Origin of the sequence: Kribbella sp. NPDC058693, assembly GCF_042715335.1 — a bacterium.
GTDB lineage: Bacteria > Actinomycetota > Actinomycetes > Propionibacteriales > Kribbellaceae > Kribbella > Kribbella jiaozuonensis.
Map to the genome: position 1 here is coordinate 500,504 of NZ_JBHXSQ010000005.1, position 55,019 is coordinate 555,522.

The following is a 55,019-nucleotide window of genomic DNA, read 5'->3' on the forward strand; positions in this document are numbered from 1 at the left end:
GCGAGCATCCCGTCGGCCAGACCGATCTGCCGGACCAGTCCGCCCTGTTCACCGGTCAGCAGCCGCCAGAGAATCTCCCGCCGGATCCCGGGCGCAAGCACGCGTACGTCGTCGGGCCGGTCCGCGATCCGCAACAGCCGTACGACGGGATCGAGCAAGTCAGGTGTCGCGTCGCTCACCACGAGACCGGCGTACTGCGGCTTCCGTTCCGGGGCGTCGAGCAGCAGCGGCGCGATCTCGACCGGGTCGAGTCGCAGGCTGACCACGGCGAACGGTTCGTCCGCGCTGGCCTTCAACGCCTGGCCGACCACTGGCAGATCCAGCGAGGTGACGAGGAACTGGCCGACGCCGTACTCGTAGGGGACGCCGTTGAGCAGCGTCAGTTTGACGCCTGAGGCAACGATCGCGACCGACGGCTGTGCGATGCCCGCGGTCAGCTCGGTCGGTTCGTCGCGCCGGCTGATCTGCACCCCGTCGATCAGCTGCACGCTGGTCCCACGTTGGCCGACCGCGTGCCGAATGATCAGGGTCCGGAGTTCGTCGAGCAGGTCCACCTCTCCAGTGGAGCGACTTCGGCAGGATCGCGCAAGCCGGTGCCAGGATGAGGCTCACGCCCGGACGTCGCGCGGTGCTCTGATGGAGGCATGAATCGCAGAATCCTCGGCGCCACCGGCATTTCCGTCAGCGACCTCGCCCTCGGCGCGATGATGTTCGGCGCGATGGGCAACCCCGACCACGAAGACTCGGTCCGGATCATCCACCGCGCCCTCGACGCCGGTATCAACCTGATCGACACCGCCGACGTCTACTCGGCCGGCGAGTCCGAGGAGATCGTCGGTACGGCGATCCGCGGCCGGCGCGACGACGTCGTACTGGCGAGCAAGTTCGGCCTGCCGATGGGCGCGGACCCGAACCAGCGCGGCGCCTCCCGCCGCTGGATCAGGCAGGCGGTCGAGAACAGCCTGCGTCGGCTCGGCACCGATCACCTTGACCTGTACCAGCTGCACCGTCCGGATCACGACACCGATGCCGGCGAGACGTTGTCCGCGTTGACGGAGCTGGTCCAGGCGGGGAAGATCCTCGCGTTCGGTTCGTCGATGTTCCCGGCCGAGACCATCGTCGAGGCGCAGTGGACGGCGGAGCGTCGCGGCACCCACCGGTTCGTCACCGAGCAGACCATGTACTCGATCCTGACCCGCCGGCCGGAGGCGTCGGTGTTCCCGGTGGCTCAGCGGCACAATCTCGGCGTACTGACGTTCGGGCCGCTCAACGGCGGCTGGCTCTCCGGCCGGGCGAACCAGGCGTCGTCGCACCGGGCGTCGACGCGGCCGTCCAGCTACGACCCGAGTACGCCGACCGGTCAGGCGAAGACCGCGGCCGTCACCAAGCTCGCCGCGCTCGCCGCCGAGGTCGGGGTGACGCTCCCCCAGCTCGCGATCGCGTTCGTCCGGGCGCACCCGGCGGTCACCTCCGTCCTGATCGGCCCGCGTACACAGGACCATCTCGACAGCCTGTTCCCGGCCGCCGAGCTCGAGCTGACCGGCGACGTCCTCGACCAGATTGACGAGATCGTTGCACCAGGCACCGAACTCGACCCGGCCGACAACTACGCGGCCACCCCGCCCGCGATCGAGCACGCCTACCTCCGTCGCCGCTCCTAGACGTCGGGAAGCGCGACCAGCGACAGCACAACCCGATCCTTGCCGGGCGCCTCCTGCAGATGCGGCTCGAGGACGGCGTTGATGCCCTCGCGGATCGCGTCCAGGTCCGCGGCGTCGACGTACACAGCGAGTTGGCTGTAGCCGAGCTGCGCCAGCCGGGTCTCCAGGTCGCCGCGTTCGACGGCGCGGTCGAAGTCCGCGGCCAGGCCGGTGAGCATCATCAGGAACGCCTGGCGGTGCTGCTCCGGCGTCATCGCGCGCGCCTCACGTTCGTCGATCCGGCCGACCTTGGTCTGGTCCAGGCTCAGCGTGCGTTCCGTCGTACCGCGGACCTTCCGCTCGCGGACCACGGTCAGGAACCCGGCGTCGATCAGTACGGCGACGTGGCGGTACAGCGACGTACTCGGTACGTCGGGGAGGTCGCGCTTGAGGTCGGTCGTGGTCAGCTCGCGGCCGAGGACGCGCTGGACGATCCGCCAGCGGATCGGGTGCAGGAGCAGGTCCGACACCGGAGTGGATGACTCGTCCATCAGGGTCGCTCCAGGGTTCTCACGGGTCTCCATTGGTACCAAGTTTGGTAATAATAGCGTGAACGGAAGCATTTCCCCGTCGCCCAAGGAGAACGTGCTGTGTCGCTCACCCGTCGTACCGTGCTCAAGTCCGCCGCTGCCGCTGTGCCGGTCGCCGCGCTGTCTTCTCTGCCCGCATCAGCCACCGCCACAACCACGCGTGAACCGGTCGCGATCGGGCGGCTGGCCGACAAGATCGAGGCGGGGATGGCGAAGTACGCGATCCCCGGTGTCGGTCTCGGCGTCTGGCATCGCGGTCGCGAGTATGTCCGCGGCTTCGGGGTCACCAGCGTCGACACCAACGAGCCGGTGTCCGGCGACACCGTGTTCCGGATCGGCTCGACCACCAAGACGTTCACCGCGACCGCGATCATGCGGCTCGTCGAACGCGGGCGGGTCAGTCTGGATCGGCCGGTGCGCGCGTACCTGCCTGATTTCCAGACGGCCGACCCATCCGTTGCCGCGCGGGTCACTGTGCGCCAGCTGCTCAACCACACCGCCGGCTGGCAGGGCGACTACCTTCAGGACTACGGCGAGGGCGAGGACGCGCTGGCGAAGTACGTCGCCGGTATGGCGAAGGTCCCGCAGCTGACGGCGCTCGGGAAGGTGTTCGCGTACAACAACGCCTCGCTCGGAGTGGCCGGCCGGATCATCGAGGTAGTGACCGGCAAGCCGTACGAGCTGGCTGCGCGCGAGCTCGTGGTCGATCCGCTTGGTCTCGACCACAGCCGCTTCTTCCGGAGCGAGCTGGGCGGATTCAGCGTCGCCGCCTCGCACAACATCGTGGACGGCAAGGCGGTGGTTGAGCCGACGTTCGATGCGATTCCACGCAGCCTGCAGTCGATCGGTGGACTCATCTCGAGCGCCCGCGACCAGCTGCGGTACGCGCGGTACCACCTGGGGCACCGCGGTCTCCCCCACCTGCTCAGCGACCGCAGCCGGTTGGCGATGCAGTCACACCCAGGTCCCGGCGGCACGCTGTTCGTCGAGCTGAACGGTGTGGGCGTCAGCTGGATGCTGCGTCCCACTGCGCAGGGTCCGACGGTCGTGCAGCACGGCGGCGACTGGTCCGGTCAGCACTCCGGCTTCCTGTTCGTACCGCAGCGGGACTTCGCCATCACGCTGCTGACGAACTCCGAGAGCGGTCCGTTGCTGGTGGCCGAGTTGTTCGCGGACGACTGGGCCTTGCAGGAGTTCGCCGGCGTCAACAACCTTCCCGCCGTACCGCGTGAGCTGCCGCCGCGCCGGCTCGCGGAGTACGAAGGCACGTATGTCTCGCAGCAGATCGGTCTCGACGGCAAGCCGGAGGACCTGGCCCTCGACGTGACCGCTGACAACGGCTCATTGGTCGCAGGGGCGGGTGGGCAGGCCTTGCTCCGTCTCGCCTTCTACCGCAAGGACTACGTCCTCGCCCTGAACCCGGACGGCACGCAGACCCACACCCGCGCCAACTTCGTCCGCGGCACGGCCGGCCAAGTGGAGTGGTTCAGGTACGGCGGACGCCTGTTCCGTCACCACCCCACTGGGACCGTGCAGACCACCGCCCGCGCAGCCAACCTCCACCTGCTCTAGACCACCGTCGGGACCCGGCGTGCCGTGGCCATGATCAGGTCGGCCACGGCGCGCGGGTCGTCGCTCATCGGCACGTGGCCGCAGCCGGGCAACAGCTCGAGCCGAGCGCCAAGCGGGAGTTGCTCGACGTGGCGTGAGCGACGCCGGAGCAGGAGATCCCGCGTGCCGAAGGCAACCGTGATCGGCACCTCCGGACCCGGCTGAGCCAGGTAGTGCCGATTGCGGCTGGCCTCGAGGGTGGCGTCGAATCCGGGACCAGCCGCCATGTCCCACACCATCTCCCGGGCCAGCTCGGGATTCATCCGGAACGGCCGGCCGATGACCTGGCGCATCACGAGCGCACGGCCGAACTTGTGGTTCACCAGCCGCGACACAGGTTCGGCCCAGTGGTACGCGAGCCACCTCGTCGCCCGCAGACTGAGCCGGTTGTACGTCGGCGTACCCCACGGCCACAGGCCCGCCGGGGAGATCAGCACGAGCGAGGCGGTCGGCCGGACCTCGGCCAACTCGAGCGCGACCCACCCGCCGAGCGAGTTCCCGGCGACGGCCGGCGCAATGATGCCGAGGGCATCGAGAAAGCCGGCGACCTCATCCGCGAGCGCGGCCGGATGCGGTTCCACCTCTGGGTCCAGCGGCGGCGACTCCCCGAAGCCGGGAAGGTCGACAGCGATGACGTCGAAGTGTTCAGCCAGTGCGTCGATCACCGGAGACCACACCCGGCGCGACGACCCGATGCCGTGCAGCAGCACCAGCGGCGGTCCGGTTCCGGTTCGCTCAAAAGCAAGTCCGGTCATCGTCAGGCACCTTCCTGGACCTGGAAGATCTCGTCCGCGACCAGACCGTGCGCTTCGCGGTGCACCGTCGACGCCGCCTCGGCCGACGGGGCCTCGACCAGGCAGAACACCTTGCCGTGCGGCTCGTTCACCCAGTACCGCAGGTAACTCACCTCGTACCCGGCTTCGGTCTGCAGATCGGCGGCGTGCGCCTTGGCGACGTCCTCGGCCGAGACGCCGTCGGTGAGGTGGTGGATGTCCATGTACAGCGGCATGATTCGCTCTCTTCCGTTCGTTGATTCGTTTCCGCAACGAACGTAGGGCGACGCCTGTGGTCGAGAGATCGGTAGTGACTGCCCAGGTTCTACGGGTGGCGACCTAGTTTTCGAGCAGGCCGCGGCGGCGCGCCTCGGCTTCGACCAGCGTTCGCGATCCGACGCCGAGCTTGGCGAGGACGGCTGCGACATGGTGCTCGACGGTGCGCGGGGAGATCACCAGTTGCGCGGAGATGGTCGCGTTCGACTGGCCGGCCGCGACCAGCGTCATCACCTCGCGCTCGCGGCGGGTCATGCCGGCTGCGTCGGAGCGGGTGGACTGATGGGCGCCGGAAGGGATGCCGCGCAGGCCGAGCCGGCGCATCCGTCGACGGGTCAGCATCGCGGCGGCGGGCGCCCCGCCGGTGTCGAAGCGGCTCAGGGCTTCCCGCATCCCTTGCTCTGAACCGGAATCGAGGAGGGCCAGCGCCGCGTCGTACGAGCTGCCGATGCCGTCCCAGAGTTCGGCGGCTCTTTCGAAGTCCCCGCTGATCAAGCGTGCGTGGGGCTCCGGGAGCCTGGTCGGCGTGACGGTGACGTCGAGACGCGCCTGCCAGGTCGCGAGCTGGCCCTGGATCCAATCGTGGGCGCGGTCGATGTGGTTGCTTCCGACGGCGATGTCCTCCAGCGCCTTGTCAGGATTTCCGGCCAGCCAGTGTGCCTCCGCCCGCGCGCAGCGGGTCAGGCCGATGAGGTCGGGACGCCCGGTCGCGTCGGCGCTGGTCACCGCTTCGTCCAGGTACGGCCACGGGTCGCCGTCGCCGCGTCGGGCCAGGATCCGGCCGAGCACGATCGCAGCCGAGAGCCGGTTGAGCGGCGATGCGCCGCTCGCGAGAACCTCCCGGCACACGTCGACGGCCTCGTCCCATCGGCCGACTCCGAGCAGGATCTCGCCCAAGGTTGCGCGCAGCGAGAGCCCGAGCCGGATCATGCCGGTCTCCTCGCAGAAGGCGGCGCCCTGCGCGTAGTACGACTCCGCTTCGGCGTAGCGGCCGAAGTCGCAGAGCGCGGTACTCAGGTTCGCGTAGGCACGGGCGGTCTGCTCGCGGGATCCCTGGTCGATCGCGATCTCCAGTGCGCTGGTCATCAAAGGCATCCAGTCCGCGCCGGACATCCACGCGACCACTGCTGCGGTGTTCGCGACTTCGCTGCGGAGGTCTCGGAGGTCTCCCGCCTGGCGGAGCAACGCCGTGGCTGCCTCGATCTCGCCGTAGTGGCTCTGCAGCTGCGCCAGATGCGCGTAGGCACGCTCAGGCGTCGTACCGACTTCAACAGCCGCGACGGCGAGCTGCATCGATTCCGGTCCGCGGCACAGGCGCCACATGGTCGCGGACAACGCGCGCATCGCATCGCTCTGGCGGGGTGGATCGGCGATCGCGGTCCAGAGGTCCAGCGCTCGCTGGCCGGCGTCGAGTGCGAGCTCCCAGCGTTCGACCACCGACGCCTCGGTGGCCAGCCGGGAGTACAGGTCGGCCGCCGTTCGCGGCTCGACCTGGTCGGCGAAACGCAACGCTGCCTGGAAGTGCTCGACGGCTTCCCGGTGTGCGCCCAGCTCAGCGGCCCGCTCCCCCGCTGCCGGTGCATAGCGCAGTACGGCGTCCCGGTCTCCCGCACCGTCTGCGTGAGAGGCCAGCACGGCCTCGTCGGCGCCTGCGCGCTCCAAAGCGGCGAGGAGCAGCGCGTGGATCGCCGCCTTGCGATACACCGGGATCTCGCTCTCGACGGCCCGCCGGTTGAGCTCGTGCCGGAACCGCAGCGATCGCGACTCGCTGACCAGCGCACCGACCACGACAAGCTCGTCGAGATCGCGAACCGGAGTGTCCAACGACTCGAGCAGACCCACATCAACGCGGTATCCAGCGACGGCGACGACATCGAGCACAGCCCGCGCCGACTCGCTCAGCCGCGCGACCCGAGCCAGTACGGCGTCCCGCGCGGAGGCGGGCAACTCGCTCGCGGACTGCACGATCTCCTGGACGAAGAACGCGTTCCCGCCGCTCAGCCGGTAGACGTCCTCGGCCGCAAGCCCGGAGCCGGCGGCAAGCGTCGCGACCGCCCCCGCCGACAATGCGGGCACGGTCACCCGACGCGTCGCGCGTTCGGCGGCGAGCCCGCCCAGGGCGATGCGCAGCGCCTCGTCGGACCGGATCGCGTCGTCGCGAAAGGTGACGAGCAGCAACGATCGCGTCGTACGGATGCGTCGGCCGAGGAACCGCACCAGGTCGAGCGTGGATTCGTCCGCCCAGTGCAGATCCTCGATCGCGACGACGACCGGCGTACCCGGAGCGGACAGACGACGCAGCAGTACGGCGAACAGCTCGTCGCGCCCCGCGTCGCGGTTGCACGCCTCGAGCAGTTCACCGCCCAGCTGCTCGGCGATCTCGAACAACGGGCCGAGCGGCCGGGGAGTGATCAGGCCGTCACAGGTCCCGCCGACCCAGCTGACCTCGTCCAGGTTCTCCCGAAGCTGCTCCAGCAAGGCGGTCTTCCCGGCGCCGGCCTCGCCCGAGATGAGTACCACCCGTCCCTCGCCGGCCCGGGCCTGTGCCGCGTACTGCGACAACGCCTCCAGAGCGCTGTCGCGCTCGAGCAAGAGCATGAGGCCAGTGTGGGACCGGTTCAGACCACCGTAAACAGCCTGCCCGGGAATGGGTGACGCCCTACGAAAGGTAGGTGGATCGCCCGCCGAGATAGGCATCGGATGCCGATTCGCACCGCTGTGCCTCTGCCTGACGCTCATTCGAAGGAGCGGTCGTCGCTCCAGTCAGTTACGGAGGAACTCATGCATCCCTACATCGGCAAGGCACTCGCCGAAGCCCATCAGAACGAGCTGCTGCGGCAGGCCGAGCAGCATCGCCTCGCCCGTTCGGCGCGGTCCGGTCGGCAGTCCTGGCTCAGTCGACGGCTCCAGGCGCTGCGAGCAAGACGCATCCGGCCTACGGCAGCTCCCAGTGTGCTTCGGCCATCCAGAGATGCCCGTCTGGGTCGGTGAACGTCGCCATGTACGCCCACGGTTGGCGGACTGGTTCGGTGACCATCGTGGCGCCGGCCTTCAGTGCCTGAGCGGCCAGCGCGTCGACGGCCTCCTCGGTGTCGACGCTCACGGTGAGGATGCACTCGCTCTGCCCGCGCGGAGCGGCGGGTTGGTCGCCGAGGACCCAGCCGAACCCACCGGTCGGGATGAGCATCAGGCGTACGCCGTCCGCCAGGGCGAACTGCAGGGGCTCGGGGATGCCGTCCTCGTCCAGCTCACCTACTGGTGTCAGGCCGAGTGCCTCCTGGTAGAAGGCGTACGAGCGGGGCCGGTCCTCGATCGGGAGGCTGATGATCATCGGGTTACTCCTGCGGTGAATCGGGCGGCGTCGGAGCCGGACAAGTGGTTCGGTGGGAGGGTACGGCCGCAGAGCACCAGCAGGAGGTCCTGGGCGGCGCCGGTGAGCGGTGTGCCGGTGCCGTAGGTCCAGTCGAGGTCGGTGGCCTGCAGTTGGATGCCGGTGAGGTCGACGCCGAAGTACTTGACCTGGCGTGGGTTCATGTCGTCGAGAATGTAGTGCAGTCGCTCCGCGGGGACCTGGCGATCGATGCCTAGTGCAACGGTCACGTCGAGGCCGTGGATGACGTCGTGGGACAGGGCGCCCACGTAGCCCCCGCCTGGTGGCTTCCACGGGTGGTTGACGTTCTGGCGCAGGCAATCGACCAGCTCTGCCGATGACAGCTGACTAGCGTCGGCGCGGGCCTGGCGATCGGCGTACCGGTCGAACTTGCCGCCGGCTCGGATCATCCCGGCGAGGAACCGTGGCATCGAGATGCGGTACGGCATGGTGATGTGGGCAACCAGCTCGCGCACCCGCCACTCCTTGCACAGCGTGGACCTGTCCCAGTCGTCCTCCGGCAGCCCGGCCAGCACCTCCGCCAGCTCGGTGCGCTCGGCCGCGACCGCAGTTCTGATATCCGTCATACCCCACCGACGAACGTCTCAGGTCCGCACAGACACCTCTCGCAATCTTTTCTGCAGATACAGCCGCTCCGCGTCCGTGGTCGCGAGTTCGAGGGCCTCTTCGTACGCCGTCTTCGCCTCCGGCCAGCGTTCCAGGCGGCGGAGGAAGTCGGCGCGGGTGGCTGGGAGGAGGTGGTAGCCGGCCAGCGGGCCTTCGGCGAGCTCCTCGACTAGGCGTAGGCCTACGGCTGGGCCGTCTGCCATGCCGATGGCTACTGCGCGGTTGAGGGTGACGACCGGAGTCTGTGGGAGCTGGGCGTACAGGGCGGCGATCTGGGGCCAGTCTGTGTCGGCTGCGGTGTGGGCAGTCGCGTGGCAGGCGGCGATGGCGGCCTGGACCTGGTACGGGCCTGGAGCTCCACGGTCGAGTGCGGAGTCCAGCAGGTCGACGCCCTCCTTGATCTGGCTGTGGTCCCAGCGGGTGCGGTCCTGGTCATCGAGGGTGATGAGCGCGCCGTCCTCAGCAAGCCGCGTGTCTCGTCGCGCGTCATGCAGCAGCATCAGAGCGAGGAGTCCTGCAGCCTCGTGCTCCGATGGCATCAGCTGGACGAGCAGTCTGGCCAGTCTGATCGCTTCACCGCTCAGATTGGTTCGGACGACGTCGGAGTACCCCTCGTTGAAGAGCAGATACAGAACCGCGAGTACGGCGGGCGTCCGCTGCGGGAGCAGATGCGCCGGCGGGACGCGGTACGGGATGCCGGCGTGCTGGATCTTCTGCTTGGCGCGGGTCAGTCGCTTGGACATGGTCGTTTCCGGGACCAGGAACGCCCGCGCGATCTCCGCAGTACTCAGACCGGCCAGTGTGCGCAGCGTCAACGCGACCCGCGCCTCCATAGCCAGTGCGGGGTGGCAGCAGGTGAACATCAGCCGCAGCCTGTCGTCCGGTACGTCGTACGGCGGATCCGCGTCGTACGCGATGGCCGCGACCTCACGCAGCTTGGCGGCACCCACTGACTCACGGCGTATCCAGTCGATCGCACGGTTGCGTGCGGTCGTGGTCAGCCAGGCACCGGGCCGGTCCGGTACGCCGTCGACCGGCCACCGCTGCAGCGCCGCTGCGAACGCCTCCTGGGCGCACTCCTCCGCCAGCTCCCAGTCGCCGGTCACCCGGATCAGGGTGGCGACAACCTGGCCCCACTCCTGCCGGTAGATGTCCTCCAACGTCACACCGGCGGCTCCAGCACCGGACGGATCTCGATCGTGCCGTAGCCGGCCGCAGGGTGTTTGGACGCGATCTCGATCGCCTCGTCCAGGTCGGCGCAGTCGATCAGCACGAAACCGCCGATCTGCTCCTTCGTCTCCGCGAACGGCCCGTCGGTGAGCAGAAGCTCGTCGTCACGCACCCGCACCGTGGTCGCCTCATGCGGCGGCCTAAGCCCCGCGCCGCCTGCCACCACGCCCCGGGCCTCCATCTCCTCCGTCCAACCGCCGCACCCGGCGTCGGCGTACTCGGTCGCGGAGGCGTCTCCACAGATCATCAGCAGGTACTTCACCCAGCCATCGTCGCAGGTCTAGCGTCGACAGCAAGGGAACTTCAGGCGGGAGGGCATGCGATGACCGGACGGATCGTGCATTTCGAGGTGCCGTACGACGACGGCGAGCGAGCGCGGGCGTTCTACCGCGAGGCATTCGGGTGGAACCTGATGGAAATGCCCGAGATGAACTACACGATGGTGTCGACCGGACCGGTGAACGAGCAGTCGATGCCGGCCGAGCCCGGGTTCATCAACGGCGGTATGTACCAGCGCACCGGCGAGCTGACCCGCCCGATCCTGACCGTCGACGTCCCCGACATCGACGCCGCCTGGAAGACCATCGAGAGCCTCGGCGGCGAACGCGTCGGCGAGAAGCTCCCGGTCGGCGACATGGGTTACGCGGCGTACTTCAAGGACCCCGAAGGCAATGTCCTCGGTCTCTGGCAGACCGCCTAGCCGTTCAGGTCGACGTACACCGTTAGTTCACAGTTGAGTGCCTAGACTGCGGGGTGTGTTGGCTCCGGTGGCGTCCTCGGGAGGACTGAATGCCTGACCGTATCCAGACCATTGCCTATCCGGCACCGGGATCGCGGCCTTCGCGGCGGGATCCGGATCCGCTCGCGCCGCATGTGATCGTGCTGTTCGGGGCGACCGGTGACCTGGCCAAGCGCAAGCTGCTGCCCGGGCTGGCCTATCTGCAGCAGTCCCGGTTCACGCCCGACGTACGCATCATCGGTACGGCGACCGAGGAGCTGACCTCGGAGGAGTTCCGGGCCCGCGCCCGGGAGGCCGTCGAGATGTTCGGCATGCACAAGCTGACCGACGAGCAGTGGTCACAGTTCTCCGAGACGCTCGACTACGTGCCGGTGACGGCCGGCCCCGAGGCGCTGGCGACCGCGGTGAAGGCGGCCGAGGGCCATCTCGGCCCCGACGTACGGCGGCTGCACTACCTGTCGGTGCCCCCGAAGGCGGCCCAGTCGGTGATCGCGATGCTGCGCGACGCGGACCTGGTCGACCGGGCCCGGGTGGTGATGGAGAAGCCGTTCGGTGACGACCTGGCCAGCGCGATCAAGCTCAACGACTTCGTCCACGAGACGTTCGACGAGTCGCAGATCTTCCGGATCGACCACTTCCTCGGCAAGGAAGCGGCGCTGAACATCCTCGCGTTCCGGTTCGCGAACGGCCTGTTCGAGCCGATCTGGAACCGGAACTTCATCGACCACGTGCAGATCGACATCCCGGAGTCCCTCGGGCTGGACCAGCGCGCCACCTTCTACGAGCCGACCGGCGCGTTCAAGGACATGGTCGTCACGCACCTGATGCAGGTGATGTCGTTCGTCGCGATGGAGCCGCCGACCGCATTGGAGCCGCGGGCGATCTCGGAGGAGAAGAACAAGGTCTTCCGGTCGATGCTGCCGATCAGCCCGACCGACGTGGTCCGCGGTCAGTACTCCGGCTACCGCAACGAGGAGGGTGTCGCGCCGGACTCCGACACCGAGACGTTCATCGCGCTGCGGGTCGAGATCGACAACTGGCGCTGGGCCGGTACGCCGTTCTTCCTGCGCACCGGCAAGAAGATGGCCGAGGGCCAGCGGATCATCTCGATCGCCTTCAAGGAGGCGCCGAAGACGATGTTTCCGTCCGGCTCGGGTGTCGGCTCGGAGGGCCCGGACCACCTGACCTTCGACCTGGCCGACTCGTCCCGGGTATCGCTGTCGTTCTACGGCAAGCGCCCCGGGCCGGGGATGCGGCTGGAGAAGCTGTCGATGCAGTTCTCCACCCAGGAGACGGAGAGCGCCGGCGACGTACTCGAGGCGTACGAGCGTTTGATCCTGGACGCGATGCGCGGCGACCACACGCTGTTCACGACCGCGGAGGGCATCGAGTCGCTCTGGGATCGTTCCTCTCATCTGCTTGAAGACCCGCCGCCGGTCAAGCCGTACCAGCCGGGAACCTGGGGCCCGAATGCGATCCACCAGCTGATCGCACCGCGTGCCTGGCGCCTCCCCTTCGAAAGGGAATGGCGGGAGTAGTTAGGCTGCCCGGCATGCGGGAGATTCTGGTCATCGGCGTCGGGGCGGGCGATCCGGAGCAGGTGACGATGCAGGGCGTGTCGGCGCTGAACCGGGTCGATGTGTTCTTCGTGCTGGACAAGGGCGAGGTGAAGCAGGAGCTGGTCGACCTGCGGTCCGAGATCCTGCGCCGGTACGCGACGTCGAAGGATTACCGGGTCGTCGTCGGCCGGGACCCGGAGCGGGATCGCACGGCTTCGGCGTACGTCGAGGCCGTCGACGACTGGCGACGGCGCCGGGCCGATGTGTGCACGGAGATGATCGCGTCCGAGCTGGGCGAGGACCAGGTGGGGGCGTTTCTGGTCTGGGGTGATCCCTCGCTGTACGACAGCACGCTGGCGATTCTGGACGACATCCTGGCGCGGGGTGAGCTCGCATTCGCGGTCGAGGTGATTCCGGGGATCAGCAGCGTGTCGACGCTGGCCGCACGGCACAAGGTCGGGCTGAACCAGGTGGGTCGGCCGATCCAGATCACCACCGGCCGACGGCTCGCCGCCTGTTGGCCGGAGGGTGTGGACGACGTGGTCGTGATGCTCGACGCGCAGACGGCGTTCACCGAGTATCTCGACGCTGACATCTATTGGGGCGCGTATCTCGGCACGCCTGACGAGATTCTCATCTCCGGACCGCTGCGCGAGGTCGCGAGCGAGATCGAGAAGGTGCGCGCCGAGGCCCGGGATCGTAAGGGCTGGATCATGGACACATACCTGCTGCGGCGAGCTAGGTAAAAGAACGCCGCCTTCGGCGGCGGGTGGGAGGGGGCGCCGACCTATACCAAAGGTGTAGGCGGTTTGGCCTTCGGGTCGACGCGGGGATGCCGGCGGCTCGACCACGCTGCAGGCATGAAGAAGAAACTCTTGGTGATCATGACGGCCGCCTTGGCGCCGGCGGGCCTGTTGGTGGGCCTGGCCGGGCCGAGCGACGCGGCCCAGCAGGATGTCGTACGAACTGATGGCGGACTGGTTGCGAGCAAGACGGTCGGGGACGCAAGGGTCTTCGACGGCATCCCGTACGCCGCTCCCCCGGTCGGCCCGCTGCGCTGGAAGGCGCCTGCGCCGGCCAAGCCGTGGACCGGCGTACGTGAGTCGAAGCTCGGCAACGTCTGCCCACAGCAGGCGAACTCCGAGGCGCCGGACGGGTCGTCCACCGAGGACTGCCTCTACCTGAACGTCACCACCCCGACCAAGCCCTCCCCGAAGCCGCGCGCCGTCGTGGTGTGGATCCCCGGCGGCGGGTTCTTCTCCGGCGCCGGCAACAGCTACGAGGCGTCGAAGTTCGCCGCCCGCGGCGACGTGGTCGTCGTGACGGTCAACTACCGGCTCGGCATCTTCGGCTTCTTCGGGTACCCGGGTCTGCCAGGATCCGGCACCTATGGCATCCAGGACCAGCAGGCCGCGCTGCGCTGGGTGCAGCGCAACGCCCGCGCGTTCGGCGGCGATCCGCGCAACGTGACGGTCGCGGGTGAGTCCGCCGGCGGCATGAGCGTCTGCGCCCAGCTGACGTCTCCCACGTCCACCGGTCTGTTCTCGAAGGCGATCATGCAGAGCGGCTCGTGCGAGTTCAACTGGGCCGCCAACAGCCAGTACCCCGGTCAGGCCGCGGACTCGCCCTGGATTCCCGCCAGCACGGTGCAGGCCAACGGCAAGGAGTGGGCCGCCGACAACAAGGACAAGCTCGGGTGCAAGCCCGGCCAGTCCATGCTCGACTGCCTCCGCGCCGCGAAGTCCGACGTACTGGTCGACGAAACTCTCAACTTCACCCAGATCGGGTACGGCGGGACCGCCGTCGTACCGCTGTCACCTGCGCGTGCGTTGAAGGCCGGACTGTTCCACCGGGTGCCGATCATCTCCGGCAACAACCACGACGAGGCGAACGGCTGGCTGGCTGCCTTCGGCGACATCAAGGACTACCCGCAACTGGTCAAGAACATGGTCGGCGCCGAGAAGGCTCCGCAGGTACTGCAGCATTACCCGCAGGCTCGGTACGACTCCCCCGCTGCGGCGTGGGGCGCTGTCACCACGGACCGGATCTGGTCGTGCACACAGGTCGCTTCGGACCAGCAGGCGGCCGGGAAGGTACCGGTGTACGCGTACGAGTTCGCAGACAAGCACTCTCCGATCGCCTCGCCCGGACTGGGTGCGGCACACGCCATGGAGCTGCCGTACCTGTTCCGGCTCGGCGGGTACGACTTCCCGATGTCGGCGGCACAGCAGACGCTGTCGAACCAGATGATCGACTACTGGACGGCGTTCGCCCGGACCGGCAACCCGAACGGTCCGGATCGACCGCAATGGTCGCCGACCGGCGTACGAGAGGTCAAGGGCCTCTCACTCGCGCCGAAGGACCAGACCGGCATCCAGCAGGTCAACCTGAGCACCGAGCACCAGTGCGGGTTCTGGTCACACCTTGGCTGACGTTCTCCGCCAGATCGGCATGAGGATCGGCGACAGGAGCAGGAGGAGCAACGCGTAGAAGTTCACTCCGGGAACGAAGGCCGCCAGCAGGAAGGCGACCACGGTCAACCCGGTCAGGATCAGGGAGCCGACCAGGCCCTCTCTGCTGACCGGATTGTCCGGGTTCTCGAGCTCCTTGTGCCCGTGGATCATCCAGGCGATCGCCGACTGGCAGATGCTCAGCGCCAGGATCGTGCCGGTGTAGAACCCGGCGGTGAACCGGTTGCTCGGGAAGGCCCCGATGATCTCGGTCGGGAACGGCAGGACGACGATCATCAGCAGCCAGAGCAGGTTCAGGCGGATCATCGGGGTCGTGTACGCGCGAACGTGTTCGAACAGCCGGTGATGCCCCAGCCAGAAGTTGGCGATCACGACGAAGCTCAGCAAGAACGTGAAGATCTCCTGCCAGTGGTCGGTGACCACATTGACCGCGTCGCCGCCCTCCGCCCTCACCTCCGGCACCAGGTCGACCAGTGGCAGCACCAGCAGCGTGATGGCGATCGCGACCACCGCGTCGGTGAACAGGACCAGCCGGTCGGGGTCTCTCGTCATACTCACGGCCGAAAGAGTAGCCGTCAGGTGTGTCGTTCGCGGAGCAGGCTGATCGACAGGACCACCGCGGCGAACACGAATCCGGCTGCCGCGAGCCATGCTGCGCCGTACCCGTCCCTGAGCGCTTTCAGGGTGCCTTCGGTCGCTCTGTGCGCGGTGGTCGATGCTGCGAGCGTGGCGAGCACTGCGGTGCCGATCGCCGCGCCTGCCTGTTGCGCGGTGTTGTTGAGGCCCGAGGCGAGTCCGGCGTCGCTGGGGTCGGCGCCGGACATGGCGAGCATGATCGCGGCCGGGATGGCTACTCCGATGCCCGCGCCCATGACTGCGAGCACCGGGCCTACGTTGACGACGTACGAGCCGTCGACCGGTGCCTGACTGATCCACAGCAGGGCCAGGAGGAACACGACCAGTCCGGCGATCAGCATCTTGCGGGGGCCGAAGCGGACGGTGAGGCGTGGGGCGATCGACAGCGACATGAGTGCGTTCATGAGTGGCGCTGGAAGGAACGCTAGTCCGGTGGTGAGGGAGTCATAGCCGAGAACGCGCTGCACGTACAGCGCAGTGGTGAATTGGAAGCCGAATCCGGCCGCGAAGAGCAGGACGACGACTACGTTGGCCACGCTGAGCTGACGGCGCCGGAAGATGCGCAGGGCAAGCAGTGGGTTCTTGATGCGCGCTTGGCGTACTACGAACGCTGCCAGGAGTGCTATCGACGCAGCGGCCTGTAGGAGCGTGCGGGTCAGGGTGGCCGTGGGCTCTGCGGTCTGGACGATCGTGTAGACGCCTAGTGAGAGTCCTGCGGTCACCAGCACAGCACCTAGTACGTCGGCGCCCTTTGCGAGACCGAGTCCTGGCTGGTGTGCCAGCAGCCGTACTGCGAACGCCAGGGCGATTGCTCCGATCGGGACGTTGATCAGGAACGCCCAGTGCCAGCCGATGGTCTGCGTGATCACACCACCGAGAATCAGACCTATCGAGGCACCGCTCGCGGCGGTGAAGCTGTAGACGCCCATGGCACGCGCCTGCTCGCCCGGCTTGGGGAACAGGTTGACGATCATCCCGAGAATCACCGCGGAGGCCAGCGCGCCACCTACGCCCTGGAGGAACCGGCCTGCGATCAGCACCTCCTTGTCGGCCGCCAGGCCACACAGGAGCGAGGCCACGGTGAACAAGCCGAGGCCTGCTAGGAAGATCCGCTTGCTCCCGATCAGGTCGCCTATGCGGCCGGCGAGCAGGAGGAGGCCGGCGAACGCGATCAGATACGAGTTCATCACCCACGCCAGACCCGCCTGCGAAAACCCCAGATCCCCCTGAATCGTCGGCAACGCAACCGTCACCACAGTCCCGTCGAGAATGATCATCAACTGCATCACACACAGCACGACAAGCGCCTTACCCCGCCCCCGCGCCGCCTCCACCACCACGTCCACACTCACAGGCCTTCTCCTCAGTTTGATCGCTCAGAACGACCATAACAGATAGTCCTGTAATAGACGATCTCTTATCAGATGAACTTCTGATCAGGTGAAGATCGAGCCCATCGCGGTGCTACGCGCGGCTCCTTCGTCGCCGGGCTACGCGCCGCACCCGCCCACCCCCGGGCTCATCGCCCGGAGCATCCCTTCCGGCTATCGCCGGGACCTTCCGGCTGCCGCCGGACCTGCGGGCTACCGCCCGCACCCGTGCGCGCTACCGCGCGATCGACCGCCCCCGTGGTCCGGCCTGCTCGTACCTGGCGAGGTGACTGCAACAGGCCCGTCCACACAAGCGCATCCCGTCGCCGTCGAAAACCACCTGACCCATACGCACCCGACGATTAGGGTCACAGGGTGAGGGATGAGCCGGCAGAGATCTCGTGCGAGCTGGTGGCTGGAATCCTCAATGGACATTGGGGTTTCGACGTCGCCGCCGTGTCCTATGCTCCCGTGGGATTCGGCAGCTACCACTGGATCGCGTCCACAGGCAAGGGACCGCAGTGGTTCGTGACCGCAGATCGAGTCGCCACGAACGGCAGGCGGGCGATCACCGCCGCCATGCAAACCGCCCACGAGCTAGCCAGCCACGGCTACGAGTTCGTCGTACCTCCGCTACCTGATCGCACCGGCAACCTTGTTCACGAATCGATCGCTGGCTGGGCATTCACAGTCCTGCCGTATCTGCAGGGATGGAGCACACCTGACGGCGCCTGGGACGACCCGGCAGAACGAGAGCAGATCGCACAGATCCTCGGCCGCCTACACGCAGCTCCGCCTCCAGAAGCCTTGCAGCGTTGGGACTTCGCGATACCGGACCGCGACAATCTCCTGGCCGCGCTCGCGGACCTCGACCGACCTTGGTCCACCGGTCCGTACGCGGAACCGACCCGTCTCCGCCTGGCCGCCGCCCACGACTACGTGCACAACAAGCTGAAACACTACGACGCACTAGTCCGCCAACTAGAGGCATCAGACGACCCCTGGGTCATAACCCACGGCGAACCCCACAGCGCAAACGTCCTCCGCACCACCAACGGCATGCGCCTGGTCGACTGGGAAACCGCCCGCCTCGCACCCCGCGAACGCGACCTGGCCGCCATCCTCGACGGCTCCATCGACGTACTCCCGGCCTACCAGTCACAGGCCGGCCCATTCACCCCACGACGAGAGGCCCTAGAGCTCTTCGACGTCTGGTGGTCCCTGGACGAGATCGCCTCCGACGTCCACCTCTTCCGCGAACCCCACCCCCATTCCGAGGACACCAAACTGTCCTGGCAAGAGCTGACGGAGCATCTGCCCGGCTGACGCCGCGGCGCCTGGACGTGGCTTGATCGGGTGGCTCGGCGGCGTGAGACTACCGAGATGCCTCGAGATCTCGTCGAAGTTGCTTGTCGTTGGGTCGACGCGTTGGAGCGAGCGGACGTGCCGGCGGCCAACGCGGTTAGCGGTCTGCAGGGTTGGAATCCAGGTCCGTGGATTGGCGAGGCGTGGCAGCCAAGGGTGGAGGAGCTCGCGGGTTCGGATCGGACGGTGGGTAGTGCGCGGCAGGTCAACGACCGCATGGTTCGCGTCGTTCTGGTCGGCAACCGTGGACAGGCGTTCGCGAGCGTGGTGCTCGACGAGGTCGGCAAGGTCGTCGGTACGTCAGTCGACGCGGACGAGCAGGACGGGCGATTCTGGGTCGTCGTGGGCTGCCCCGAGGAACGTGAGGACGAGCTGCGAGCGTTCTACTCAATGCTCACCGATGGACGGATCGGGCCAGGCGAGGGGCCGATGCGCCCTCCACGCTGGCGCGACCCGGCGAAGCCGACGCAGATTCACATCGATGTGCAGGTCGCCGACCTGGAGGCAGCTGAGCAGGCCGTCCGGGAGCACGGCGCGACGAAGCTAGAGGACTTCCCCGGCTGGCGCGTGTATGCCGATCCGGTGGGCCATCCGTTCTGTCTGTACTCCGGCCTCGCCGAGCCCACGGACCGGCTCGGCACGCTCGTTCGCGTGGTGATCGACTGCGCCGATCCAGCACCGCTGGCGCGGTTCTGGGGCGCTGTGCTGGAGATGCCCCGTACGGTCGAAAACTCACCCGACCGGATCGTGATCGCCCGCGACGACGACAGGCTGCCGATGCTCGCCCTGCAGCGCGTTCCCGACTACCAACCGCCACGGTGGCCCGACCCCGACTACCCGCCACAGATGCACTTCGACATCGGCTTCGATGACCGGACCGAGAAGGAACGCATCGCCCTCGAGTTCGGAGGGACACGGCTGCCCCCGCAGGGCGGCAGCTGCCCCGTGTATGCCGACCCTGCCGGCCACCCGTTCTGCCTTTGCTACAAGGGCGAGTGAGCTGACGACGACGGTCGTCAGATGGCATGGCGTCGCAGCGCAGGCCAGCCGCAGTCACCTCGCCAGATACGAACCAGCCGCACCACGGGGCAGTCGAACGCGCGGCAGCGCGCACGGGTCCGGGCGATAGCCCGCAGGTCCGGCGACAGCCGGAAGAACCCGGCGATAGCCGGAAGGGATGCTCCGGGCGATGAGCCCGGGGGTGGGCGGGTGCGGCGCGTAGCACGGCGACGAAGGAGTCGCGCGTAGCACCGCGGGGGTGTTCTTCTTTCAGCTGGTGCGTTGGCGGGAGCGGCGTACGGGTTGGGCTGTGGTGGGGGTGGAGAGGGGGCCGTCTACGAGGGTGGTGATTGCGTCGACGAAGGGTTTGCGTTGGGGGGTGGCGAGGGCGTTGAGGGCGTCGGCGTGGACTCGGTCGACGATTTTCTGGCCTTCGGCGGCGATTTTGGCGCCGGCGTCGGTGACGGCGATGATGCGGGCGCGGCGGTCGGTGGCGGCGGGTTTACGTTCGGCGTAGCCGGCCTCCTCGAGGGCGTCGACGGTGACGACCATCGTGGTCTTGTCCATGTAGGCGAGCTCGGCGATCTGGATCTGGGTGCGTTCCGCCTCGAGCGCGTGCCGCAGTACGCACTGCATCCGCAGCGTCAGGCCGATTTCCGCCAGCGCCGCGGACAGCTGGGTCTCCAGGACATGGCCGGCGTGGGTGAGGTAGCCGGTCAGGTCGGGCACGGTACGTTCCGGAAGCTGCGCCATACCTTCGAGAGTAGCGCGGGATCGTCTGTCCGCAGATGATCCGGAGTTAGATCATTCTCCGCGGGCGCCGTCGATCAGCTCGCGGATCACGTCGAGGTGGCCGAGGTGCCGGGCCGACTCCTGCAGTACGTCGAGCAGCAGCCGCTCGACCCGGATCGGTCCGCGATACCCGTCGATGAACCCGCTCCAGTCCACCTCACGCAGCGTCTGCTGCGACCGCTCCCACTCCGCGTCGTACGCCGCCACGACCGAGGCGACCGTCTCGTCCGGCCCGATCCGGAACTCGTAGTCATGGTCGTCCGAACGCCACAACGACGGCAGGTCCTGCCCGCCGATGGTCCGCTGGATGTGCTGCCGTTGTACCGCGGTCAGGTGCTTGATCAGCCCGAGCGGATTCATCACCGGCGATGTGGCGAGCGGCGTCGCGCGTGCCTGCTGCTCGTCCAGCCCGTCGAGTTTGTTCACCGCGGTGGTGTGGATGAACTCGAAGTACCCGATCACCGACTGCGCGAGTGTCAGGTCGTCATCCGGCCACGGCCGGTCTCTCAGCACCATGCGCCGCACCCTCCCACCCGGCACCGACAATCGCGGAAATGCGACGGCTTGCTCGCCGACCACCGCGGTGTCGCAAAACCGCGAGCCTGGCGTTATTGCAACTAGTTCGCTCGACACTATGACTCTTCTGGAAACCCGTACGCCGACTGTCCGGTGGCTCGGAGTCGTCGCGGTGACGCTCGGGATCTTTGCGATCGTGACCACGGAGATCCTGCCGATCGGCCTCCTCACACCGATCGGCACGGACTTCGCGCTCACGCCCGGGCGCACCGGTTGGCTGATGACAATGCCCGGACTGGTCGCGGCTGTGGCCGCACCGGTCGTCACCGTCGCGACGGCTCGGCTGGACCGCCGCCTGATGCTCTGCGTGCTCATGGTGCTGCTGGCGATCGCAGGACTTATCGCGGCGACCGCACCGGTCTTCTGGCTCGAGCTGGTCGCCAGATTCCTCGTCGGACTGACCATCGGCGGCTTCTGGTCGATCGGTGCCGGCCTGGCTGGGAGGCTGGTCCCGGAGCGGTGGGCACCACGGGCGACGGCTGTCATCTTCTCGGCGGTGCCGCTCGGGTCGGTGCTCGGCGTACCGGCTGGCACGTTTGTGGGTGAGTTTGCTGGCTGGCGTACGTCGTTTGCTGCGCTCGGAGTACTAGCTTTAGTGGCCCTGGCGGTACTGCGGACCACGGTGCCTCCGCTGCCGCCGTTGCAGGTCACGCGGGCCGCGGTACTGCGTGATGCGCTCCGTGGGAGTCGGAATGCGCTCGTTGTGACCTGTCTGATTGTCACGGCGCAGTTCGCGACCTATACGTATGTCACGCCGTTCCTGCGCGACGTCGTACGGCCGGAGCTGATCGGATTGTTCTTGCTGGTCTACGGAGCTGCGGGTCTGGTGGGCAACGTGATCGCTGGTACGGCGGCGGCGCGGAACCTGAGGGCGACGTTCGCCACCTGCGCAGGGCTGATTGCAGCTGCGACGCTGCTGCTGCCGCTGGCGGGTCACACGGCGGCGGGTGCGCTTGTGCTGCTCGTGGTCTGGGGGCTGGGGTACGGCGGGATCCCGGTCTGCTCGATGAGCATGTTCGCGCAGGCGACGCCGGAGTCTCGGGAGGCGGCGACGGTGTGGTTCACATCGTCGTACCAGGCTGTGTTGTCTATCGGTGCGCTGCTCGGCGGGCTGGTGGTGGACGCGTGGTCGATACCCGTCGCGATGGTGGCTGGTGGTGGGTGTGCGGTGTTGGCGGTGGCGGTGCTGCTGTGGTCCAGAACACAGGAGGTTCCGGGGACGTAGCATCGCGGGCATGGCGCGGACCGAGACCGATCGATGCCCTGGTGTGCTGGCGGTGCACCAGGCGGCGGACGGCGGTCTTGCGCGGGTCCGGTTGCCGGGTGGGGTGGTGAGTGCGGAGCAGCTGGAGGTACTGCGGGTTGCTGCCGCTGAGCTGGGTGATAGGCGGCTGGAGCTCACCTCTCGTGCGAACGTGCAGATCCGCGGGTTGGACGCGCGAGGGCCGAGGGAGTTGTCGGATCGGTTGTTTGGCGTGGGGCTGTTGCCGTCGATGGCGCACGAGCGGGTGCGGAACATCCTGGCGTCGCCGCTGTCCGGGTTGGATGCGGTGTCGCGGTACGACGTACTCCCCGTGGCGACTGCGCTGGACCGGGGGCTGTGTGCGCGGCCGGGGTTGGCGGAGCTGCCCGGGCGGTTTCTGTTCGCGCTGGATGACGGGCGGGGGGATCTGGCGGATGTACGGGCGGATGTTGCTGTGCGTGCGGTGGATGAGCGGAGTGCTGTTCTGAGCCTCGGAAGGCTTGGCGTGCGGGTGTCGTGGGGCGAGGTGCCGGAGCTGATGTTGGCTGCGGCGGAGGCGTTCCTGGCGGTGCGGGATCAGGAGTGGCGGATCGCTGAGGTACCTGGTGGCGAGGAGCGGATCCTGGAGCGGCTCGGGCTACAGGCGGACGAGCCACTGGACACCAGCACCACCCGGGTGACGGCTGGTGTGCACGGCTCGGCCCTGGTGGTAACCGTCCCCCTCGGAAGCCTCACGCAAGACCAGGCAGCTGTACTGGCCGCTGCGGTGGGTGGGGTGCGGGTTACGCCTTGGCGGTCTGTTGTGGTGCCGGGGGGAGCTTCCGGGCTGGAAGGGGTTGGGTTGGTTAGTACGCCTGGCTCGGTTTGGGAGGGTGTGACCGCGTGTGCTGGGAGGCCGGGGTGTTCGAAGGCGTTGGGTGATGTGCGGGCGGATGCGGCCAGGCTGATGCCCGCCTTCGAGCGGGATGGGCGGCGGGTGCATTGGGCTGGGTGTGAGCGCCGGTGCGGGAAGCCTGCTGGCGAGTTTGTGGACGTGGTTGCGGTAGGCGATGGGTATCTGGTGGATGGGGAACGGCTGTGAGCTACGAGTACGTGCGCGACGGCGCGGAGATCTATCGGCGGTCGTTTGCGACGATCCGGGCAGAGGCGGCGCTGGACGGGTTGCCGGCGGACGTGGCGCAGGTTGCCGTGCGGATGATTCACGCCTGTGGGATGACTGACCTGGTTGGCGATCTCGCCTGGTCGCCCAACGTCGTGAAGAGCGCGCGGGCTGCGCTGCAAGGTGGTGCGCCGATTCTGTGTGATGCGCAGATGGTGGCGGCCGGAATCACGCGGCGGCGGTTGCCGGCGGAGAACGAGGTCATCTGCACGTTGCAGGATCCTCGGACTGTCGGGCTCGCCCAAGACCACCAGACCACCCGGAGTGCCGCCGCGGTCGAGCTGTGGGATGACCACCTGGCCGGGGCGGTTGTTGCTATCGGCAACGCTCCGACGACGTTGTTCCACCTGCTCAACCGGATTGCCGACGGCGCACCGAGGCCGGCGGCGATCCTTGGCATTCCGGTCGGTTTCATCGGCGCGGCCGAGTCGAAGGACGCGCTCGCGGCGAACGAGCTCGGCCTCGAGTATCTGATCGTCCGCGGCCGCCGCGGCGGAAGTGCGATCACCGCCGCCGCCGTCAACGCAATCGCAAGCGAGGAAGAGTGATGACCGGGCGGTTGTGGGGAGTCGGACTCGGGCCTGGGGATCCTGAGCTGGTCACGGTGAAGGCGGCGAGGCTGATCGGGGCCGCCGACGTGATTGCCTTTCACAGTGCGCGGCACGGGCGGAGCATTGCGCGCGGGGTGGCAGCGCCGTACCTCACCGACGGCCAGGTCGAGGAGCACCTCGTTTATCCGCTCACGACTGAGACGACCGATCACCCCGGTGGCTATCAGGGCGCGATGGATGACTTCTACGAAGACTGTGCCGCCCGGCTCGCAGCGCACCTCGATGCCGGCCGCGATGTCGTCGTGCTCGCGGAAGGGGATCCGCTGTTCTACGGGTCGTACATGCACATGCACAAACGCCTGGCCGACCGCTACCCGTGTGAGGTCGTCCCGGGTGTGACGTCGGTGAGTGCGGCAGCCGCAGTACTGGGACGTCCGCTGTGTGAGCGCGACGAGATCCTCACCGTCCTCCCCGGCACGCTGCCGCCGGATGTGCTGGCGGACCGCCTCAGAGAAACCGACGCGGCGGCCGTGATGAAGCTAGGACGCACCTTCGCCAACGTCCGCGAAGCCTTCGAGCTGGCCGGACGTGCAGACGAGGCCTGGTACGTCGAACGCGCCACCACCGACGCCCAGCGCACGGCGCCCCTCAACGACGTAGACCCGGACGACGTCCCGTACTTCTCCCTCGCCCTCCTCCCCAGCCCCATCAACAACACCTTCACTCCCCCACAGACCAGGACCGCGACCGAAGGCTCAGTCACCGTCGTCGGCCTCGGACCGGCCGGACCGGAGTGGATGACCCCCGAGGCCCGCGCTGCGATCGCAGGTGCCGACGACGTGATCGGCTACACCACGTACGTCGACCGCCTCCCGGACCGCGCTCGTCAGCGCAAGCACGGGTCCGACAACCGCGTGGAGTCCGAGCGGGCCGCCTTCGCCCTCGACCTCGCCCGCAAGGGCTCAAACGTTGTCGTGGTCTCGTCCGGCGACCCCGGCGTCTTCGCGATGGCCAGTGCGGTCACCGAGGTCGCGTCGGAGCCGGAGTACGCCGATATCGCCGTACGCGTGCTGCCCGGCATGACCGCAGCCCAGGCCGTCGCCAGCCGGGTCGGGGCGCCGCTCGGGCACGACTACTGCGTCCTGTCCCTCTCCGACCGCCTCAAGCCCTGGGAGGTCATCGCCCAACGGCTGACTGCGGCCGCAACGGCCGACCTGGCGATCGCGATCTACAACCCCGCCTCGAAGTCCCGCACCTGGCAGGTGGCGGCGACCCGCGACCTCCTGCTCGAGCACCGCTCCCCCGGTACGCCGGTGGTGATCGGCCGGGACGTCGGTGGGCCGGAGGAAACGATCACCGTGACAACACTGGCCGAACTCGACGCTCAGACGGTTGACATGCGGTGCCTGCTCCTGATCGGCTCGTCGCAGACCCGTACCGTGTCCCGCCCCAATGGTCCGTTGGTCTTCACTCCCCGCCGCTATCCGGGCACGGTGAGTGAGTCCACGCCAGGAGCCGGTTAAATCCGCTCCCGGGCTGTGTCAGGCGCCGTACGGACGGGTAGGGACCCGCGCGGAAGCCGACCAGTGAGGAGCCAGCGGACATGACTCAGCAGTACCCGGGCGACCAGGGCAGCACCGCCACGATCGCCACACCCGTCGGCGAAGACACCACCACGCAGCGGTACGAGGAAGCCCGGGCTGCGGCGAGCCGGGCGATGAGCACGATCTCGATCCCGGAGCCGCCGGGCGCGGCTCCCGCGGAGCCCGACGTCGCGCCGGAGCTGCTGTCGTACCGCGGGTTCAAGTTCGGCGCGGCGTTCTTCGGCTGGCTGATCGCGATCTCGATGTCGGTCCTGCTGCTGGCAGCCGTGTCCGCGGCCGCGCTCGGCACCGCCGAGGTCCTCGACTACACGACCAGCGACGCGAAGGCCCAACCCGGCGCGGCGTTGATCACCGCAGCGGCGGTGTCGATCTTCATGCTGATGATCGCGTTCTACACCGGCGGGTACGTCGCCGGCCGGCTGGCCCGCTTCGACGGCGGGCGGCAGGGATTCGGGGTGTGGATGATTGCGCTGGTGGTCGGTGTGATCGTGGGTGGCGGCGGCTGGGTGCTGGACAACCAGTACGACCTGGTCGGCCGGATCAACTGGCCGGACGTGGCGCTGGCCGACAACACGCTCCTGCTCGGCGGCATCGCCGCCGCGGCCGCGCTGCTGGTCCTCACGCTGCTGATGGCGATCCTCGGCGGCAAGAACGGCCGGCGGTACCACGACCGGATCGACGAACTGCTGAGCTAGAGGGTTTCGCTGCGGGGTACCGGACGGCTGCACGGGGCTGTCTGGTGAGGAGACAACTGCTATGACCCAGCAGCATCAGGAAGAGACACGGATCGATCCGTCGGAGAAGTACGACGACGATCGAACGACTACAACCGTCGACCGGACCACCGTGGCGACGAAGGATCGGGTCGATCCGTCGTACCGCGGGTTCAAGGGCGGCGCGGCCTTCTTCGGCTGGATCGTCGCGATCGGGCTGATCGCGCTGCTCACCGGGATCGTCGGGGCGCTCGCGGCCGCGGCCGACTACGCGCTCACGATCGACTGGAACAACTCGGCCGGCACGATCGGGATCGCCTCCGCGGCTGTCCTGCTGGTGATCCTGGCGATCGCCTACTACAACGGCGGGTACGTCGCCGGACGGCTGGCCCGCTTCGACGGCGCCCGGCAGGGGTTCGGCGTCTGGATGATCGGCGTGATCGTGACGGCGGTCGTGGCAGGGCTGGCGGCGCTGGCCGGTTCGCAGTACGACGTACTGGACCGGGTGGATCTGCCGTCGGTGCCGATCGATGACCACACGCTCACGACAGGCGGAGTGGTCGTGGTGATCGCTGCGGTCGTCATCACGCTGCTCGCTGCACTGGTCGGCAGCATGGCCGGACAGCGGTACCACAAGCGGATCGACGTGAGCTGACAAGCGGCAACCCGGACGGCGGATGACTTCGATCCGCCGTCCGGGTCACGCTTGTCGGACCGCACAGCAGCCTGCAGGATGCGAGGCATGACACGCACCGCGCTGGTCGTCGGAGGCACCAGCGGCATCGGCGCGGCCACAGCACGCCGCCTCGCGGCAGACGGTCTGCACGTCATCGCGGCCGGCCTGAACGCCCACACGCCCGAAGCGAGCGCGCCCCACCCCGTCCAGGTGGAGCTGGATCTGCGCCAGCCCGGCGACCTCGAGGGACTGATCAGTTCGCTCGGGGCTCTCGACGTCCTGGTGAACGCAGCCGGCATCATCCGGCGCGGCGACGAGCACCAGCCGGACGTGTTCCGTGAGGTCGTGGAGATCAACCTGACCGGCGCTATGCGAGCCGCAGAGGCCGCACATGACCTGCTCGCGGCCAGCAGCGGCTGCATCGTCAACGTGGCCTCGATGCTCAGCTACTTCGGCGGTCCGCTCGTACCGGCGTACAGCGCCTCCAAGGGCGGGATCGTCCAGCTGACCAAGTCCCTCGCCGTCGCATGGGCTCCGGACGGCATCAGAGTGAACGCCGTCGCTCCCGGCTGGATCGCCACCGACCTGACTGCCGCGCTGCAGTCCGACCCGGTCGCCTCCGACCGGATCCTGTCCCGTACGCCGATGGCCCGCTGGGGTACGCCGGACGAGGTCGCGGGCGTGATCGCCTTCCTGTCCGGCCCCGACGCGGGCTTCGTCACCGGCACCGTCGTACCCGTCGACGGCGGCTACCTGAGCATGTGAGGAGAACCCGATGATCCCCGTATCCGCAGGTGTCCCGCCGGAGATCGCCGTACAGGCCGTGCCCGATGACGATCGGCTCTGGGTGCAGCAGGCGCCGGACGTGTGGTTCCGGCCGTTGATGCTGAACACGATTACCGGCCAGTGGTGCAACCTGCTCAAGGTCACCCGCGCCGGCATCGTTTCGCGGCACCGCCACCCGAGCGCGGTCTTCGGCTATGTGATCAAGGGCAAATGGCAGTACGACGAACACGACTGGGTCGCCGACACCGGCTCGTTCGTGTACGAACCGCCGGGCGAGATCCACACCCTGCGCGTCCCCGAGGACTGCACCGAGATGATCACGTTCTTCAACATCTCCGGCGCGATGATCTACGTCGACGAGGCCGGCAACCAGATCGGGTACGAGGACACGTTCACCAAGATCCAGCTCTGCCGCGACCACTACGGCGCCAACGGGCTCGGCGCGGACTACGTGGACCAGTTCATCCGCTGACCTCCCGGACAGCCTCGATCACCTGGTCGAGCGACGGGGAGTGCACGCGGTCGCCGCGGGTGAACAGTCCGACCTGACGGTCCACACCGGCGTCGTGGATCGGCACGAGCTTCACGCCGTCGAGATTGGCGGTCGTGACCGCCAACTGGTTGGTCACGCCAACGCCGAGACCGTGGCGGACGAGCGACAGCAGCGTTTGCGGCTGGTTGGTGCGGAAGGCTGACTCGGGGTTGAGACCGGCGGACGCGAACGCCAGATGGGACTCGAACTGCCGCGGCTGGTCTGCCTCGCCGATCGAGATCAGCGGGAGCTCAGCGAGCTGCTTGAGGCTCACGGACTGCGTGTCGGCGAGCGGGTGGTTGGCCGGAAAGACGGCGGTGAGCGGCTCGCGCCAGAGCACCTCGTGGACGAGGGACTCATCGGTGACGAGAGGGTGCACCGGTCGGATCGCGAGGTCGATGTCGCCACGCAGCAGTGCGCTCTCCAGGTCGATGCTCGGTCCCTCGACCAGCAGGAGCCGGATGCTGTCCGGCAGGCGGCGTACGACTCGGGGGAACAGCCAGGCGGCCGCGCTCGGGTAGGCGCCGAAACGGACCTCTCCCCCGCCGTTCAGGCTCTGGAGGTTGCGCAGGAGCTCCTCGGCCCGTGGGAGCAGCGCGCGGCCCTCCGGGGTCAGGCTGGTTGGATGGGTGCGGTCGAAGAGCTGTACGCCGAGGGCACGCTCCAGCTCGGCGACATGCTCGCTGATCCGCGACTGACCGCGGTACACCGCCTTGCCGGCCGCGGAGAACCCGCCGTACCGGGCGACGGCGACGAAGCTCACGATCCAGTCCATCCGGAAGCCGTACGCCGCGTTGAGGTCCACGCGCGTCACGGTAGCGCGGGAAGACGAGCGCCTGCCCGGGCGTTGACGCTGGTGTGCTCGAAGTTGCGGTGATCGGTGCGGGACAGGCGGGGCTGTCGGCTGCGTACCACCTGGTGCGGCTCGGATTCACGCCGTACGACGAGGTCGTCGTGCTGGACCGGAATCCGGCACCCGGCGGCGCCTGGCAGCACCGGTGGGACTCGCTGACGATGCACGACGTCCACGGGATCGCGAACCTGCCCGGCGTACCGGTGCCGCCCAGCGCTGATACGGAGCGGGCCAACGCGTTCGTCCCGGCGTACTTCGCGGACTACGAGCAGCGTTTCGACCTGCCGGTGGTGCGGCCGGTGGCGGTCGAGAGCGTGCACGAGATCGCTCACGGCTTCGAACTGCAGACCTCAAAGGGCGTGTACTCCGCGGCCGCGCTGGTCAACGCGACCGGGACGTGGGACCGGCCGTTCATCCCCTGGTATCCGGGGATCGAGACGTTCAAGGGCCGGCAGTTGCACACCGCGGACTACGCGGGCGCGGCAGAGCTCGCCGGGCAGCACGTGCTCGTGGTCGGCGGTGGCGCGTCGGCGGTGCAGTTGCTGGCGGAGATCTCTGCTGTTGCGACCACGACCTGGGTGACGCGGCGGCCGCCGGAGTGGCGGACGGGTGACGACTTCACCCCGGAGTACGGGCGGCAGGTGGTCGCGCGGGTCGAGGAACGGGTACGCGCCGGTCTGCCGCCGCGCAGCGTCGTCAGCGTGACCGGCCTGCACCTGCGCCCACAGGAGCAGGCCGCCTGGGACCGCGGCGTCTACACCCGCCACCCGATGTTCACCCGCATCACGCCGGACGGCGTCGAGTGGGCAGACGGCCGCCACGAACACGTCGACACCATCCTCTGGGCGACCGGCTTCCGCGCCGACCTGGCCCACCTCGCCCCGCTCCACCTCCGCGAGCCCTCCGGCGGCATCCGTATGAACGGCACTGCGACAGCCGCCGACCCCCGTATCCACCTGGTCGGCTACGGCCCCTCCGCCAGCACCATCGGCGCCAACCGAGCCGGCTTCACCGCCGCCCGAGCCCTGCGCGACCTCCTGAAGTCCCAGGCCGCTTAGCTTTGCGGGCGGCAGACTTCGCCCTGGATCGTGGTGACGAAGTGGTCGGTCTGCCAGTGCTGGTTGAGATAGGTGTAGCCGGTGGCGTTCTCGTAGCGTCCGGTGCCGCCAGTGAACTCCTGCGTGCCGCCGGCGTGCCCGGTGCCCGTGGTGGTGTTGACGTTGCCGATGCTCGTCTCGAGGGCCGTCAGCGTCGAGCCATCCTTGAAGGTGTAGGTGATCGTCCCGCTGACCGGGCGGTAGCCCGGTGCGGTCGGCGGTGCCTCGCCCCGCGAGCCCAGGATGAAGACGGTCGTCCCGTCGAAGCCATGCTTCCCGCGGACCGTGCCGGCCACGCAGACCTGGGTCGGCGGCGGGCAGCCCACGTCGACGACCTTATCGGCGATGGTCGCGTCGACCTCCTCGCAGCGCGGATGCGCGTTGGCGACGGACGAACCGGCGACCACGCCGGCACTGGCGAGGGCAACGGCGGCGATGCGCAGGGATCTCATCGGGTCCTCCTGTGGTGAGTGTCCGCGGCAGCCTAGGAACGGACTCAGGCCGGTGGAGGTGCCGGTTCGCGACGTACTGCGCCAGTCCAATCTCGATCAGATAACGCGGCGCAGCGCGGCCAGTCCGGCGGGGATGCGGTCGGCCGCGATCGCGCCGTACCCGAAGACGAACCCATTCGGACCGCGGCCCTCGATCCCCCAGCGCGAGACGGTCCCGACGTTCACGCCCGCCGCCAGGGCCGCGGCGGCGAGCGTCGTGTCCGGCGGTTGCCCGGGCGTCAGGAGCGCGGCCATGTGCGTGCCGCCGCTGGACTCGATCGGCTCGAGTACGCCGTCGAAGTGTTCCCGCAAGGTGCTGATCAGCACGTCGTGCCTGCGTTCGTACGCGCGCCGCATCCGTCGGATGTGGTGCGCCAGACCGCCGTCGTCGATGAACGCGGCGAGCGCTGCCTGCACATGCCCGCCGGTGCCGTAGTCGGCGACGAACTTCGCTCTCCGCGCGGCCTCCGCCAGCGTGTCCGGTACGGCGAGGAACCCGACCCGGAGCGCCGGCAGCAGCGTCTTGGAGAACGACCCGACGTACAGCACCCGCCCTTCCGTGTCGGTCGCCTGGAGCGGCGTGAGCGGACGCCCGCTGAACCGGAACTCCGAGTCGTAGTCGTCCTCGACGATCGCCGCGTCGTGGCGCGCGGCCCAGGCGAGCAACGCCGTACGGCGGGAGTCCGACAGCGGCATGCCGAGCGGGAACTGATGCGACGGGGTCACGTACACGAGCCGCGTCCCGGCCGGGATCCGGTCGACCACCAGGCCCTCGCCGTCCACCGGCACCCCGACGACCTGGGCGCCGTGGGCAACGAATCCCCGATAGGCCGGCAGATAGCCCGGATCCTCCATCGCCACCGTGTCGCCCGGCTCGAGCAGGATGCGTGCGGCGAGGTCGAAGGCCTGCTGCGCACCCGTCGTGATCACCAGCTGCTCCGAAGCGATCCGGACCGCACGACTTACGACCAGATGCCGCGCGAGCGCCGTACGCAACTGGGCCGAGCCTGCCGGATCGGCGTACCTGACCTCGGTCCGGGTACGCAGCTGATCGTTGAGCAGCGCCCGCCACCGCGCGAACGGGAACTGCGTCCGCGCGGGAACACCCGGCGCGAAGTCGAACTCGGTAACCGGCGCAACAAGATCCGGTACGGCGAGCCGCTCGGCGGTCCAGATCTCCCGAGGCCGCAGCGGCGACGCAGGCGGGGTGGTCGGCGCAGGGACCCGTTCGCCGGTGACGACCGTCCCGACCCCGGCACGAGAGCGGATCAACCCGTGCGCCGCGAGCCGTTCGTACGCCGCAACCACCGTCGCCCGCGACACCGACAACCGCCCGGCCAGCTCCCGTGACGACGGCAGCACCGTCCCCGCCGGCAAGACACCGGTGCTGATCCGCTCGTGCAACTGCGCGTAGATCTGCTCGGCCAGCCCGCCCTCCCCCAACCGCAGATGCAGATCCATGCAGGCATTCTCGCCAACGAATCAGCTCACAACGAGGTCGCGCTGTTCGGTGTTCGCGCGGTGGCCGGCGACCGTGCCCGGGATCAGGAGACCCGCGACGAGGAAGAGAGCGCCAACGAGCAGCCATCCGGGCCAGCCCCAGGAGACGGCGACCGTGGTGAGGAGCAACGGCGCCACGAGGTCGCCGAGTTGACGGCCCATCGCATACGCGCCCTGGTACTGGCCCTGTGCGCCGGGCGGCGCGAGCTCGAAGCTGATACCCCAACCGCCCGCCGACTGGAGCATCTCGCCGAGCACATGGAACAGCGCTGCGACGATCAGCAGACCGACCGTGACCACGCCGGACGTGGTGTCGGTGAGAGCGAGCACGACGCAGGCGCCGGCGAGTAGCAGTCCGGCCCGCCGACCGGCTCGGGCGGCGCCGGAGAGATGTTCGGTGCCGCGCGCGACCCTTACCTGCAGCAGGATCACCGCGACCGAGTTGATCACCAGCAGGACCGAGATCATCCACCGCGGCGCATCGGTCGCGGTCGCCACCCAGAGCGGGATCCCGACCTGCGCCAGCGCGGCGTGCATCGTGAGTACGCCGTCCAGTGCCACGAACACCAGGAACCGCCGGTCCGCCAACGCGGTCAGGCCCGAGGGCCCGTCGGCCACCGGCACCTTGTCCACCTCGGGCATGCCGAAGCGGACAAGTCCGGCCGTGACCAGGTACGTCGCCGCGTTCGCGAGCAAGGCGATCACGTAGACCTCTCGACGGTCGACCGCGAGCACGATCCCGGCCAGTCCCATGCCGGCACCCATGCCGACGTTCGTCGCGACCCGGAGGATCGCCCGGGTCCGCACCCGCTGGTCGGCCGGTGACAGTCCCGCGATCAGAGCGCCCTTGGCGCCGCGCTGCCCGGAGTCCGCGATCGCGGTCACGCCGGCGACCACGACGTACGGGATGAAGGAACGGACCTGGGTGAGTGCGGTCATCGTGAGCGCCTGGAGCAGCAGGAATCCGACGTACGCCCGGTTCGGGCCGAGGCGATCGGCAACGACACCGAGCGGGGTACTCGTCACCAGACCGATCAGTGCGGCCACAGTCAGCCCGATGCCGACATGCCCCACGGACAGGCCGACCGACCTGGTCAGGAACAGCGCTCCGACGGCCGCGTAGACGCCGTTCCCGAGCGTGTTCACCAACGTTGCCAGAATCAACCGACGCACGGCAGGCGGAAGAGAAGTCACCTGCTCACTCAAAGCCAGGCGGCCCGGTCCGGCCGTTGGATTGCCGACTTCTGTCAGTCCATCAGCGCATGATGAGTCTCAGGAGGTCGGTGCCGAGCGTGGTCAGGGCGGATTCGTCGAGGCGGTAGGCGACGAAGCGGCCCTGGCGTTCAGCCGTGACCAGGCCGGCTCTGGTCAGCGCTCTGAGGTGGCGGGTGACCTGCGTGGGGTGCAGGCCCCAGAGCGCGGCGATCTCGCCGGCGGTGCGGGGTTCGCTGGCGACGGCTCGGCAGACCTGTAGGCGGTCCGGTGACGCAAGTGCATCCAGCCGGGCGCGGATCTGTTGAGCGGTCGGTACGGCGGTACTGCGGCCGCTCAGCGGGTAGATGATCGTGATCGGTTCGCCGGGGATCTCGCCGACAAACAGGTGCGGAGCGATGTAGTTGCTGGGGACAAGCAACAACGAGCGCGTGCTGACGTCGATCCGCTTGCTCTGCACCTTCTGTACGACGACGCTGTCCGCGTCACGCAGGTCGATCGAACCGTCCAACGACCGCAGCATCGCTCCGGCCCCGTCGCGGATCGCCAGGTCGCGGTCGTGCCGGCCGCGGGCAGCCAGCTCGTCCCGTGACGTCGACCAGACCTCGCCGAACCACTCCTGCCAGCAGGCATCCAGCAGGTCGACAAACCGCCGTACCGGATCTGCAGGGGACGTCACGAGCGACTCCACCAGCCCAGCCACCGCACGGCCTCGGCTGCGAGCCCAGTGCAGTATGGCGTCGGTGTCGACGGTCCGGCTGCTCAACGGGCGACCGTGCAACGGCCGGACCAGCTCGGCGGCCACCTCCTCCGGCGGGCGCGACCGGAGCGCGGCCAGCTCATCGGACCACGAGGGCATGCCGGTAGCAGCTGTTGTCGCGAAGAAGCGAGCACGGACCGCGCGGACCGTCCACGACCACTGCGCCAGCTCGGAGCGCAGCTCGGCGGACAGCGGTACGGACGCCGCCCACTCGACCCGGTCGTGGTGAGTGGGCTCGGCCAGCACGTGCAGAGCGCAGCCGAGTTCGATCAGCGGCGACGCAACATGCCGAATCCGCTCCGGCTCAAGCCGACTGACGCCGGCCAGAACTGTCGGCACTCAGTCTTTGACCTTGAACTGGAGGTCCGTGTCCCAGTCGTTCATGTCCGGGACCTCGCGTGGGTCGGAGCGGTAGATCTCCAGGCGGGCGGTCCAGTGGTCGCCGTTCGCGTCCCACTCGACGCCCTGCTCCTCGCCCCATGCCAGCAGGTCGCGGGTGGCCGCCATCAGGCCGTCCGGGTGGCCGTGGTGGCTGACGGTCGCGTACCGGCCGGCCGGGAGTACGCCGGTGACGATCTCGCCCTCGCCCGAGCGCAGGTCGTCGACCGGGAACCCGATCTCCATCACCAGCCCGGCGTCCATGTCGACCACGTCGTACTTGAAGAACGGCGCGTCGTTCGGGGCGATCTCCTTGGCCGCGAGCCAGTCGATCACCTCCCGCATCCGGTCCGCGAACGCGGCGATTCCGTCCATCGCGACTTTGCCCCGCAGCGCGACGTACGGGCGTTCCTCCAACTCGACGATCTCCGGCATCGGTCCTCCAAATACTCGATGGTGGCCTCAACCTACCGCCCGGCGATTCCTGAGGGTCTACTGAGACCAGGGGGTCACCATGCTGAAGCTCAAGGTCTTGCTCGCCACCATGGCGCTCTCGGTCGCCGTCCTGCCCGCGTACGCCGAGCCGACGACGCCGATCACCTACAACGCGGGTACCACGGCGACGCGGTTCACCGGGCTGGCGTTCGACACGTGTACGGCGCCGACGCTGGCGCAGATGACCGCGTGGAAGGCCTCGCCGTACAAGGCGATCGGCATTTACTTCGGCGGCGTCAACCGGAGCTGTGCACAACCGCAGCTGACCCCAGCATGGGTCACAGCGGTCACTGCGATGGGCTGGCGGCTCGTGCCGATCTATCTGGGTCTGCAGGCCCCCTGTGGCACGCGCACGCACAAGATGTCGACGACCGCGTCCAACCGCGAGGCGGTGCGGGACGCGGACGATGCGGTCGCGAAAGCCAAGGCACTGGGCCTCCTGCCGGGTAGTGCGCTCTACAACGACATGGAGAACTACGACCACACCAACTCGGTCTGCCGGTCCGCAGTGCTGCACTACCTGTCCTCCTGGACGAAGGAGCTCCATCTGCAGCGCTATCTGTCCGGCGTCTACGCCAACCTGGGCTCAGGCGCGCCCGACCTCGCCGCGGCGTACAACTCCCCGTCGTACGCCCGGCCGGACGCACTGTGGATTGCGCGCTGGGACAACAGCAGCCTGCTCACCGGGTGGGCCGGTATCCCCAACACGTTCTGGGCGGTCGGACAGCGTGGCAAGCAGTACGTGGGCGACCACACCGAGACGCACGGCGGCGTGACGCTCAACATCGACAACGACCGCTTCGACGCGCCGGTCGCGTCCGTCGCCTACAACTACACCGTCCGTACGACGATCCACTCGTACTCCGGTCCGTCGACCGCGTACCCGGTCCGCTCGACAATCGCAGCGAATGCCGGCGTCCGGGTGGTGTGTCAGACGTTCGGGCCGAAGATCGGCACCAGCTCGGTCTGGGACAAGCTGATCGACGGCACGTACGTCACCGACTACTACGTCCGCACGCCGAGCAAGCCCGGTTACAGCGCACCGCTCCCCGGCTGCAGCTTCCCCTTCCAAACAACGATCGGCGGGCTGAGCCGGCGGCACGGCCCGGGCGCGGCGTATGCGGCGTACCCGAGCACTCTGCCCGCTGGGTCGCTGGCCTGGGTCACCTGTCAGGCACCCGGGTCCAGAGTCGGCACCACCTCGGTCTGGGACCGGCTGAGTGACGGCAGCTGGGTGACGGACTACTACGTCGCCACGGCGAGCAACACGACGTACACCGCACCGATCCGTCGCTGCTGAAGGCTTACTGTGCCCAGGGCGGCTGGACCGCGGTGCCGTCGGCCATGTAGCCCGTGAAGCCGGCGGTGATGGCGACGTACAGCTCCGCCGGACCTTCGCCGAGGTTGGTCAGCGAGATCGGCTCACCGGCCGGTACGACGACGGCGTCGCCCGGGCCGAGCTTGTCCGCGCCGAGTGACACCGTGCCGCTGATGACCATGAACACCTCGTCGCGGTCGAGCGTGTGCGGCGCGTCGCCGCCGTGCCCGGGCTCGACCGTGAGTTTCCACGTGCACAACCCGGCCGAACCGCGGCTCGGCGCGGCCAGCCCGGTGAACTCGACCCCCGGCAGCTGGAACCGCTGCGCCTCGGTCGCGCGAATGACGTGCATCTCGTCCCCCAAACAATTAGACAAGCTGACTTGACCAAGTCAGCTTGTCTATCATGACTGTCATGACGCGATCGGGCAAGCCGGATATCGGGATCTTGTTGCTACTGGCGGACCAGGAGTTCGTCCGCGAACTGCGCGCGCACACGGCGGCGCTGGGGTACGAGGACCAGGGCCGGTCGGACGGATTCGTCCTGCGGACGCTCGGCGCCGGCCCGCGGACGATCAGCGGACTCGCGGAGCGGCTGGAGATCACCAAGCAGGGCGCGGGCCAGATCGTCGACGACATGGAGCGCCGCGGGTACGTCGAACGCCGCCCGGACCCGTCGGACGCGCGTGCGAAGCTGCTGCACCTGACGGCGCGCGGTGAGGCCGCGCTGTCAGCGGCGCGGAAGTTCCATCAGGCGTACGAACGCCGCCTCCGCAAACGCTTCGGCGACGAGGCGATCGACACCCTGCGCGACGTACTGACCGACATGGCCGGCGAGGCCCAGATCAGTACGCCGCACTTTCGGGCGTTGATGTTCTAGCTGAAGTACGTCGGGAACAGGTCGTTCGTCGGCCAGGACTTCACGCCGTTGGCGGCGGTCCACAGGGCGGCGTCGATGTCGCCGTACGACTTGCCACTGGCGTCGTCGCGGCGGTTGAAGAGGGCGGCCCAGCTCATCCCGTTGTACGTGCGGACGACGATCGTGAACGTACCGGGCATGCTGCCGGTGTGCCACGTGTTGCGACCGGTGCCGCCGGTCGTGACGGGGCGGATCTGCCAGCCGAGGCCGTAGTACCAGCCGTCGGGGTTGACGCCGATCGACGGCTTCGCCCAGACGTGGCCGAGTGAGGTGCTGTTCAGGACGCTCGACGGGGCGTCGAACATCTTCGCCCAGCGGACCAGGTCCGGCGCGCTCGCGATCCAGCCGCCGTTCGCGTCCTGGATCCGCATGCTGAACGTGCCGTACGGTGCGGGCACCGTCTTGCCGGACATGTCGAGCACGGTCGGCCCGGAGTACTGCGACTCGTACGACGTCTCGCCGCTGTGCTTGGCGATCGAGTAGCCGAGCGACATCCGCTTGATCTTCAGCGGGGCGAGCAGCTTCTGCTTGACGTAGTCCTCGTAGCTCAGGCCGCTGACCTTCTCGATCACCCGGCCGGCCAGCGTGTACCCGAAGTTGGAGTACGCGTACTTCGTGCCCGGGGCGAAGTCGAGCTTCTGACCGGCGACGTACTTGATCACGTCGGCCTGGTGCAGCTCCATCGGCACACCGAGCGTCCGGGAGATGGTGGCGTCCTTCCACTCCGGGTCGCCGGAGACATCGCGGTCCCAGCCGCCGAGGTGCTGGAGCACCTTCCACAAGGTGATCTGCGACCAGCGCGGATCCCTGGTCAGCCCGGTCGCGGGCGTGATGTCGATGATGTTCGCGACCGGCGTGGACAGGCTCACCTTCCCGTCCTGCACCAGCTTCACGATCGCGGCCGCGGTGAACGACTTCGACAGGCTGGCGATCCGGAACAGCGATGTCGGCTGCACGGTGATCGCGGTCGACGTACTGTAGCCGCGGGCAAGCACCAGACGACCCTTGTACGTCACCGCAACCTGCCCGGCCGTGATGCCGCGGGCCTGCATGAACGCCTTCATCTGGTTGTCGAACCCGGCCAACGCCGGCACGGCGGTCCCGGTGGTCTTCCAGGTAGCAGCGGCATCAGCCGGCCGCCCGATCGAATAACCGACCCCGGTGCCGACCGCCGCGGTAGCACCAGTAGCAACAGCCAGCTTCCCGAGATTCCGGCGCGACAACTCCACGAACGTCTACTCCTTCAAGGCAGAGGTTTACAACCACTCACAACGTTGAAGGAAGTCTTTCACCCAAGAGGTCTACTCGACCATCGAGGCGTAGGAGATCACGCCGCGGCGGATCTGGTCGACGACCGACCGGGCTGTTTTGCGGAGCGGGGTGTCGCCGGCGGCGTCGGCGATCTGTTCGGTGAGGTCGATGAGTTGTTTGACCCACCGGACGAAGTCGCCCGCGGCGAGGTCCGACTCGTACAGCACCTCGGCCAGCGACGCACCCGACGCCCACCGGAACGCGGGCCAGCAGAAGTTGAGGTCCATCGACCGCAGGAAGTCCACCCGCATGTCCCGCTCCAGCGCGGACAGGTCGCGCCAGATCGACCCCATCCGCTCGAGCGCTTCCCGGACGTCGCCACGCGGCAGCCGCGGTGACGTCGGCTCGTCCTTCGACCGCGACTCGTAGACCAATGCGGCCAGACAAGACGCCAGCTCCGGGACGGTGAGGTCGTCAAAAACTCCTTGCCGAAGGCACTCAGCCGCGACCAGATCCAGCTCGGTGTAGATCCGGGCCAGCCGATCGCCGGCCTCGGTCGTCTTGTCGCCGTCGAGGTAGTGCAGCGCGTCCAGCACCTGGCAGACCCGGTCGAACTGGCGGGCGATCGTGTTCGTCCGCTGCTCGATCTTCCGCTGCACCTCGCGGTTCTCCCGGTCGAGCCGGAAGTACCGCTCCGCCCACCGCGCGTGGTCCTCGCGATCCGAGCAGCCGTGACACGGGTGCGCACGCAACTGCGCGCGCATCTCCTGCAGCTCGGGATCATCCGCGTGCGCAACGGCGTCGCGACCACGGGTACGCGACGGCGGCCCGTCCTCGCCGAGGAGGTCGGTCCGCGTCCGCAGTACCTGGGCCAGTTCGCGACGCTGCTGCGGGTTGCGCGGGTTGAACTTGCGCGGGATCCGCAGTACGCCGATCGCCTCGACCGGGGTCGGGAAGTCGACCATCGACAACTTCCGCACCTGCCGGTCCAGCGTCAGCACTGTCGGCCGCGGCCCTTCGCGCTCCGACCGCATCCCCGGGTCGAGCACCAGCGCCCAGCCCGCGCTGCGGCCGGCCGGGATCCGGATGATGTCGCCGGTCTTCAGTTTCTCGATCGACTCCTGCGCCTCGACCCGCCGGTCGAGCTTGCGCCGCTTCGAGCCGGACGCCTCGCGATCACCGATCCGCCGGCGCAGAGCGGCGTACTCGAGGAAGTCGCCGAGGTGGCACTCGATCGACTCCTTGTACCCCTCCAGCGCCTCGGTGTTCCGCTGCACCTGTCGCGCCAGCCCCACCACGGCCTGGTCGGACTGGAACTGCGCGAACGACAGCTCGAGCATGTCCCGCGCCCGCGTCCGCCCGACCTGGCGCACCAGGTTGACGGCCATGTTGTACGACGGGGAGAACGACGACCGGAGCGGATACGTACGGGTCGACGCGAGACCCGCGACCTCGCGCGGATCGAACCCGGGCTGCCACAGCACGACCGCGTGTCCCTCGACGTCGATCCCACGACGCCCGGCCCGCCCGGTCAGCTGCGTGTACTCCCCCGGCGTGATGTCGACGTGCGCCTCGCCGTTCCACTTCGACAGCTTCTCGAGTACGACCGTACGCGCCGGCATGTTGATGCCCAGGGCAAGCGTCTCGGTGGCGAACACGACCTTGATCAGGCCGCGCGCGAACAGCTCCTCGACGACCTCCTTGAACGCCGCCAGCATGCCCGCGTGGTGCGCCGCGATCCCGCGACTGAGCGCCTCGGCGAAGTCGTGGTACCCGAGCACGCCGAGGTCCTCGTCGGGCAGATCCGCCGTCCGCTCGGCCACCACCCGCTTGATCTCGTCGCGCTCCGACGGCTTGGTCAGCCGCAGCCCGGACCGCAGGCACTGCACGACCGCATCCTCACAACCCTTGCGGGAGAAGATGAAGAAGATCGCCGGCAGCAACGCGCCCGCGTCCAGCTCCTCGACCACATCCGAGCGGTACGGCGTGAAGTGCGACCGGGACGGCCGGCTCTTCGGCAGATCCCTGCGCCGACGGGGTTTGCGCGAATCGTCCCGGAAGATCCGGTTGTCGTCGCGGGCGATCCGGACCAGCTGCGGGTTGACCAGGTCCTTCACGTCGGCCTTGACCGGCGCGTTTGCCTTGGCCGGATTACCCGATTTGCTGGGCGCACCGACGCGCGCGGTCGGCGCCTCGCCGGCGAACAGGTCGTGCAGCCGCTTGCCCACCATCACGTGCTGGAACAGCGGCACCGGCCGCTTCTCCTCCAGGACGACGACGGTGTTGCCGCGGACCGTCTCCAGCCAGTCGCCGAACTCCTCGGCGTTGCTCACCGTCGCCGAGAGCGAGACCACCGAGACCGAGTCCGCGAGGTGGATCAGCACCTCTTCCCAGACCGCGCCACGGGACCGGTCGGCCAGGTAGTGCACCTCGTCCATCACGACGTACGACAGACCGAGCAGCGTCTGGGATCCGGCGTACAGCATGTTGCGGAGGACCTCGGTGGTCATCACGACGATCGGGGCCTCGGAGTTGACCGAGTTGTCGCCGGTGAGCAGGCCGACCTTGTCAGCGCCGTAGCGGCTGACAAGGTCGCCGTACTTCTGGTTGCTGAGGGCCTTGATCGGGGTCGTGTAGAAGCACTTCTGGCCGCGCTCCAGGGCGAGGTGGACGGCGAACTCGCCGACCAGCGTCTTCCCGGAGCCGGTGGGTGCCGCCACCAGCACCTGGTGGCCGTCCTCGAGGGCGGCGCAGGCACGCAGCTGGAACTCGTCCAGCTCGAAGTCGTAGAGCCCCCGGAACTCCTTGACGGCCGGATGCTCCTGGTCCGAGCGAAACGAGGCATATTTCTCGGACGGGGTACTCATGACCCCAATCTATGCGACGGCACCCACAAAACCCGCGTCAGCCAGCTGCTAGCCGGGTCTTGATGAACGTGGCGGCGTGGTCGAGGGCTTCGTCGGCCTCGGCCATGGCGCCGGCGAAATACTGGAAGACGTGCGGGGCCCCGGCGATCACGTCGAGGCTGACGTCGACGTCCTGCTCGGCGGCGCGCGCGACCAGGCGGAGGGAGTCGTCGAGCAGGATCTCCGCCGTACCGACCTGGACGAGCAGGGGCGGCAGACCCTTCAGATCGGCGAAGACCGGGCTCGCGAGCTCGTTCTGGGGGCTCGTGCCGCCCAGGTAGAACTCGGCGGACTCGGCCATGTTGGCGCGGCTGAACAGCGGGTCGTCGTCGCCCCGGCTGTCCATGCTCGGGCTCTTCAGCGACACATCGGTCCACGGCGACAGCAGGACCGCGCCCGCCGGCAGGGCCAACCCTTCGGCCCGTGCCGCGATCATCGTCGCCAGCCCGAGCCCGCCACCGGCCGAATCGCCGACGATCACGACCCTCTGACCGCTCTCGACCAATTCCCGGTACGCCGCCAACGCGTCGTGGATGCCGGCCGGGAAGGGGTGTTCGGGAGCGAGGCGGTAGTCCAGCGAGACCGCCGGAACACCACTGCGCCGAGACAACGGCGCCGCGAGGTTGGCGCCGGTCCGCGCGGAACCGACGACGTACGAACCGCCGTGCAGGTAGAGGATCACCCCGTCCGCATCGGCGCCGTCGACGTGGACGTCCAGTGCCGGTACTCCGCCCAGCGTCCGCTCGACCACCTTGACGTCGTCGCCGAGCGGGCGGCTCGCGAACAACTCGTCGAAGCCGGCCCGTTGCTCGTCCGGCGTCCGCCCGAGCTCGGCCTTCTGCATCATGCTGCGTGCTGCTTCACGTTCTTCAGCGCTCATCCGTCCGTCTCCTGGTGATAGATTCCGAGGAATATAGTTCTCTCCAACTACATTCCGAGGAATCTAATTCCGTGACTGATCTCACAGCATTGTTCACGGACCTGGTCCGGTTGGAAACGCGGCTCTACAACGTCCTCGACACCCGCCTGAAGGCCGAGCACGACCTCCCCCTCGGCCAGTTCGAGTTCCTGCGCTTCATCGAGAGCCACGGCACGGCCCGGGTCTTCGACCTGGCCCGCGCGATGGCCATCACCGTCGGCGCCACCAGCAAGGCCGTCGACCGCCTCGAGTCCGCCGGCCGCGTCCGCCGTACGGCGAACCCCCACGACCGCCGCTCCTCCCTCGTCGCACTGACCCCGGCGGGCGAACACGCGCTGGCCGCAGCCGCACCCACGGTCGAGTCCGAGCTCAACACCTGGGTCGGCTCGGTCCTACCGGCCGGCGTTCTCGAGCAGCTCGCGACCAGTCTCTCGATGCTCAGACAGCGCGCCGAGGCCGACTCCCGCACGGACCGCCGCGAGGTGTTCAAGACGTGACGCAGCCGGGCTCCCTTCCCTGGTGGTCCGATGGGAGCCCGGCTGCGCGCCTGGGGGCTAGCTGATGTGGTACGGGTCGCCGTACACCTTCCAGTCGAGCGGGGTGTCCAGGTTGAAGTTGCCGTTGCGGAGGAACACCCGCTGGGCCGTATCGACCCGGCTGGTGTCGCTGTGGGCCTCTTCCTGCTTCATAGCCCACACCCGCGCATCCAGGAAGGCGTTGAGCCAGGTGGTTTCGTTGCCACCCTGCGACGGCGGCTTCGCCTTGCCCAGGGCGCGCTTGCGGATCCCGCCGAAGCTGGTCGAATCGTTGCCGGGACCGTGCATGACGATCGCGTCGTAGTAGCAGAACTGGCCGAGGGTGCGGACGCCGTCGGACTTGCCTTGCGCGACCGCCGGGTTGAAGTAGACCCGGTCGCGCTCGTCGTTCTGGCAGCCCTGGAAGACGGTGTCTTTGGCCGCGGTCTTCCAGTCCTTGGTGTAGTTCGGGTCGAGACCCTGGTGCGAGTCGCCGCCGTTCACCTTGCGCAGCGCCGGCAGGTACTTCTGCAGGACGTTGTTCGGCTTGCGGTCGGCGTAGAGCTCGACCAGCTCCAGCATGTCGCCGGTGCCCGAGCAGAACCCGATGATGCCGGCGGTGTAGCCGCGGCCGTCGTCGATGTCCTCGATGTACTTGTACTGCGCCTTCCAGTCCAGCGACGAGTTCTCCGCGCTACAGACGATCTCCATCGCGATCTCCTTCTTCGCGGGATCGTCGAGACCGGTCGCCTGCACAGCGGCGTCGGCGTGCGGGGCGTAGCGCGAGACGGCCAGGCCTGCGGGGACGGCCGCTAGCGACAGTCCGAGCAGCAGTGCGTTCCGGCGGGTGGGGCGGTTCTCCATGACTCCTCCGAGGGGCGTCCGAGGCAGCAACTGTTAGGAAGCTTTCCTATCAGACGGAGGACGGAAATGAGAATAGCTCGAACGTTAAGGTTTTCAGGCGAAGACAGTCAGGGCGCCGGGCGCGATGCCGATGTCGACCGGCAGCTGGCCCAGCGGCTCACCATCGGCGTACGCCGTGATGCCGGGCGACTCGATCCGGACCGACCGGCCCTGGAGCGTGCGCACCGCCGGGTGGCCGACGTGGGTGCCCTTGGACAGCTTCGGGAACAGCTGCAGCAGCGTCAGCCGGGACACCGGCTGGATGATCGTGACGTCGAGCAGGCCGTCGTCGATCGTGGCGCCGGCGCAGATCTGCAGTCCCCCGCCGTACGTCGGTCCGGTGCCGACCGCGACGAGCATCGCGCTCGTCTCGATCGGGTCGCCGTCGACGGTCACGACGTACTCGAGCGGTTTGAACGTGCGCAGCTCGGCCAGGGTCGCGACCGTGTAGCGGGAACTGCCCTTCGGCCAGGACATCGCGTTGGCCCGCTTGTTCACGAGCGAGTCGAAACCGCCGGCGACGACCGTGGTGATGAAGACGTCCTTCGCGGTGGCGAGGTCGATGGTCCGGGTCTTGCCGGCCACCACCAGATCAGCCGCCGCGAGCGGGTCCTTGAGCGGTACGCCGATACCGCGCGCGAAGTCGTTGCCGGTGCCGGCCGGGATCACGCCGAACGGCATCCCGGAATTGGCCAGCACCTGCGCGCCGAGGTGGATCGTGCCGTCGCCGCCGATCAGCGTGACCGCGTCCGCCCCGGACGCGACCACCTCTGCGGCAATCCGGCCGACGTCCTCGGCGCATGTCGTGGCGTGAACGTCAACCGTCAGCCCGGCCGCAGCCAACCGGTCCCGAACCACCGGCGCAATCCGCGCACCCAGCCCACGACCGCTGGTGGGGTTGACCACCAGCGCGATCCGACGACTCATCAATCAGCCAGGAGTTCGTCGCTGCGCGCCTTGCGGCGTTTGTCGTTGATCCGCGCGATCACTTCGGAGGCGAAGAACAGCACGCACATCGGGAACGCCAGCAGACACATCGTGAACGGGTCACCGGACGGCGTCGCCACCGCGGCGAACACGAAGATCACCAGGATGATGTACGGCCGGAACTTCGACAGCGCACTGGCCGGCAGCACCCCGACCATGTTCAGCAGGACGACGACCAGCGGTATCAGGAACGCTATGCCGAACACCAGCAACGTCCGGATCACGAAGTCCAGGTACTTGCCGAGCTCGATCAGGTTCTGCACCTGGTCCGGAGTGAAGCCGAGCAGGATCTGGATGCCCTTCGGCAGGGTCCAGTAACCGAGCGCGATACCCGTGGCGAACAGCGGCGCCGCGATCGCGGCGAACAAGTACGCCCACTTCTTCTCGCTGCGATGCAGACCCGGCGCGATGAACGCCCACAGCTGGAACAGCCAGATCGGCCCGGCGACGACCAGGCCGAGCAGGGCCGACACCTTGATCCGGAAGGTCAGCGGGTCGCCGACGCCCTGGAAGGTCAGCTGCGGCTTCAGGCCGCGGTTCTCCGCGAACGGCTTGACGGCCGTCTCGAACGGGTGCTTGAGGATCTCCAGCGCCTGGTAGTAGATGAACCAGGCCGCGATCGTGCACACCACGATCGCGAGCACGCTGATGAGCAGCCGGTTTCGGAGCTCGACAATGTGCTCGCGTAGGGTCATGCGACCCTCTGGGTCCCTCGGGCGACGGTCCTGCTTGTCCTTCCGTCGCCCGAACTTCACCATCGACACAGGTGGGGCGTTCGGCTCAGTTGGCGGTGTGGGTCGGCGGCAGGCCGTCGCCCGGCGCCTGGCCGTTCACCTGGTTCGGCTGAGCCGCCTGGGCCTGCGGGGCCGGCTGCTGCGCCGGAGGCTGCGACGCCTCCTGGGTCAGTTCCCCGTCCTTCTTCTTGGGGCCGACCTCCTCCTCCCAGATCTTCTTCGACTTGCCGAGCTGCTTCACGAGTGCCGGCAGCTTCGCCGATCCGAACAGCAGCACGACGATCGCGAGGATGACGAGCCACTCTGCGCCTTGGGGCATACCGAGGAGCGGTGCCATGTCGATCTCCCTTTCCAACATCAACTCGAAGCTCGAGCCTGAGTTCGTGGCCGAATACTACGCCGGAGCGTGCGCTTCCTCGCGGGTCTGTCCAGACCCGGTGGTGGACTGCGCAGCGTCCAGCTTGGACTGGGCGGCGACCAACTCACGCGTCAGTGCCTTGGCCTGGCCCCACAATTTCTTCGCGAGCAGGGCGAGGACGAATATCCACACCGCCACCACCGCGAGGAAGAGCAGGAACCAGTACATACCCAGGAGCCTAGCCGGTTCCCGGCGATCGCCCACGCCCGCCGGGGCGTCTCTGCGGACAACGGTGTCGGAACGTGATGGTAAAACCGAGTGTCTCCGCAGTGTGACAGCGCGGGACAGCTGGTACGACAACGGCTTCAGGATCGGCCGGGTGAGGGAGCAAGGATGGCGCGGATCGGCGTCGACGAGCGGCGGGCACGGCTCGGGCGGAGGCATCGGCTCGGGGCGGATTGCCAGGCGGCCGACCCGGTCGAGGCGGCCGCGTCGATGGTCGCGCTGCACGCCACTGATCCGGCCACGGTGCACCTGAGCGTCGCCGCGCGGGTGCCAGGGAGTGACGTCGCGGGCACGGAGCGTGCGTTGTACGACGACCGCTCGCTGATCCGGATGCTCGGCATGCGCCGTACGGTGTTCGTCGTACCGACGCCGTTTGCGCCGGTCGTGCAGGCGGCGTGCACGGACGACATCGCGGTCAAACAGCGGAAGCTGCTGGTCAAGCACCTGAACGAGGCCGGGGTCGCGGAGGACGCTGAGGCGTGTGGACGCTGGCTGGCCGCCGTGGAGGAGTCGACCGCGACGGCGCTGGCGCTGCGCGGGTCTGCGACGGCGCAGGAGCTGTCCGCGGACGAGCCGCGGCTGCGGACCAGGCTCAGCATGGCGGTCGGGAAGACGTACGCCGCTCAGCCGTACGTGACGAGCCGGGTGTTGTTCCAGCTGTCCGCGGAGGGGCGGATCGTGCGTGGACGGCCGCTGGGGACGTGGCTGAGCGGCCAGCACCAGTGGTCGCCCTCGGCCGACTGGCTGCCCGGCGGGCTCGGTGACCGGCCAGTGGCGGAGGAGGCGCGGGTCATGCTCGCGCGCGCCTGGCTGGCGTCGTTCGGCCCGGGTACGGCGGCTGATCTGCAGTGGTGGGCGGGGTGGACCGGCGGGCAGACGAAGAAGGCGCTGGCAGCGGTCGAGGCGGTCGCCGTGGATCTGGATGGGCAGGTGGGCTACGTGTTGCCCGGCGACGAGGCACCCGAAGTACCTGTCGAGCCGTGGGTCGCGTTCCTCCCCGGCCTGGACCCGACGCCGATGGGCTGGAAGGAACGTGACTGGTTCCTCGGCCCGCACAAGTCCAAGCTCTTCGACAACACCGGCAACATCGGCCCCACGATCTGGGCCGACGGCCGCATCATCGGCGGCTGGGGCCAACCCGAATCCGGCGAGGTCCGCTACGAACTCCTGGAAGACGTAGGCAGCGACACCACAGCGTTGGTCGAATCCGAAGCAGCACGCTGGACAAACTGGCTGGCCGGCGTCCGCGTCACCCCCCGCTTCCGCTCCCCCTTGGAGAAGCAGCTCAGCCAGGGTTAGTCGTCGTACGCCGACAGGGCGTCGCGGGCGGTGGCGGCGATCTGGGTGCTGAGGTCGGGTGGGTCGAGGACTGTTGCAGCGCCGCCGAGGCGGAGGACGAGGCGTTGGAGCCAGGCGGTGTCGGCGACGCGGAGTTTGACGATCAGTGAGTCGTCGGGGCCTTCTTCGACGGACTCGTTGGGGTAGTACTCGGCGACCCAGCGGGCCGGTGGGGCCAGCTTCACGGTGGCGAGGAGGTCCTGCTCGGAGGGCTGGAACATGCCGTTCGAGAGGTCACGTGGCGTGGCCTCAGGCGGTGGCTCGCTCGGTAGGTCCAGGAGCTTGACCGCGGCGATGCGGTCGAGGCGGAAGAGTCGGACATCCTCGGCCAGGCGGCACCAGGCCTCGAGGTACGTGCGGCCCTCGGAGACAACCAGTCGCATGGGGTCCACGTCGCGCTCGGTCGTCTCGTCGCGCGACGGTACGTCGTACGTCAGGTGGAGCCGCCGCTGGCCGGCCAGGCCGCGGTTGACGGTCTCGGCGATCTCAGGCGCAGCCGGCTCGACGTGGACGTGCGCTGCTGAGCCCTCGCTCGCCGCAGCCGCCTCGCCCGCTGCTCGCTCCAGCTTGGCAATCGCCCGGTCAACCGCGTCCCGGTCCGTGCCGGCTGTGACCTCGCGCAACGTGCGCAGCGCGGTGAGCAGCGCGAGCGCCTCGGCCGCAGCCAGTCGCAGCGGACGCGCCAGGTAGTCCGCGTTGTTGATGTGGATGACGCCGTCGCCCTCGGCCGCCTCGATGTCGATCTCGATCAGATCGCCCATCTGCGCCCCGGGCAGGCCGCAGAACCACAGCACCTTCAGGTCCGCGATGATCTGCTTCGGCCGTACGCCGAACTCCTTGGCCACATCGTCGACGCGCGCGCCGTCGTTCTCCCGCAGGTACGGCACCAAAGCCAACAGCCGCTGCACCTGGTCACGCGCATTGCTCATGCCCCGGCCACCGTCCGCAGCCGCCAGAGCACGCCGTCCAGCACATCCCCAGGACCTTCAACGACCGCATCCGGCCCGTACGACGCGATCTCCTCGGCCAGGACGGACGAGTCGGCGTACGGAACGTGCAGCAGGTCCCAGCCCTCTTCGTACTCCTCGATCGCGTTCGCGCGACGACGCAGGCTCACACAGGACCCGGTCCGCGCCCGGACCTTCGCTTCGGACGTCGGACGCGGCGGAGCCAGCTCTGTCACCAGCGAGCGCAGGTCCGTCCCCTCGGGCACCGTGAACGCGCCCGGCTCCCCGACCGTCTTCACGTTGCCGCCGATCCGCGACATCCGGAACATGCGGGTCGCCTGACGGTCACGGTCACGACCGACGACGTACCAGCGGCCGTGCCAGGACACGATGCCCCAGGGCTCCAGCGTCCGCGTGGTCGGCTCCGACGCACCACTCCGCAGGTGCTGGAACCGCACTACCTGCCGCGCCACGACAGCGGACCAGAGTGGGTCGAAGGCCGGCTCTGACGCGCCGACGTGCGGCTCGATGGCGCTCAGCGCGGACTGGTCGGTCTGGATCCCGGCCGCCTTCAGCTTGAGCACGGCCGACGTGGTGGCCTCGGACAGGCCGGCGTGCTGCCAGACCCGGGCGGCCACGCCGAGCACGGCGGCCTCGTCCGGCTCCAGGTGTACTTCGGGGAGCTCGAAGACGTCGCGGCGGATCCGGTAGCCGACCTCGTCGGAGAAGAACTTGTCGATCGTGCCCATCTCGATCGGGATGCCGAGATCGCGCAGCTCGTCCTTGTCCCGCTCGAACATCTTCTCGAACGCGTCGTCGGTCTGGCCGGCGTACCCCTCGACGACCTCGCGGATGCGTTCCTTCGTCACGTAGGTGCGCGCGACCAGCAGGCAGATGACCACATTGAGCAGTCGCTCACTCTTCCGCGCCGACACCCGACCACCTTACGGCCTCCGGGCGTCCAAAACCCGCCTTTCCGCACCGAAACTTCGAACACACCTTCGACGCGCTGAAGACACGCTATGGTCGCTCCGTGATTCGCTGGCGGGACGGTGTGGTGGCGCAGGTCGGCCGGAGCTGGGCCGGGGCAGTTGAGCTGACTGTGACGGTCGGTGCGCAGACTGTGCGCGCCCTGGCGTACCCGGACCTGGTCGGTACGCCGGTGCCGGGCGACCGGGTGCTGCTCAACGTGAGCGCGCTGGACCGCGGCCTGGGAACAGGTGGGTACGCGCTGGTCGTCGCCGTACCGGACCGGCTGCCGGAGGACCCGCCGGAGCGCGGGCACCTGGTCAAGGCCCGCTACACGCCGCTGCAGGCGATGGTGCTGGGCGCCGACGAACAGGACTCCCCCGACCACGACGTACTGCGGGACGCGGACGACCTCTTCGGTACGCCGGTCGTCGTCGCGGACCTGCACTCCGCCCTGCCTGCGGTGCTGGCGGGCATCTACGAGGCTCGACCGACCACGCGGGTTGTCTACGTGATGACAGACGGCGGAGCACTTCCCCTGGCGTTCTCACGGAACGTGGCGACGCTCCGGGACGCCGGCTGGCTCAGCGGGACCGTGACCGTCGGCCAGGCGTACGGCGGGGACCGGGAGGCTGTCACCGTCCACACCGGGCTGTTGACGGCAGTGCAGGTCCTGGCCGCAGAGGTGGTCGTCATCACGCAAGGGCCGGGCAATCTGGGCACGGGCACGCGCTGGGGCTTCTCCGGCGTGCAGTCAGGCGAGGCGGTCAACGCAGTCGGCACGCTGGGCGGTCGGGCCGTCGCGTCGCTCCGGATCTCCGAGGCCGACCCGCGTCCGCGTCACCGGGGCATCTCGCACCACAGCCTGACCGCGTACGGCCGCGTGGCGCTCCAGCCGGCCGACGTCGTCGTACCGGACCTGCCAGGCGACTTCGGAGACGCCGTACGGGATGCGGCCGAGCCGTTGAAGGCTCGGCACCGGGTGGTGCGGATCGGGGTGGATGGGTTGTACGAGGCGATGGAGGCGGCGCCGGTCAAGCTGTCCACGATGGGCCGCGGCCTGGACGAGGACCGCGCGTACTTCGAGGCCGCGGCCGCGGCCGGACGGCATGCGGCGGGGCTGGTGGATGTACCTCCACCCGGAGTGGGGACGCAGTACTCCTGATCCTGCGGGCCTTCGCGGCCACGCTGGGAGCATGAGAACGATTAGTCGGGTTGAACCGCCGCTGACCGCCCGGTCCGCGACGATGATGTGGTTGCTGGCGGTCGGCGCCGGGGTCGTGGAGACCGTGGTCCAGGTCGGGCTCGCGCTGGCCGACGACGTCTCGACGTCCGCGATCGTCGGTCAGATCGCGGTTCGCGCGGTCATCTACGGCGCTTTGTTCGTGATCATCGACCGGTACTTCCGCCGGGGCGTGCGCTGGTCGCGGTACCTGCTGGCCGGCGTACTCGGGACGGTCGGCGTGGTCTCACTGGTCACCGAGCCGATCAGCTGGCTGATCGACAACGGCGACTTCACCACGATCGACTGGTCCGTCAGCTTCGTCACGATCGCCGCGCTCCGCGCCGTACACCTCACCGCCGTGATCAGCGCGCTGTTCCTCACCTTCCACCGCGACACCGCCCGCTGGTTCAACGCCGAAGGCCGGTCTCCCAGGTAGGAGAGACCGGCCTTCGATGAGGAGCAGTGACTACTGGCCCGTCTGCTTCGGGGCCGGGAAGGCGTTCAGGATGTCGATGACGGCGAAGGCGTTGACCGTCTTGCCGGCCTGGTCCTTCGAGGCCGGGAGCTCGACCAGGACGCGGCTGCCGACCGGTACGCCGGCGAGGCCGTCGAGGGCGCCGGTCTGGCCGGTCGCACTCGGGCCGACCTGCAGCTGGTCGGTCGGGGCGCCCGGCTGGGCGGGGCTCTGCGCGGTGGCGGGCTGGCCGTCCCAGGTGCTGGCCTGCTTCTTGCCGGTGTAGTCGTACACGACGTAGCGGCCGACCAGCTGGCTGGCCTTCTCGATCGGCTTGCCCTTGCCGAGCGCGAACACGACCGGCTTGCCCGGCTTCGCCGGCGGCTTGGTGCCGGCCGCGACCGTCACCTTCGGCTCGGCGTTCAGCGGGCCGCTGACCGAGATCTTGGTCGGCGTCGAGGGAGTCACCGGGTTCGCGTCCAGCGGGGTGTCGTTGGCGGCCTCGCCGACCAGGTCGACCACGAAGATCAGCGTGTCGTCGCCCTTGATACCGGCGTCGGTGTTGCCCTGCTCCTTGTAGCCCTTGTCGGCCGGGATCGACAGCAGCACGCGGCTACCGATCTTCTTGCCGACCAGACCCTCGTCCCAGCCGGCGATGACGCCGCCGACCCCGATCGGGAACGACGACGGCGCGCCGCGGTCGTAGGAGTTGTCGAAGACCTTGCCGTCGCGCCAGATCTGGCCGAGGTAGTTCGCGGTGAGCAGCTCGCCCTTCTTCACCTCGGGACCGTCGCCCTCCTTGAGGACCTCGGTCACCAGGTTCTTGTCCGGCTCACCGTCGCGGTGGGTGACGGTCGGCTTCTGACCGAAGTCGGAGGTCACCTTGACCCCGGCGGCCCCGAAATCGTCCTTCTTGTCCGATCCGCACGCCACCAGGGACGACCCCAGCGCCGCAACCACGACCAGACTCAACAACTTGCGCACGAAACCAGCACCTCGAACCATCCCGGCGCGATCCGCGCCGCTAGCCTCCGGTCAACAACGCCGCCCACCCTAGCCTGGGGGTTCAACCGGGTGGGCGGCTGGCTGCGTCACCGTTGAGTCACACCACGTACAGTCACAGGCTCAGAAACCGACGGCGTTGTGCGGTGCGCGCTCGGTTCGGAGTACTGCGTCGAGGCGGGACACCGCGTCTGGTGTGTGTTCGTCGATGCGGCCGGCGTGGGACAGCTCACTCGCACGGACCCCGCCGAGGTACAGCGAACCCAGCTCAGCAATGCCGAGGGACAGGTCTGCAGTCTGGTCCGTACGTGCGCAGGTGGCTCCATCCGGTCCTGCGTCCAGTCGCCAACGGCAAGAGCCGAGCAGGTCGTCCGACACGTCCAGCACGAGCGAATCGGTCGCGGCGTACGTGCGAGCCTCCAGAGCTCCTTGTACGTCGAGGATGCGCAGCCACAGGTTGTCCCGCGTCCGGGTGAGCTTCAACGCCCGCGGATTGGTCAGCATCCATCGCAGCGGCTCGTCGACCGGCCGGCGTGCAGCGACCACGCGCTTGGTGAGGTCGAAGTCGAGCAGCAACCCCCACAGCGCCCGGTACGCATCAGACGTCAGCGCCTCGAACGCCTCTACCTGCAGTACGCCGGCCTGTGCCGGATCCGGCGACCACGGCAACCGGAAGATCGCAGCGCCGTCCAGTGTCCCCGCAGCATCACGATGCATCAGGTGATGCGCCGGCCCCGACCCGTCCGCCGGCAACGCACCCGACGGGAGCCCGTCCCACTTGCCCGGCAGCGGACTGATCTCTCCCACGCGCTGCGCCCTCACCTGCTCATGCAGCACCGGCCACACCTCCCCCGCCACCACACCATCCACCAACTCGAGCTCACCCGAGTCCGTGAACTCCGACCGGAAGGCGACGTCGGTACGCCGTACCTCCCAGCGGTGCTGGAATGTCGCCGGCGAGAACCCGTACCGCCCGTAGATCGTCCCCTCGCTCGCACTCAGCCCGGCCAGGAACTCACCACGCTCCCGGCAGTCCGCCAGCATCGCGGACATGATCTTCCGCAGCAGCCCACGCCTCCGGTACGTCGGAAGCACAGCAGTGGAGGTCACGCCACCGAGCGCCAACTGCCGGCCACCCGGAACGGTGACCTGCACCGACACGATCGCTGATCCTCCTGCGATCTTGCCGTCGACGAACGCTGCCTGCGGACGGATCCAGTCCGCCTGCAGTTCCTCGGCGTACCGCTCGAGGTCGGCCGGGGTCGGCGGGACCTGCGGTGGCCAGGCAGCTGTTCCGGCGTACCAGGCCGAGGGCTCGGGCTCCTCCTGCGGGAAGCCGTTCACGTACGGCAGGACGCGCAGGTACTCCAGGGATTCGGCCGAGGTGATCGGCCGGATATCAATCGCCATGCGCCCTTTCTAAGCAGCGCATGGCGACGAGGCACTCTATTTAGTGATCACCTACATGCTGGCGATCAGCTTCTCCACCCGCTCGTCGTGGGACTTGAACGGGTCCTTGCACAGCACGGTGCGCTGGGCCTGGTCGTTGAGCTTCAGGTGCACCCAGTCGACGGTGAAGTCGCGGCGGCGCTCCTGCGCGCGCTTGATGAACTCGCCGCGCAGCCGGGCCCGCGTGGTCTGCGGCGGCACCGACTTGGCCTCGAACACCCGCAGGTCGTCGACGACCCTGGTGACCGCGCCCTTGCGCTCGAGCAGGTAGTACAGCCCGCGCGGCCGGTGGATGTCGTGGTACGCCAGGTCGAGCTGCGCCACCCGCGGGCTGGCCAGGCCGAGGTTGTTCTGCGCGCGGTACCGCTCGATCAACCGGTACTTGATCACCCAGTCGATCTCGCGCTCGATCCCGGACATGTCGCCGGACTCGATCGCCTTCAGCGTCCGCTCCCACAGCGACAGCGCCCGCTCGACCGCCGGCGTCCCGAGCTCGCGGCGGTCGACGAAGTCGCGCGCCTTGGTCAGGTACTCCGTCTGGATGTCCAGCGCCGACGCCTCGCGGCCGTTCGCCAGCCGGACCTCGCGGCGACCGGTCATGTCGTGGCTGATCTCGCGGATCGCCCGGATCGGGTTGTCCAGGGTCAGGTCGCGCATCACGATGCCGGCCTCGATCATCCGCAGCACCAGGTCGGTGCTGGCCACCTTCAGCAGCATGGTGGTCTCGGACATGTTCGAGTCGCCGACGATCACGTGCAGCCGGCGGAACCGCTCGGCGTCCGCGTGCGGCTCGTCGCGGGTGTTGATGATCGGCCGGGACCGGGTGGTCGCGCTGGAGACCCCTTCCCAGATGTGCTCGGCCCGCTGCGACACGGAGTACACCGCGCCGCGCGGCGTCTGCAGCACCTTGCCGGCGCCGCAGATCAGCTGCCGGGTGACCAGGAACGGGATCAGCACGTCGGCCAGCTTGGCGAAGTCGCCGTGCCGGGAGACCAGGTAGTTCTCGTGGCAGCCGTAGCTGTTACCGGCCGAGTCGGTGTTGTTCTTGAACAGGTAGACGTCGCCGAAGATGCCTTCGTCGTGCAGCCGCTTCTGCGCGTCGACCAGCAGTCCCTCCAGGATCCGCTCACCGGCCTTGTCGTGCGCGATCAGGTCGGTGACCGAGTCGCACTCACCGGTCGCGTACTCCGGGTGGGAGCCCACGTCGAGGTAGAGCCGGGCCCCGTTGCGGAGGAAGACGTTGCTGCTCCGCCCCCAGGACACGACCCGCCGAAAGAGGTACCGCGCGACCTCGTCCGGGGTCAGTCGTCGCTGCCCGCGGAACGTACAGGTCACGCCGTACTCGTTCTCCAGACCGAAGATTCGCCGGTTCACATCACCCACACTACGGCGCGGTTCCGACAAGCGGGCCAGATCTCAGGCGCGCCGTCGTCCGGCGTTACCCCTTTGATGCACCTTCGCGACGCAACAATCAGCTGTCCGCCCGCATCGAGTTGGTTGCGAGGAAGGACTTCTACATGACCAAGAACAGGCGGGCGCTCGGCGCGATCGCCACCGGGGTGCTGGCCGCCGGCACCCTGGTATCCACACCGGCCACAGCCAGTACGACGAGCCCATCGGCAGTCTGCTCGATGCGACTGGGCTCGATCACCCCGAGTGGCGACCACACCCAGCAGACCATCACCGCGACCCCGTCGGCAGGCGCCCGCCAGGTCGGCCCGAAAGACCTCTATCCGGACGGCAAGGCCCATCTGCCCACCGCGGTCCGCACGGAGCTCGTCGTACCGGCCGGCGAAGAGCGCACCGGTCTGGCCGTCGTCGGCGTGCAGCTGTACGGCACCAGCTACATCACCGACGGCACCGGTAC

General features: G+C 68.5%; 57 protein-coding genes (2 of these 57 running past the window's edge). 24 read left to right on the forward strand and 33 right to left on the reverse strand.

All coding sequences use genetic code 11. The annotated features are described in order from the left end of the window. Positions 1-554: the 5' portion of an AraC family transcriptional regulator N-terminal domain-containing protein gene (locus ACFWUU_RS36655; RefSeq protein WP_380182745.1), read on the reverse strand. The gene continues 307 nt to the left of window position 1, outside the view; only the first 554 of its 861 coding nucleotides appear in the window; the start codon lies at positions 552-554; the stop codon falls past the left edge of the window. Between the two features lie 90 nt (positions 555-644). Here ACFWUU_RS36655 and ACFWUU_RS36660 point away from each other — a divergent pair, with 90 nt between their 5' ends. Then, positions 645-1,661: an aldo/keto reductase gene (locus ACFWUU_RS36660; RefSeq protein ID WP_380182747.1), complete on the forward strand. Its 1,017-nt coding sequence runs from the start codon at positions 645-647 to the stop codon at positions 1,659-1,661. On the opposite strand, the gene ACFWUU_RS36665 is transcribed toward ACFWUU_RS36660, so the two are convergent. Then, positions 1,658-2,224, reverse strand: a complete 567-nt coding sequence (locus tag ACFWUU_RS36665; RefSeq protein WP_380182748.1) for a helix-turn-helix domain-containing protein — start codon at positions 2,222-2,224, stop codon at positions 1,658-1,660. The genes ACFWUU_RS36660 and ACFWUU_RS36665 overlap by 4 nt on opposite strands. Positions 2,225-2,290: 66 nt before the next feature. Between ACFWUU_RS36665 and ACFWUU_RS36670 the strand changes: the two genes are divergently transcribed. After that, on the forward strand, positions 2,291-3,802 hold the full coding sequence (locus tag ACFWUU_RS36670) for a serine hydrolase domain-containing protein (RefSeq protein WP_380182750.1): 1,512 nt from the start codon (positions 2,291-2,293) through the stop codon (positions 3,800-3,802). Here ACFWUU_RS36670 and ACFWUU_RS36675 read toward each other — a convergent pair. The 7 genes from ACFWUU_RS36675 to ACFWUU_RS36705 all read right to left on the reverse strand — a co-directional run bounded on the left by ACFWUU_RS36675 (position 3,799) and on the right by ACFWUU_RS36705 (position 10,379). Next, complete coding sequence (locus ACFWUU_RS36675; protein ID WP_380182752.1) at positions 3,799-4,596, reverse strand: alpha/beta fold hydrolase; 798 nt, start codon at positions 4,594-4,596, stop codon at positions 3,799-3,801. The two genes, ACFWUU_RS36670 and ACFWUU_RS36675, sit on opposite strands and share 4 nt — an antisense overlap. Before the next feature lie 2 nt (positions 4,597-4,598). Next, the gene (locus tag ACFWUU_RS36680; RefSeq protein WP_380182754.1) at positions 4,599-4,850 is read right to left on the reverse strand and encodes a DUF4242 domain-containing protein; all 252 of its coding nucleotides are present in this window, start codon (positions 4,848-4,850) and stop codon (positions 4,599-4,601) included. Positions 4,851-4,953: 103 nt separating this feature from the next. Next, positions 4,954-7,488, reverse strand: coding sequence for an ATP-binding protein (locus ACFWUU_RS36685; RefSeq protein WP_380182756.1), 2,535 nt, complete (start codon positions 7,486-7,488; stop codon positions 4,954-4,956). A gap of 337 nt (positions 7,489-7,825) precedes the next feature. Beyond that, on the reverse strand, positions 7,826-8,221 hold the full coding sequence (locus ACFWUU_RS36690; RefSeq protein WP_380182758.1) for a VOC family protein: 396 nt from the start codon (positions 8,219-8,221) through the stop codon (positions 7,826-7,828). Next, the gene (locus tag ACFWUU_RS36695; protein ID WP_380182760.1) at positions 8,218-8,847 is read right to left on the reverse strand and encodes a maleylpyruvate isomerase family mycothiol-dependent enzyme; all 630 of its coding nucleotides are present in this window, start codon (positions 8,845-8,847) and stop codon (positions 8,218-8,220) included. The genes ACFWUU_RS36690 and ACFWUU_RS36695 overlap by 4 nt, the downstream gene beginning before the upstream one ends. A gap of 18 nt (positions 8,848-8,865) precedes the next feature. Continuing rightward, positions 8,866-10,053, reverse strand: coding sequence for an RNA polymerase sigma factor (locus tag ACFWUU_RS36700; RefSeq protein ID WP_380182762.1), 1,188 nt, complete (start codon positions 10,051-10,053; stop codon positions 8,866-8,868). After that, positions 10,050-10,379: a YciI family protein gene (locus tag ACFWUU_RS36705; RefSeq protein WP_137259541.1), complete on the reverse strand. Its 330-nt coding sequence runs from the start codon at positions 10,377-10,379 to the stop codon at positions 10,050-10,052. Before ACFWUU_RS36705 ends, ACFWUU_RS36700 begins: the two co-directional genes overlap by 4 nt. A 60-nt stretch (positions 10,380-10,439) precedes the next feature. Here ACFWUU_RS36705 and ACFWUU_RS36710 point away from each other — a divergent pair, with 60 nt between their 5' ends. The 4 genes from ACFWUU_RS36710 to ACFWUU_RS36725 all read left to right on the forward strand — a co-directional run bounded on the left by ACFWUU_RS36710 (position 10,440) and on the right by ACFWUU_RS36725 (position 14,847). Then, positions 10,440-10,817, forward strand: a complete 378-nt coding sequence (locus tag ACFWUU_RS36710; protein ID WP_137259542.1) for a VOC family protein — start codon at positions 10,440-10,442, stop codon at positions 10,815-10,817. An 89-nt stretch (positions 10,818-10,906) separates the two neighbouring features. After that, on the forward strand, positions 10,907-12,394 hold the full coding sequence (gene zwf / locus ACFWUU_RS36715) for a glucose-6-phosphate dehydrogenase (protein WP_380182764.1): 1,488 nt from the start codon (positions 10,907-10,909) through the stop codon (positions 12,392-12,394). Positions 12,395-12,408: 14 nt separating this feature from the next. Beyond that, positions 12,409-13,161, forward strand: coding sequence for a precorrin-6A synthase (deacetylating) (gene cobF / locus ACFWUU_RS36720; protein WP_380182766.1), 753 nt, complete (start codon positions 12,409-12,411; stop codon positions 13,159-13,161). A gap of 114 nt (positions 13,162-13,275) precedes the next feature. Beyond that, positions 13,276-14,847 (forward strand): carboxylesterase/lipase family protein, encoded by a 1,572-nt coding sequence (locus ACFWUU_RS36725; RefSeq protein ID WP_380182768.1) that lies wholly within the window; start codon positions 13,276-13,278, stop codon positions 14,845-14,847. On the opposite strand, the gene ACFWUU_RS36730 is transcribed toward ACFWUU_RS36725, so the two are convergent. Continuing rightward, on the reverse strand, positions 14,833-15,438 hold the full coding sequence (locus ACFWUU_RS36730; RefSeq protein WP_380182906.1) for a TMEM175 family protein: 606 nt from the start codon (positions 15,436-15,438) through the stop codon (positions 14,833-14,835). The genes ACFWUU_RS36725 and ACFWUU_RS36730 overlap by 15 nt on opposite strands. A gap of 23 nt (positions 15,439-15,461) precedes the next feature. Continuing rightward, positions 15,462-16,874: an MFS transporter gene (locus ACFWUU_RS36735; RefSeq protein WP_380182770.1), complete on the reverse strand. Its 1,413-nt coding sequence runs from the start codon at positions 16,872-16,874 to the stop codon at positions 15,462-15,464. Positions 16,875-17,267: 393 nt separating this feature from the next. Here ACFWUU_RS36735 and ACFWUU_RS36740 point away from each other — a divergent pair, with 393 nt between their 5' ends. Both ACFWUU_RS36740 and ACFWUU_RS36745 read left to right on the forward strand, forming a co-directional pair. Continuing rightward, positions 17,268-18,218: a phosphotransferase enzyme family protein gene (locus tag ACFWUU_RS36740; RefSeq protein ID WP_380182772.1), complete on the forward strand. Its 951-nt coding sequence runs from the start codon at positions 17,268-17,270 to the stop codon at positions 18,216-18,218. A 117-nt stretch (positions 18,219-18,335) separates the two neighbouring features. Further along, positions 18,336-19,256 (forward strand): VOC family protein, encoded by a 921-nt coding sequence (locus ACFWUU_RS36745; RefSeq protein WP_380182773.1) that lies wholly within the window; start codon positions 18,336-18,338, stop codon positions 19,254-19,256. A 270-nt stretch (positions 19,257-19,526) separates the two neighbouring features. Here ACFWUU_RS36745 and ACFWUU_RS36750 read toward each other — a convergent pair whose 3' ends face one another. Then, a complete protein-coding gene (locus tag ACFWUU_RS36750; RefSeq protein WP_380182775.1) occupies positions 19,527-20,009 on the reverse strand; it encodes a MarR family winged helix-turn-helix transcriptional regulator in 483 nt (160 codons plus the stop codon). Positions 20,010-20,060: 51 nt separating this feature from the next. Beyond that, on the reverse strand, positions 20,061-20,564 hold the full coding sequence (locus ACFWUU_RS36755; protein WP_380182777.1) for a DinB family protein: 504 nt from the start codon (positions 20,562-20,564) through the stop codon (positions 20,061-20,063). Between the two features lie 118 nt (positions 20,565-20,682). Here ACFWUU_RS36755 and ACFWUU_RS36760 point away from each other — a divergent pair, with 118 nt between their 5' ends. The 8 genes from ACFWUU_RS36760 (at position 20,683) to ACFWUU_RS36795 (ending at position 27,828) form a co-directional block, all read left to right on the forward strand. Continuing rightward, a complete protein-coding gene (locus ACFWUU_RS36760) occupies positions 20,683-21,849 on the forward strand; it encodes an MFS transporter (RefSeq protein WP_380182779.1) in 1,167 nt (388 codons plus the stop codon). Between the two features lie 10 nt (positions 21,850-21,859). Further along, entirely contained in the window at positions 21,860-22,948 is a 1,089-nt protein-coding gene (locus ACFWUU_RS36765; protein ID WP_380182781.1) for a precorrin-3B synthase, read from the forward strand. Then, complete coding sequence (locus ACFWUU_RS36770; protein ID WP_380182783.1) at positions 22,945-23,574, forward strand: precorrin-8X methylmutase; 630 nt, start codon at positions 22,945-22,947, stop codon at positions 23,572-23,574. Before ACFWUU_RS36765 ends, ACFWUU_RS36770 begins: the two co-directional genes overlap by 4 nt. Next, positions 23,574-25,100, forward strand: a complete 1,527-nt coding sequence (locus ACFWUU_RS36775) for a precorrin-2 C(20)-methyltransferase (protein ID WP_380182785.1) — start codon at positions 23,574-23,576, stop codon at positions 25,098-25,100. The genes ACFWUU_RS36770 and ACFWUU_RS36775 overlap by 1 nt, the downstream gene beginning before the upstream one ends. An 80-nt stretch (positions 25,101-25,180) precedes the next feature. Further along, on the forward strand, positions 25,181-25,876 hold the full coding sequence (locus tag ACFWUU_RS36780; RefSeq protein WP_137259556.1) for a hypothetical protein: 696 nt from the start codon (positions 25,181-25,183) through the stop codon (positions 25,874-25,876). Positions 25,877-25,937: 61 nt separating this feature from the next. Continuing rightward, the gene (locus ACFWUU_RS36785) at positions 25,938-26,549 is read left to right on the forward strand and encodes a hypothetical protein (RefSeq protein WP_202878058.1); all 612 of its coding nucleotides are present in this window, start codon (positions 25,938-25,940) and stop codon (positions 26,547-26,549) included. A gap of 87 nt (positions 26,550-26,636) precedes the next feature. Beyond that, entirely contained in the window at positions 26,637-27,335 is a 699-nt protein-coding gene (locus ACFWUU_RS36790) for an SDR family NAD(P)-dependent oxidoreductase (RefSeq protein ID WP_380182787.1), read from the forward strand. A gap of 10 nt (positions 27,336-27,345) precedes the next feature. Further along, positions 27,346-27,828 (forward strand): 2,4'-dihydroxyacetophenone dioxygenase family protein, encoded by a 483-nt coding sequence (locus ACFWUU_RS36795; RefSeq protein ID WP_137259558.1) that lies wholly within the window; start codon positions 27,346-27,348, stop codon positions 27,826-27,828. On the opposite strand, the gene ACFWUU_RS36800 is transcribed toward ACFWUU_RS36795, so the two are convergent. Then, positions 27,818-28,693: a LysR family transcriptional regulator gene (locus ACFWUU_RS36800; RefSeq protein WP_380182789.1), complete on the reverse strand. Its 876-nt coding sequence runs from the start codon at positions 28,691-28,693 to the stop codon at positions 27,818-27,820. The two genes, ACFWUU_RS36795 and ACFWUU_RS36800, sit on opposite strands and share 11 nt — an antisense overlap. Before the next feature lie 53 nt (positions 28,694-28,746). Between ACFWUU_RS36800 and ACFWUU_RS36805 the strand changes: the two genes are divergently transcribed. Continuing rightward, positions 28,747-29,799, forward strand: a complete 1,053-nt coding sequence (locus ACFWUU_RS36805) for an FAD-dependent oxidoreductase (RefSeq protein WP_380182792.1) — start codon at positions 28,747-28,749, stop codon at positions 29,797-29,799. On the opposite strand, the gene ACFWUU_RS36810 is transcribed toward ACFWUU_RS36805, so the two are convergent. The 5 genes from ACFWUU_RS36810 to ACFWUU_RS36830 form a co-directional block, all read right to left on the reverse strand. Beyond that, positions 29,796-30,290, reverse strand: coding sequence for a hypothetical protein (locus ACFWUU_RS36810; protein WP_380182794.1), 495 nt, complete (start codon positions 30,288-30,290; stop codon positions 29,796-29,798). The genes ACFWUU_RS36805 and ACFWUU_RS36810 overlap by 4 nt on opposite strands. A gap of 96 nt (positions 30,291-30,386) precedes the next feature. Then, on the reverse strand, positions 30,387-31,790 hold the full coding sequence (locus ACFWUU_RS36815; RefSeq protein WP_380182796.1) for a PLP-dependent aminotransferase family protein: 1,404 nt from the start codon (positions 31,788-31,790) through the stop codon (positions 30,387-30,389). A gap of 21 nt (positions 31,791-31,811) precedes the next feature. Beyond that, a complete protein-coding gene (locus tag ACFWUU_RS36820) occupies positions 31,812-33,023 on the reverse strand; it encodes an MFS transporter (protein ID WP_380182798.1) in 1,212 nt (403 codons plus the stop codon). A gap of 61 nt (positions 33,024-33,084) precedes the next feature. After that, the gene (locus tag ACFWUU_RS36825; protein WP_380182800.1) at positions 33,085-34,140 is read right to left on the reverse strand and encodes a DUF5937 family protein; all 1,056 of its coding nucleotides are present in this window, start codon (positions 34,138-34,140) and stop codon (positions 33,085-33,087) included. After that, positions 34,141-34,614, reverse strand: a complete 474-nt coding sequence (locus ACFWUU_RS36830; RefSeq protein WP_380182802.1) for a GyrI-like domain-containing protein — start codon at positions 34,612-34,614, stop codon at positions 34,141-34,143. It lies immediately after the preceding gene. A 79-nt stretch (positions 34,615-34,693) separates the two neighbouring features. Between ACFWUU_RS36830 and ACFWUU_RS36835 the strand changes: the two genes are divergently transcribed. Further along, on the forward strand, positions 34,694-35,974 hold the full coding sequence (locus tag ACFWUU_RS36835) for a glycoside hydrolase domain-containing protein (RefSeq protein ID WP_380182804.1): 1,281 nt from the start codon (positions 34,694-34,696) through the stop codon (positions 35,972-35,974). Positions 35,975-35,978: 4 nt separating this feature from the next. Here ACFWUU_RS36835 and ACFWUU_RS36840 read toward each other — a convergent pair whose 3' ends face one another. Continuing rightward, a complete protein-coding gene (locus ACFWUU_RS36840) occupies positions 35,979-36,344 on the reverse strand; it encodes a cupin domain-containing protein (protein ID WP_137259567.1) in 366 nt (121 codons plus the stop codon). A 62-nt stretch (positions 36,345-36,406) separates the two neighbouring features. Here ACFWUU_RS36840 and ACFWUU_RS36845 point away from each other — a divergent pair, with 62 nt between their 5' ends. Further along, on the forward strand, positions 36,407-36,871 hold the full coding sequence (locus ACFWUU_RS36845; protein WP_380182806.1) for a MarR family winged helix-turn-helix transcriptional regulator: 465 nt from the start codon (positions 36,407-36,409) through the stop codon (positions 36,869-36,871). Here ACFWUU_RS36845 and ACFWUU_RS36850 read toward each other — a convergent pair. From ACFWUU_RS36850 to ACFWUU_RS36860, 3 genes are all read right to left on the reverse strand, one after another. Beyond that, positions 36,868-38,139, reverse strand: coding sequence for a serine hydrolase domain-containing protein (locus tag ACFWUU_RS36850; protein WP_380182808.1), 1,272 nt, complete (start codon positions 38,137-38,139; stop codon positions 36,868-36,870). The two genes, ACFWUU_RS36845 and ACFWUU_RS36850, sit on opposite strands and share 4 nt — an antisense overlap. A gap of 72 nt (positions 38,140-38,211) precedes the next feature. Then, positions 38,212-41,028 carry a DEAD/DEAH box helicase gene (locus tag ACFWUU_RS36855; protein WP_380182810.1) on the reverse strand — a complete coding sequence of 939 codons (2,817 nt, stop codon included), beginning with the start codon at positions 41,026-41,028 and terminating at the stop codon, positions 38,212-38,214. 37 nt (positions 41,029-41,065) lie between these two features. Further along, positions 41,066-41,947 (reverse strand): alpha/beta hydrolase, encoded by an 882-nt coding sequence (locus ACFWUU_RS36860; RefSeq protein ID WP_380182812.1) that lies wholly within the window; start codon positions 41,945-41,947, stop codon positions 41,066-41,068. 71 nt (positions 41,948-42,018) lie between these two features. Between ACFWUU_RS36860 and ACFWUU_RS36865 the strand changes: the two genes are divergently transcribed. Further along, a complete protein-coding gene (locus ACFWUU_RS36865; protein WP_380182814.1) occupies positions 42,019-42,483 on the forward strand; it encodes a MarR family winged helix-turn-helix transcriptional regulator in 465 nt (154 codons plus the stop codon). A 57-nt stretch (positions 42,484-42,540) separates the two neighbouring features. Here ACFWUU_RS36865 and ACFWUU_RS36870 read toward each other — a convergent pair whose 3' ends face one another. From ACFWUU_RS36870 to ACFWUU_RS36890, 5 genes are all read right to left on the reverse strand, one after another. Beyond that, on the reverse strand, positions 42,541-43,365 hold the full coding sequence (locus tag ACFWUU_RS36870) for a chitosanase (protein ID WP_137259572.1): 825 nt from the start codon (positions 43,363-43,365) through the stop codon (positions 42,541-42,543). Between the two features lie 93 nt (positions 43,366-43,458). After that, the gene (locus ACFWUU_RS36875) at positions 43,459-44,331 is read right to left on the reverse strand and encodes a diacylglycerol kinase family protein (RefSeq protein ID WP_137259573.1); all 873 of its coding nucleotides are present in this window, start codon (positions 44,329-44,331) and stop codon (positions 43,459-43,461) included. After that, positions 44,331-45,086: a twin-arginine translocase subunit TatC gene (gene tatC / locus ACFWUU_RS36880; RefSeq protein WP_130439305.1), complete on the reverse strand. Its 756-nt coding sequence runs from the start codon at positions 45,084-45,086 to the stop codon at positions 44,331-44,333. The genes ACFWUU_RS36875 and tatC overlap by 1 nt, the downstream gene beginning before the upstream one ends. Before the next feature lie 85 nt (positions 45,087-45,171). After that, positions 45,172-45,462: a twin-arginine translocase TatA/TatE family subunit gene (locus tag ACFWUU_RS36885; RefSeq protein WP_130439214.1), complete on the reverse strand. Its 291-nt coding sequence runs from the start codon at positions 45,460-45,462 to the stop codon at positions 45,172-45,174. Positions 45,463-45,519: 57 nt separating this feature from the next. Continuing rightward, positions 45,520-45,711: a hypothetical protein gene (locus tag ACFWUU_RS36890; protein ID WP_380182816.1), complete on the reverse strand. Its 192-nt coding sequence runs from the start codon at positions 45,709-45,711 to the stop codon at positions 45,520-45,522. 165 nt (positions 45,712-45,876) lie between these two features. On the opposite strand from ACFWUU_RS36890, the gene ACFWUU_RS36895 reads away from it, so the two are divergent. Next, the gene (locus ACFWUU_RS36895; RefSeq protein ID WP_380182818.1) at positions 45,877-47,067 is read left to right on the forward strand and encodes a winged helix DNA-binding domain-containing protein; all 1,191 of its coding nucleotides are present in this window, start codon (positions 45,877-45,879) and stop codon (positions 47,065-47,067) included. Here the strand turns inward: ACFWUU_RS36895 and ACFWUU_RS36900 are convergent. Continuing rightward, positions 47,064-48,035, reverse strand: a complete 972-nt coding sequence (locus tag ACFWUU_RS36900; protein ID WP_380182820.1) for a helix-turn-helix transcriptional regulator — start codon at positions 48,033-48,035, stop codon at positions 47,064-47,066. The genes ACFWUU_RS36895 and ACFWUU_RS36900 overlap by 4 nt on opposite strands. After that, positions 48,032-48,988, reverse strand: coding sequence for a YafY family protein (locus ACFWUU_RS36905; protein WP_137259577.1), 957 nt, complete (start codon positions 48,986-48,988; stop codon positions 48,032-48,034). Before ACFWUU_RS36905 ends, ACFWUU_RS36900 begins: the two co-directional genes overlap by 4 nt. A 98-nt stretch (positions 48,989-49,086) precedes the next feature. Here ACFWUU_RS36905 and ACFWUU_RS36910 point away from each other — a divergent pair, with 98 nt between their 5' ends. Together ACFWUU_RS36910 and ACFWUU_RS36915 are read left to right on the forward strand one after the other, a co-directional pair. Further along, positions 49,087-50,187, forward strand: a complete 1,101-nt coding sequence (locus ACFWUU_RS36910; protein ID WP_380182822.1) for a DUF3866 family protein — start codon at positions 49,087-49,089, stop codon at positions 50,185-50,187. Positions 50,188-50,218: 31 nt separating this feature from the next. Next, positions 50,219-50,683 carry a hypothetical protein gene (locus ACFWUU_RS36915; RefSeq protein WP_380182825.1) on the forward strand — a complete coding sequence of 155 codons (465 nt, stop codon included), beginning with the start codon at positions 50,219-50,221 and terminating at the stop codon, positions 50,681-50,683. A gap of 30 nt (positions 50,684-50,713) precedes the next feature. Here the strand turns inward: ACFWUU_RS36915 and ACFWUU_RS36920 are convergent, their stop codons facing one another. The 3 genes from ACFWUU_RS36920 to pafA all read right to left on the reverse strand — a co-directional run bounded on the left by ACFWUU_RS36920 (position 50,714) and on the right by pafA (position 54,526). Next, on the reverse strand, positions 50,714-51,685 hold the full coding sequence (locus tag ACFWUU_RS36920) for an FKBP-type peptidyl-prolyl cis-trans isomerase (RefSeq protein ID WP_137259580.1): 972 nt from the start codon (positions 51,683-51,685) through the stop codon (positions 50,714-50,716). Positions 51,686-51,826: 141 nt separating this feature from the next. Beyond that, positions 51,827-53,113, reverse strand: a complete 1,287-nt coding sequence (locus ACFWUU_RS36925) for a GNAT family N-acetyltransferase (protein WP_380182827.1) — start codon at positions 53,111-53,113, stop codon at positions 51,827-51,829. Positions 53,114-53,164: 51 nt separating this feature from the next. Beyond that, entirely contained in the window at positions 53,165-54,526 is a 1,362-nt protein-coding gene (gene pafA, locus ACFWUU_RS36930; RefSeq protein ID WP_130439232.1) for a Pup--protein ligase, read from the reverse strand. A 143-nt stretch (positions 54,527-54,669) separates the two neighbouring features. Between pafA and ACFWUU_RS36935 the strand changes: the two genes are divergently transcribed. After that, on the forward strand, positions 54,670-55,019 hold the beginning of the coding sequence (locus tag ACFWUU_RS36935; protein ID WP_380182829.1) for a hypothetical protein. Its footprint extends 550 nt past the window's final position; the window shows 350 of its 900 coding nt (coding positions 1-350); it begins with the start codon at positions 54,670-54,672; the stop codon falls past the right edge of the window.

What these genes read in the sequence shown, in the direction of transcription:
- ACFWUU_RS36885 (WP_130439214.1), bottom strand. Translation starts at nt 45,462, where the DNA reads ATGGCACCGCTCCTCGGTATGCCCCAAGGCGCAGAGTGGCTCGTCATC.
- ACFWUU_RS36845 (WP_380182806.1), top strand. Translation starts at nt 36,407, where the DNA reads ATGACGCGATCGGGCAAGCCGGATATCGGGATCTTGTTGCTACTGGCG.
- ACFWUU_RS36915 (WP_380182825.1), top strand. Translation starts at nt 50,219, where the DNA reads ATGAGAACGATTAGTCGGGTTGAACCGCCGCTGACCGCCCGGTCCGCG.
- ACFWUU_RS36815 (WP_380182796.1), bottom strand. Translation starts at nt 31,790, where the DNA reads ATGGATCTGCATCTGCGGTTGGGGGAGGGCGGGCTGGCCGAGCAGATC.
- ACFWUU_RS36730 (WP_380182906.1), bottom strand. Translation starts at nt 15,438, where the DNA reads ATGACGAGAGACCCCGACCGGCTGGTCCTGTTCACCGACGCGGTGGTC.
- ACFWUU_RS36785 (WP_202878058.1), top strand. Translation starts at nt 25,938, where the DNA reads ATGACCCAGCAGCATCAGGAAGAGACACGGATCGATCCGTCGGAGAAG.
- ACFWUU_RS36665 (WP_380182748.1), bottom strand. Translation starts at nt 2,224, where the DNA reads ATGGAGACCCGTGAGAACCCTGGAGCGACCCTGATGGACGAGTCATCC.
- ACFWUU_RS36895 (WP_380182818.1), top strand. Translation starts at nt 45,877, where the DNA reads ATGGCGCGGATCGGCGTCGACGAGCGGCGGGCACGGCTCGGGCGGAGG.
- tatC (WP_130439305.1), bottom strand. Translation starts at nt 45,086, where the DNA reads ATGACCCTACGCGAGCACATTGTCGAGCTCCGAAACCGGCTGCTCATC.
- ACFWUU_RS36760 (WP_380182779.1), top strand. Translation starts at nt 20,683, where the DNA reads ATGACTCTTCTGGAAACCCGTACGCCGACTGTCCGGTGGCTCGGAGTC.
- ACFWUU_RS36675 (WP_380182752.1), bottom strand. Translation starts at nt 4,596, where the DNA reads ATGACCGGACTTGCTTTTGAGCGAACCGGAACCGGACCGCCGCTGGTG.
- ACFWUU_RS36775 (WP_380182785.1), top strand. Translation starts at nt 23,574, where the DNA reads ATGACCGGGCGGTTGTGGGGAGTCGGACTCGGGCCTGGGGATCCTGAG.
- ACFWUU_RS36855 (WP_380182810.1), bottom strand. Translation starts at nt 41,028, where the DNA reads ATGAGTACCCCGTCCGAGAAATATGCCTCGTTTCGCTCGGACCAGGAG.
- ACFWUU_RS36830 (WP_380182802.1), bottom strand. Translation starts at nt 34,614, where the DNA reads ATGCCGGAGATCGTCGAGTTGGAGGAACGCCCGTACGTCGCGCTGCGG.
- ACFWUU_RS36860 (WP_380182812.1), bottom strand. Translation starts at nt 41,947, where the DNA reads ATGAGCGCTGAAGAACGTGAAGCAGCACGCAGCATGATGCAGAAGGCC.
- ACFWUU_RS36660 (WP_380182747.1), top strand. Translation starts at nt 645, where the DNA reads ATGAATCGCAGAATCCTCGGCGCCACCGGCATTTCCGTCAGCGACCTC.
- ACFWUU_RS36900 (WP_380182820.1), bottom strand. Translation starts at nt 48,035, where the DNA reads ATGAGCAATGCGCGTGACCAGGTGCAGCGGCTGTTGGCTTTGGTGCCG.
- ACFWUU_RS36725 (WP_380182768.1), top strand. Translation starts at nt 13,276, where the DNA reads ATGAAGAAGAAACTCTTGGTGATCATGACGGCCGCCTTGGCGCCGGCG.
- ACFWUU_RS36835 (WP_380182804.1), top strand. Translation starts at nt 34,694, where the DNA reads ATGCTGAAGCTCAAGGTCTTGCTCGCCACCATGGCGCTCTCGGTCGCC.
- ACFWUU_RS36795 (WP_137259558.1), top strand. Translation starts at nt 27,346, where the DNA reads ATGATCCCCGTATCCGCAGGTGTCCCGCCGGAGATCGCCGTACAGGCC.
- ACFWUU_RS36750 (WP_380182775.1), bottom strand. Translation starts at nt 20,009, where the DNA reads ATGGCGCAGCTTCCGGAACGTACCGTGCCCGACCTGACCGGCTACCTC.
- ACFWUU_RS36890 (WP_380182816.1), bottom strand. Translation starts at nt 45,711, where the DNA reads ATGTACTGGTTCCTGCTCTTCCTCGCGGTGGTGGCGGTGTGGATATTC.
- ACFWUU_RS36685 (WP_380182756.1), bottom strand. Translation starts at nt 7,488, where the DNA reads ATGCTCTTGCTCGAGCGCGACAGCGCTCTGGAGGCGTTGTCGCAGTAC.
- ACFWUU_RS36870 (WP_137259572.1), bottom strand. Translation starts at nt 43,365, where the DNA reads ATGGAGAACCGCCCCACCCGCCGGAACGCACTGCTGCTCGGACTGTCG.
- ACFWUU_RS36680 (WP_380182754.1), bottom strand. Translation starts at nt 4,850, where the DNA reads ATGCCGCTGTACATGGACATCCACCACCTCACCGACGGCGTCTCGGCC.
- cobF (WP_380182766.1), top strand. Translation starts at nt 12,409, where the DNA reads ATGCGGGAGATTCTGGTCATCGGCGTCGGGGCGGGCGATCCGGAGCAG.
- ACFWUU_RS36790 (WP_380182787.1), top strand. Translation starts at nt 26,637, where the DNA reads ATGACACGCACCGCGCTGGTCGTCGGAGGCACCAGCGGCATCGGCGCG.
- ACFWUU_RS36810 (WP_380182794.1), bottom strand. Translation starts at nt 30,290, where the DNA reads ATGAGATCCCTGCGCATCGCCGCCGTTGCCCTCGCCAGTGCCGGCGTG.
- ACFWUU_RS36875 (WP_137259573.1), bottom strand. Translation starts at nt 44,331, where the DNA reads ATGAGTCGTCGGATCGCGCTGGTGGTCAACCCCACCAGCGGTCGTGGG.
- ACFWUU_RS36755 (WP_380182777.1), bottom strand. Translation starts at nt 20,564, where the DNA reads ATGGTGCTGAGAGACCGGCCGTGGCCGGATGACGACCTGACACTCGCG.
- ACFWUU_RS36925 (WP_380182827.1), bottom strand. Translation starts at nt 53,113, where the DNA reads ATGGCGATTGATATCCGGCCGATCACCTCGGCCGAATCCCTGGAGTAC.
- ACFWUU_RS36840 (WP_137259567.1), bottom strand. Translation starts at nt 36,344, where the DNA reads ATGCACGTCATTCGCGCGACCGAGGCGCAGCGGTTCCAGCTGCCGGGG.
- zwf (WP_380182764.1), top strand. Translation starts at nt 10,907, where the DNA reads ATGCCTGACCGTATCCAGACCATTGCCTATCCGGCACCGGGATCGCGG.
- ACFWUU_RS36690 (WP_380182758.1), bottom strand. Translation starts at nt 8,221, where the DNA reads ATGATCATCAGCCTCCCGATCGAGGACCGGCCCCGCTCGTACGCCTTC.
- ACFWUU_RS36710 (WP_137259542.1), top strand. Translation starts at nt 10,440, where the DNA reads ATGACCGGACGGATCGTGCATTTCGAGGTGCCGTACGACGACGGCGAG.
- ACFWUU_RS36765 (WP_380182781.1), top strand. Translation starts at nt 21,860, where the DNA reads ATGGCGCGGACCGAGACCGATCGATGCCCTGGTGTGCTGGCGGTGCAC.
- ACFWUU_RS36780 (WP_137259556.1), top strand. Translation starts at nt 25,181, where the DNA reads ATGACTCAGCAGTACCCGGGCGACCAGGGCAGCACCGCCACGATCGCC.
- ACFWUU_RS36695 (WP_380182760.1), bottom strand. Translation starts at nt 8,847, where the DNA reads ATGACGGATATCAGAACTGCGGTCGCGGCCGAGCGCACCGAGCTGGCG.